We start from the raw sequence: 57,671 nt of genomic DNA on the forward strand, positions 1-57,671 counted from the left end.
TGAAGAAAGTAGAGGAGTGTAGACCTGATTTTATTTTGATGGACATCAATCTCCCTGGAAAAAATGGCATTGAGGTCACGTCCCTCGTGAAAAGTCAGTATCCGAATTGCCGCGTTCTTATATTGACGATGTTTGAACATGATGAATACTTAATGGAAGCACTTCGGGCGGGTGCAGATGGCTATTTATTGAAGGATTCGTCATCTGAACAAGTGGTAGAAGCTATTCGAAAGGTATCACAAGGGGATTCGGTTATTCATCCTCGCATGACCCAAAAGCTGATAACGTATCATCAAACAAATTCAGAACGTAACGAAAATGTGCTATCAGATCGTGAAAAAGAAGTACTGTTTGAATTGGTCAAAGGTCTTAGCAATAAAGAAATTGCTGAAGTCCTATTTATCAGTGACAAGACAGTTAAAATTCACATCAATAAGATTTTCAAAAAGCTGAATGTGAAAAGCCGTACACAAGCAGTCATTTATGCCGTTCAAAATCAACTTGTTCCTTTTTCTTAAAGAACTATCCTGCGCCTAGACAAGGTGCGGATAGTTCTTTTGTTTTATGTTGGTATAGAACCAAAAGCTGTAGCAATTATACCTTATGGTTAATTTTCAGAAAAGTAAAAAAGTGAAATAATAAAGATAGATTTGAAGTTTACTAGTTTCATTTATTTTTTATTTTATAAGAAAAAGGAGATAGGTTCATGAAAAAAAGAAAAATGATGGCATGGAAAGTCATGACCACAGCAGCGATGACTTCCTTATTATTTTCATCAGTTGCCGTTTCTGCAGAAGGTGATGTTACGCCAGCTAAGTCGCAAATGTTTGAAGAAATTGTAGAACAAGGAGGACAATTATTTTTTGATAAGGATATGATCGAAACAGGTCAAGAAGATTCATTATATAAAGACGTTAAAAAAGAAGGTTTGGCTACAGCATATAAACCGAATGATACTGTTCGCTTAATCGTAGAAGTTGAACAACCAACTGAAAATGAGCAAACAGCCAAAAACAAAAAAGCTTTATATAAACAAAAACAAGATAAAGTAATCGAAAAAATCTCAAAAGAAAAAAATTCTAAATCAAATGCTCCTATTAAAGTGAAGCATCGTTTTTTCGAAGGGTTTAACGGATTCAGTGTAGAAACAGAGTTCCAAAATATAAAAGATATCCAGTCTATTCCAGGGGTTACGAATGTCCACATTGCTAGAACTTTTCAGGAAAATATGGCAGCAAGTAAAGAATTAGTACAAGCTCAAAAAGTATGGGAACAATATGGTTATAAAGGTGAAGGATTAGTAGTAGCGGTCGTAGATTCCGGGATTGATTATACGCACAAAGATATGAATCTATCTGACACAGCCAAAGCGAAAGAAAAATGGACTCAAGATAAAATTAATCAAAAATTTACTGAGACAGACGTAAACGAAATTTGGTATTCCGAAAAAGTTCCAACAGGATATGATTGGGCAGACAATGATACCAATGTCATTCCGGGAACAAAAGGCAGTCCGCATGGTACACACGTGGCTGGTACAATTGGAGCAAATGGCGACGAAACGAAGGGTGCTGTCGCTGGAATTGCACCAGGTGTTCAACTATTAGCTGAGAAGGTATTTTCTGATAATGGCGGTGGTGCCTATGAGGATGATATTATCGCAGGAATTGAGCATGCAGTCACAATGAGTGCAGATGTAATCAACATGAGTTTAGGTGTTGATGCAGGCTACGTCGATGAAGATTTTGATCCGATCCAAAAATCAATCCGAGTTGCGACGGAACAAGGTACCCTTGTTGTAGTGGCAGCCGGTAATACAGCCTATAGTACAAAGAATAATATTATTCCCTCTTCATTAAGACCATATGCGGAAAATCCAGATATTGGAACAGTTGGTGCGCCAGGTGTAAGTCCATATGCATTATCGGTTGCTTCCTATGAAAATACTAAACTTCATTTAAATGCCTTAGCAGATCCAAGTGGTTTTTCGGTGCCGTTCAAAGATCAAACTCAATTTCCAGCATCGTATAATTTTAAAGTCTCTAAGGTTCTTTCACCAGATGTACCTTATGATTTAGTAAATGTTGGGGAAGGAAAGAATGCATCAGATTATCCTAAAGGCAAAACTGGCTACATTGCAGTAGTTAAACTATTAAATCCATATAGTACTGTTTCATCTATTCAGTTTACTGCAAAGAGTGCAGGAGCAAAGGCTATTATTATGATACCACCTGCAGTATGGAATGATTATACTTCTCTACCATTATCGCCAACTGCAGCACCAACGGCGTCAACTAGTAAAGCTGTAGGTGAAGCATTACTGAGTAAAATGAATAGTCTGCCAAGTGGTCAATATTTAAGCATGAAATTTGCAGGCGATACTTGGGTAGAGAATCCAGCGAAAGACACGATGTCCTCTTTTTCATCCTTTGGATCTCCAAGTACATTAGATTTTAAACCAGAGATTTCTGCTCCGGGTGGAAATATTTATTCAACTATACCAGGAAATGATTATGAAGTGATGAGCGGTACATCAATGGCAACTCCTCATGTTGCAGGCGGCTCAGCATTGTTATTGCAGGCCCTTTATCAAAAAGGATTAACTCAGTCAGAAGATACAGTTTTAAAAGCAAAACTTGCTTTAATGAATACAGCTAATATTGCCATGGATCCAAGGACAAATGGAGAAGTTCCATATTCACCACGTGTACAAGGGTCTGGGATAATGAAAATTCAAAATGCCATTAATACACCAGTCATTGTGACAAGTAGTAAAACGCCTTTAGAACAAGCTGGAGCGGTTGCATTAAAGGAAATCGGTCAAAATACAAGCTTTAAATTAAACATGGAAGCATTCGACACTCCTAAGGGTAAAAATAATAGTGATGATATTGAATACAATGTTTATGTAGATCTATTGAAAGATAAGACTGAAATGAAGGAATTCGATTTAGATAGTGATGGGGAATTGGATTCAAAAGAGTATTTAACATTAACTAGTGAACGAATTAATGGTGCGACTGTCACTGTAAATGATAATGTGGTAACAGATAAAACTGGAGCATTTGTTAAAATTAAACCAGGTCAAACAAAAATGCTAACTGTTAATGTAACTTTACCAGATTCCTTAAAGAAAAATAGTTTTGTAGAAGGGTTTGTTCGTCTAGTTCCAGTAGCCAAGGACCAAGATAAAGCAGTGCCTTTAACTGTTCCTTATATGGGCTTCTATGGAGAATGGGATGAACCAGGAAATATCGATGCTCCTGCATGGGAGAAAGATGCATTTGTGGGATATACGGCACTTTGGGATGAAAGTGCAGAAAGATATCCATTAGGATATAACCCGTATTCTGATACATTCTCTCTTAACCATATTGCCTTCTCACCAAACTATATTAATGATGGAATCTTTCCGTCATTCCAAGCATTACGTAATTTAGAAAAAGTTGAAATGTATGTTGAAGATCAATCTGGAAATCTCATTAAAAATTTAGGTGATTTTAGTGAATACACTGGAACACCATGGAAATTCAGAAAAAATATTATGTCATACGGGGATATAATGTATGGCGGATATAAATGGGATATGAAGGACACTTCCGGTCAATTTGTACCAGACGGTATATACCAATATGTTATCAAATCAACATTAGAATATGAAAACGCAAAACCACAGATTGTTAAAATGCCAATGACGGTAGATTCCATCGCTCCGACCGTTTCAAATATTCAAGTAACACCAAAGAACGGAAAATATGAAGTTTCCTTTGATGCGCAAGATAATGCCACTGACTTTAATTCGGCACTTCTTTGGGTTAATGGGAATTTTTATTCACCAGCAGTTGGAGTAAAATCTATACTCTCAAATACAGAACCACAAAGTATTGTTATTTTAGCCATTGATTATGCAGGAAATCAATCCTACAAAGTTTGGGGAGATCCGAGCTATATTAAATATACTATGGCTGTTCAAACGATCAGTATAACTCCGACTGCAAATATTAACAAAAGCAAACCTGCAAAAATTAGTGCCTGGGCTTATTCTAGAGTAGACTGGACGATTAATGTTAAAGATGCAAGTGGAAAGATAGTCGATTCGTTTAAAGTAGAAAATGAACATTCACTGAAAACACAATGGGTACCTAATACGGACCTTCAAAATGGAACGTATTCTATATCAGTTGATGTCGTGACAAAAGACGGTTTTAAAGTAACAACAACGCCTAAACAAGTAACGGTTCTCCAACAATAAACCGATTGCGACCCAAGTGAGAATGAATCACTTGGGTTTTTTCATGCTCGGTGCATTGTGCCATTTTTATACGCAAAAGATGAATGATTAAATAAAAAGTCGTGGAGTAGTGCTTTTGTTTTATACTTGTATAGAACCAATAACAGCAACATTTACATCCTATGTTCAATTTTCGGAAAAGTATAAATATGGGATGATAAAAGACGGAATCGAGTTAACTAGTTTCATAGATTCTTCTTTAAAAGACTTGGTTGTAAAAAATATAAGTTAAGAGAGAAAAAACAATTACATAAGGACAAGGGGATGCGGTATGAAGAGGGAAAAAATCAGTAAGATTTTTACAGGAACGCTCAGAAAAAAGTTTAGTAAGAGACAAGCAAAGAAAGTATTTTCGGTCTTTGCGTTAAGTTTAATGCTTTTAAACATTGCATTACCTCAGGCTTTAACACATGTAAATGCTGAAACTAAACCAAATCAGCAAATTTTATCCAGTGAAACCTTTAATGCAAAAGAAGTAAATCGTATTCTTGACGGGCTTACTCCTGAGCAAAAAGCAAACATTAATAAGCTCACTGGAGCAGATAACGCTCAAAAAATCCATGTGGACCAAAAAGATTTACGTAGTTCAAAAAATATTAACGTGATTGTTCAATTTAAAGAAGACCCAGCTAAGATACAAATCATTAAGAAATCGTTGGCTAAAGGTGGAGCAACTGTAGATAGTAAAGCTTTTGCAAGCGAATATTCCGACGCACAAAAAAAAGTTGAAGATTCTCATGCTAAATTTAAAAGCTTTGTGAATACGCAGCCTAAAACGCAAATAATTGGCGGGAAATCTGTTAAAACGGCTATGAGTATTACGCGAGAATATTCAGAAGCATTTAATGGAGTAGCTTTATCACTACCTGCAAAATTAGTTGAAAATATTGTCGAAAATCCAGAAGTTGCTTCTGTTTGGTCTCAAGTAGAATATACGGTTGCAGAAGGATCTACTCCAAAAGCTTTAGAGACAAGTGAGTCTGTAGGCAAGCCTACAACAGGGCTTTCTTTATTAGGATTAGATAAACTTCAGGCTGAGGGTCATACAGGTATTATTAAATCAGGTCCTCGTGCAGGCCAAAAAGTTAAGGTCGGTGTATTGGATACTGGTATTGACTACAACCACCCTGATTTAAAGGCTGTATATAAAGGTGGACATGACTTAGTCAATAATGCAGGATTCGATGCAAATGGAAATGTCATTTATGTGGATGACCATGATCCAATGGAAACAAATTATGAAGATTGGGTAGCTGCTAAGGCGAATCCTAATCCAGTTGTTGGACCACCTCCTGCAGATTATAAACAGTATATTACATCTCATGGATCTCACGTTTCAGGGACTATAGCTGCAAATACGACAAATAATAACGACGTTTATTCAGCAAATGGTGTAGCGCCAGATGTGGACCTTTATGGTTATCGTGTACTAGGACCAGGTGGACGTGGCACAACAGACTCCGTATTGAACGGTATTGATCAAGCAGTTAAGGATGATATGGATGTCATCAATCTTTCGCTTGGTGCAACGATTAATGATCCACTTTACCCAACCAGTATAGCTATTAACAATGCTACCTTAGCTGGTGTTGTGTGTGATGTTGCAGCAGGTAATAGTGGTCCAGGTGCAGCTACTGTAGGCTCACCAGGAACTTCTGCACTGGCGATAACGGTTGGTGCAAGTACGATTCCTGGAGATATTCCAGTGATGACCTTAAAGAACGGCGCAACTTCCTATCAAGCTCGTTTGTTTGGTAAAACCTTCGCACAAGCAGACGATGCATTTAAAGGACAATCATTCCCAATTGTTGATGTCGGCTTAGGTAGTGCGGCAGATTACAATGGTTTAGATATGTCTGGTAAAATTGCTCTTGTGAAACGTGGTGGAGAGTTTTTACAGACTAAAATGGCAAATGCTAAAAAAGCCGGCGTTGCTGGTATGATTATTTGGAACAATAGTGCCGATGCAGATAACCAAGGTTATATAACAAGCTTCTTAGGCGTTAGCATGGATAATGTTTATTCTGTTTCATTGACTCAAGCGCAGGGACAAGCTCTTTCTGATGCCATCTATAAGGATCCTAAATCAGCAACGATTACGTTCCCAGATACACTTGATGCGCCGATCGCAAAGAAAGGCGACGAGTTGGCAAACTTTAGCTCAACGGGGCCGGTAAAAGATTGGACAATCAAGCCAGATGTTGTAGCGCCTGGTGTTGACATTTCGTCTACCGTTCCATATGACGTTTGGGAGCCACAAGACGGAGTAAGTGTAGAAAATAGAGATTATAAGTATGCTTATGAATTAATGTCCGGGACTTCAATGGCAACGCCTCACGTTGCAGGTATTTCAGCATTGATTTTAGCTGCAAATCCAGAATATACTCCGGCAGATGTTAAGTCGGCATTAATGAATACAGCAAAGGATATTAACACAGATTCAAAGACTTATAGCGTATACCAAGTCGGTGCTGGACGTGTTGATCCTGCACGTGCGATAAAAGAGGATGTAAAAATCCAAGTTTTAGATAAAGCATATACCGTTGATTCAGATTCATCTACGCTAAGTCAAATTGATAACCTTACAGGAAGTATGTTCTTTGGCTTTAAAGGTAGAGGAGAAGGCGCAACGAACGGCTCTGATGATGTGATTTCATCAAAAGACTTTAATATAACTAATCAAGGAACTAGCAGTAAAACATTTAATGTAAGTACACAATTTATTTCAACAAAATTTGCTGGATCAAATAAAGTAGGTCCTGGCACAGGAAATGATGTCAAAATTGATTTTTCTACCGGTGGTACAAAAGTGTCATCCATTAATGTTGACGGTGGTAGCAGTGTTAAAACCGAAGCGAAAATTACGGTTCCGTCAAACGCATTAGAGGGCACTTATGAGGGTTATATTTACCTGGTAAATGCGGCGAACTCATCGGAATCATATCGTATTCCATTCACTATTACCGTTGCGGAAAAAGGAATTGATACTTTTAAAGTTGATTATAAGGCAATGACAATGCCAGGTGGAGCTGCTGGATATCGCTTCTCCATTAATAGTTCAATGGAAAACTTCTATATTGTATTAAAAGATAAGAATGGAAATTATTTGGGCGTAGCTAACACATTAAATGATGCAAGTTGGCTTTCCCCAGGTGTCCAATACGGACCATATATAACGCTTTTTAATGGACAATATCTACCATTTACAAAGCCATATGAGGGCTCATTGGATCAATCCGGAATAGCAACAAAGACCGAATCTATTAAAGAGGGCGCATATTCCCTTGAAATGATTATGACTGATGAAGCTGGAAAACGTTACACAGCAGAAGAAACAGTCTATGTAGACAGTACGCCGCCAACCATCAACATGGACAGCGATTCAAAGCCAGGAATCTATGAAATCGACCCTACAGGCTACTCACCTGGACAAGAGATTAAAGGATTTTATGGTTCAGTCTACGATTCTAACATCGATGTTATGAAAAATAATGGTGAAACTTCGGTGCTAAGTCCTAAAGATGGTAGGACACCTGTTCCTGTAGATCAAGCATTGAACACGGTTACTGGCTACCAAGATAGTTATTTCCCAACTGTATTCTTTGATACAGATGAGAAAGGTCGTTTCCATTTTGGAATTACTCCTGAGGACTTAACTTCAAAATTCGGAAGCGCATTTTGGATTTATCCAAGTGATTATTCTGGGACAGGTGATTCAGATATAACTAAACAGGAATATTATTTTATCAAAAAAGGTACCCCATATTTAACACTTACATCTTCTGGAGGTGTTGATGCAGGTCAAGGTAACGAAGATAAGGTTGTAATTGATGCGAATAAACCGTTCAAAACGACAATCGCAACGAAAAATGGATTAGGAATGTCAGGCGGTAAAATTACTCTCAATGATGCGGGTGTTTACGCTTTTAGCAATATTAGATTGACAGATGAGTATAAAAACTATCTAATCAGCAAAGGGATTGACCCTACTAAAGTTCTAACTGTAGGTGAGCCGTATGCTCATCCAGTCTATCAAATCGGTAAAAACATTGATGTGACAATATCTGGCATTGGTCCAGATGGTGCTCTTGACCATGATTTGAATATTTTTGAAGCGGATGTGACTTTTACAAGCGAAGATCCAATTGTTGGACCAAAAGAGTTCCCACTATTACAAGCTAATTTAACCTTGTCAGGTGAGAATTCGAAAGTGACGTGGTTCCCAACCAATGTACCTTATTTACGACAGTCAACATCCCTGCTTAGAGGTCGTTTGGCGGCAGAATCTTTCGCAAGAAACAATGTAAACAATCAATATCCTCAATTCACAGTGGATTCAGGTGCGAAGGTAACTGTCAAAGATGATAAGGGTAAAACATTTACAACAGATAGCCCTACAACTCCAAATAATACAATGGCGTATGCTTTTATCAACCCGTATTATGCCGTGACGATGGATGTAAGTAATTCACCATATTCTGTCGAAGCGAATGTACCAGGTCACTTCAAGGGATATGGGCAAACACCAGTCATTGGTCAAAATAAATTTGGATATCAATCAGGAACTGTAAAAGATCTCCCAGGTCTTTTCCCGATTCTTTTAGGTGGAGATTTCAATGAGGATAACGTCATCGACATGAAGGATTTGACGGATGAAATCAATGTTTATTATCAATATAAGAACCTAAATACACCTAGTAATCCGGCCAATACGTTAGCCAACAAAACGGCATTCCTTAACAGCAACAGAAATGCTGATATTTATTGGATAAAACCAGGATCTCCCGGTTATGGAATTGATTATAATGACTTCTATTTCATCTTCAAAAACTTTGGTAAACAAAATCAAAATGCGATTGATGCAGGGTTAACGGTTCCAACCGCCCAAATGACGGTGGATCAAGATGTGACCATTACGACTCAGTATGGCGGATCCATCACGTTAAATGCGGGAGACACACTACAACAAGTCATGAAAAAGCTAAATTTTGCAGGACCAAAACAAAAAACGTTAGAAACGACCATTCCAAAGTTACAAGACTTACAAAATGGTGCGACAGTTTCCGTCATCCCATTTAGCGATGTGTTCGTAGATGATGTGGTATGGAGAAAAGCGATTACAAAAGTTATGCTCGGTTCAACCGATGTAACAAGTGCAGTAAATATTAAAGAAGCGTATACGTATCGTGACCAAAATGGTGCAACACAGACTATGCCTTCTAAAATTACGTTACCTGGTTCTTTATTCACGACGGCAGCTAATTACACAGTTACAGTTAAGGCTGCTGACTATCAAGATGTAACTACTAGCTTTACGGTTTCGGCGGAACAAATTCTGACGCCTACGATTCCTTTGGTTACCGACCCGCAAAAAGCGCATGTAGGTAAAGATTTAACCTTAACCTTCGAAGATGATGCTAATTGGCGAAATGGGATTGATAAAATCGTAGTTAAGACGTTAAACTACCCAGCGGGTGTAACGATCCTTGATAAGACAAATCCAAGTAATATTATTGATTTGACAGATGGCAGTGGTAACAAATATTACGATATAAGCGTACCAGGACAAATTACATTTAAGGCAGATTTATTTAAGACGAATGCATCACCTGTTGGTCCTTCTTCGGCAATAAATCCTAGTGGAACGAACTGGTTGCCTCAGTTGTATAAGTTTGAAATCAACTCAACAGGTGTAGATAATACGATCTACCCGCTTAAAGCGGTAGGAGTAGATTCAAACGGCAGTGCTGCACAGGCCCTTGGATTTGGCATTACTTTTGATAGTCAAGGTGGTGCTCCAGTTGACTCAGTAGCGGTTGGGTACAGAGCAGATAGAACAAAGGTTGGTAATGAGCTTATATACAATAATATTGGTAACTTCATTAATCCAAGTAGTACAAGACCAGGATATAAATTTATCGGTTGGTTTAAAGATTCAGCAGGTACAAGTTATTGGGCCACAAGTGAGACTCTAAATGCAGATCAAACTGTCTATGCTAAATGGCAAATGGACTTTACACAAAGCTATTCACCTGTTGATGTAACGAAACCCAATGGTATCAAGTTCGACAGTACAAGTGGAGCTAACGGAACTGGTTGGGTGCTTGGTGAAGGAGATCTTAAAATCAACATTCCAGATTATGCAACTAACATTCCTTGGTTAACAAATAAGGATAAAATTGCTAAAATCGATGCAACTTATTATAAAATCAAGAGTGATGGAACAACGGAAGATAAACCTACAACTTATACGTTAGATCCAAGCACATATGAAATGTCAACTAACGATAGAATTGGAACGCTTTCATTTACGACAGCGACTGAAAGTTATGCTACTGGACATCCAAATGAAAAGTTTGCTTTTAGTGAAGCACCAAGTATATCGAATGGACAAATTAAAGGTTACAAGTTAATAGTGACAGCAACAACTGGTGAAACGATTGAGATTCCGGATGTTAAACTAGGTTACAGAAGCCACATTGACTTAAACGGCGGAACGTTAAAGAATTCAAATGATTTATATTTGGCTGATGTATTAATCAATGGAAAAGCTACTTCACCTAATATGCAAACAGCTGGTTCTCATGTAACTAATGGACTATTATCGCTAAGCGATAAACTCTATTTGGACCGTGAAAACTCAAGTGATAAGGTTGTTGATTTTTCAAAAAATGGTAGCTTAACAGATAATGCAACTTACTATTTAGGTTGGATTAAAACTCCTCCTACCGTTTTGAAAGATACAGTTGGAAACATTGTAGGTAGTGATATTACTTTAACATTTACGGATGATGGAACATGGAAAAATAATATCAAACAAGTGAAGATTGGTTCAAAAGAATTAGTTTTAGATAAGGATTATACGATTACAAATAGCTCCATTACGCTAAACCATGACTTATTTACAGCAGGACAAAAGGTCAATGTGATGATTGTTTCTGAAGGTTATGCGGATGCAATCGTTACGGATCAGGTTATAGGATATAAAGTAACATTTGAATCAAATAGCGGAGATCCTGTACCGTCTCAAATCGTAGATCGAAGTGCAACGAAGCCGATCGATCCAACAAAAGTCGGCTATAAGTTCTACGATTGGTATACAGATCAAAATTTAACAATACCATATGATTTTGCAAGCATTGTGACAAAACCAATTACGCTTTATGCTAAATATGCTTTAGTAGGTTCTCTTGTACTAACAGATACTACAGATAACGCTCTTGGAAACGATATTACACTTGAATTCATTGATTCTGAGTGGGCAAATTCTATTTCGAGAATTAAGGTTGGTGCAGTTACTGTAGATGGAACGAAATTCAAAGTAGATATGGCTGCACATACGATTACATTGGATAAGAGTGTCTTCACAAAAACTGGAGAATTCACTATCAATATTAGCGCAACTGATTATGCAGATGTAACCGTAACCCAAAAAGTAGTGAATGGATATAATGTGCATTTCGAAGTGAAAGATAATGCTCCATTTGAAGTAAAAGACCAAATTGTAGCACGCAGAATAACAGCACCGACTGTTTATGGTTATGATTTAGCTTGGTTCGCAGATGAAGCATATACAATTCCTTGGGATTTCACGAGCTCGATCTATTCTGCAAAAACACTTTATGGAAAATGGTCACCTACTAAATTCACTGTTATTTTTGATGGTCAAGATGGTGGCTTAGTACAGACTAAGACAGCAGAATATAATACAACAATCACAGCGCCTACAGCGACAACAAGACCTGGTTATACTTTTGTTGGTTGGTATAAGGATGCTGCAGGGCAAACTGCTTGGAATTTTGCGACAGATAAAGTAAGAGAAAACACCGTTCTTTATGCGAAATGGAGTATCAACTCGTATGCAGTATCATTCGATAGCCAGGGTGGAAGTGCAGTAGATTCTAAAACAGCAATCTTTAATACTACTGTTGGAGAACCAACAGCACCAACAAGAAAAGGATACACATTTGCTGGTTGGTATAAAGATGCTGCAGGTCAAGTAGCATGGAATTTTGCAACAGATAAAGTGACAGGTAATGTAACGCTTTACGCAAAATGGTTACTAAATAGTCCAGTTATTAATCCAATCGATGACAATGATACAAAGATTTCAGGAACGACTGTAGCAAATACAACGATCACTGTAAAAATCGGTAGTGTTGTCATTGCAACAGGAAAAGCTGATTCTAATGGGAAATTTAGTATCAAGATTAAACAACTAAAAGCAGGTACAGAGTTATCTGTATATGCTATAGATAAAACTGGAATTCAAAGTGCGGATACAAAAGTCAAAGTTTTAGATCGTAAAGCACCAAATAATCCGAGTGTCAACAAGGTTGATAATAATGATACAGTTGTAACTGGTAAGGCAGAATCTGGAGCTATGGTTACAGTTAAAAGTGGTAAGACAGTAATAGGAACTGCAAAAGCAACTTCTAAAGGAGCTTTCTCAACAAAAATAGCTGTTCAAAAAGCAGGCACAAAGTTAGTAATCACAGCTAAAGATAGTGCTGGAAATGTGAGTACAAGTGTGACAATAACTGTTTCAGATGTTGTTGCACCAAGCAAGCCAACGGTTAATAAAGTAGATGATAACGATACAAAGGTAACAGGAAAAGCTGAAGCGAACTCAACTGTTAATGTGAAAGTAGGAAGTAAATCTCTTGGCGCAGCTACTGCTGATTCAAAAGGGAACTATTCAGTTAAGATAAAAGTACAGAAAAAAGGAACTACAATTACTGTAACTGCAAAGGATAAGGCAGGAAATAGTAGTCAAGCGGCAACGTTCAAGGTTGTAAAACATTAAATCTAATGAAAAAGTCAAGGGTTAATCCCTTGGCTTTTCATTGTAGACAAAAAATAAAGAAGCATTATTAAAAAACCCTTAATAGTCCACAAAATTTTACTACCACATACATTTCAAGGCTCTCATCGATTCTTCTATCGGATCTACAATATAACTCTGTTGTATTTTGTGAAGTGGAATAAGGTGATGGACATGAATAAAATCTTTCCCTAGTTCTCCATATGTGTTTTCAAAATTCAAATCACAAACTTGGTAAAGGAACATTTTCAGTGAAATTATCAAAAGTAAGTAAAGTAATAATAAAAAAACATTACAAGAAATTGATAAAGCTGGAAATAAAAGCAATGAAGTAAACCGTTATGTAACAATTAGGGTGGGGGTAGGTGGTTCAAATCCCTCACAGGTCATCATATCTGGAAGGCTGAAATTCTTGATCTATCAAGGGTTTCAGCCTTTCTTCATGCCCGGTGCATGGTACCATTTCTATACGCAAAAGATGAATGATTAAATAAAAAGTTGTGGAGTAGTGCTTTTGTTTTATTCTGGTATAGAACCAATAACAGCAAAATATACATCCTATGCTCAATTTTCTGAAAAGTATAAATATGGGATGATGAAAGACAGAATCGAGTTAACTAGTTTCATGGATTCTTCTTTAAAAGACTTGTTTGTAAAAAATATAAGTAAAGCTAGAAAAAAACAATTACAAAAGGACAAGGGGATGCGGTATGAAGAGGAAAAAAATCAATAAGGTTCTTACAGGAACGTTAGCTGTTGGCATGTTATTATCTCAAGGTGCTCCATATAACGTATTGGCGAAAAGCCCGTTTGAGCTGAATCCAGTTGAAAATGCGGAAGAGATCTTAGCGAGCCTGTCTGTAGAACAAAGAAAGGCATTAGAGCAATTAGAAACAAATACAACCTTTATCATTTCACCGGATATTGATGCGAATAGCACTGAATTAGTCAAAGTCATAGTCGAATTTGAACAGGCGCCGGCGAAAATTGAAGTGATGAAACAAGCAGCGAAAGGAAAGAAACTATCTTCTGCTGATGCGAATGAGAAAGTGGAAAAAGCTCACAAAGATTTTAAACAGCATGTGCAATCATTGAAAGTGCAGAAGAACTTGACCGAATACAAAGTGGAAGATGTAAACATTACAAGAGAGTATAAAAAAGCCATCAACGGTGTAGCGATGACACTGCCTGGTGTGGCAGTTAATGATTTGCTGCAATCCGGTGTAGTTAAACATGTCTTTAAAGATTACGAGGTAAAAGTGGATCCCTCGGTAGAAACGAAAGTAGCCATAGATCCTAAAATGGCGGATAGTATTCCGCAAATTGGCGTGGACAAGCTTCATGCCGAGAATATTAAGGGGAAAGGCATTAAAGTCGGTGTGCTGGATACAGGGATTGACTACAATCATCCAGACTTAAAAGATGTTTATAAGGGCGGATATGATTTTGTAGATGATGATGCAGATCCGATGGAAACAACCTATCAGGATTGGATCGATGCTGGCGAGCCAGTATTTCCGGGTCGTGTGTATTACACGAATCATGGAACGCATGTCGCAGGGACGATTGCAGCCCAACAGAAAAACGTTGTGGATTACGCTGTAAAAGGGGTAGCACCGGAAGTAGATTTATATGCTTATCGAGTATTGGGAGTTTGGGGTGGAGGAGATACTGCGGGAATCCTTGCTGGAATCGATCAAGCGATTACAGATGGCATGGACGTCATCAATATGTCGCTCGGCGCCGCGACGAACAATCCTTTATATCCCACTTCTGTTGCAGTAAATAATGCCATGCTTTCAGGTGTGGTAACCGTCGTTGCTGCAGGTAACGCCGGACCGAACGAAAAAACGCTTGGTTCTCCAGGTGCAGCGGCTCTCGGTATTTCAGTAGGGGCAAGCGATGTTTCCATGACCATTCCTACATTTAGTGGAAGCGTTTTCACTAATGAAAATGATAATTTGCAACGTCTCGGCGATGACCTTTCTCCTCAACTAGAAGATTCAAAACGTCTTGGCAAAGATTTTTCTCCTAAAATAGAAGATAAGAGGAAGGGCTTGTCTCACCAATTAGAAGATTTGCAACTTCTGGGCAAAGACTTTTCCGACCAATTAGAAGATTTACAAGGACAATCTTTACCAATTGTATTTGCGGGACTTGGTAAAGCAACTGATTTTGCCGGGAAAGATGTCAGCGGGAAAATTGCGTTGATTCAGCGCGGGGAAATTGCATTTGATGAAAAAATCAAAAACGCCAAAAACGCTGGGGCTAAATCAGTGATTGTGTATAACAATGTCGACGGGCAAATACCTTCCTACTTGGGCGAGGTCGTCGGTTTAATCCCTTCTTTCCGTCTGTCAAAAGCAGATGGTGAGCGGTTAAAGGAGCTAGAAGAAGGTTCTTTCACATTTGAAACGTTAAGTAATACAAAAACAGAAGGCGATCATTTAGCAGATTTCAGTTCACGCGGGCCGGTAGAAGGAAATTATGATATCAAGCCGGATGTAGTCGCTCCAGGTGTGTCCATATTCTCCACGACACCGGAATTCATCAATGATCCACAGGATGGCATGAATTACGAGAATGCCTACGTACGTATGTCGGGGACATCGATGGCCTCGCCACATGTGGCAGGTGCAGCCGCATTGATTTTACAGGAGCATCCGGAATACACGCCTTTCGATGTGAAGTCGGCACTCATGAATACTTCGGATGATTTACAAGGGGATAATTCTGTATACGAAGTGGGCGCAGGACGAATCGATGCCTATCAAGCGGTTCATACAGATACCTCCATCAAAGTATGGGATAAGACACAAAATATCGAAAATGGAAACGTCGTAGAAATTGATGAACTAACAGGCTCCATTGTATTCGGCAGATATTATAAAAAAGGTAATGAACCAATTGAAGCAAGCAAAAAGGTGACGGTTCAAAACAGCAGCGAAGAAGAAAAATCTTTTACACTAGAAGTGGAGTATCACGGTGAGCGCAAAGGTATTCAAGATGCTGTGAATAACGGTGTTACAGTGGATGTACCTTCATCGATTACAGTGGGAGGCGGCCAAGTAAAGGAGCTCCAGCCAAAAATAACGATTCCAACCAGCGCTGCGTCAGGAAGATATGAAGGGTATATTCATGCGACCAATACCAACAATCCAGACGAAACCTATCAAATTCCATTTGCTGTGATGGTGACGGAAAAGGGAATTGCTTATCTCAAAACGACTAGACCATCCGTGACAAATATGAATCCTAACTGGCTAAATCATGACCCAATCATTCATGGCATCATGAAGTTGAATAGCCCAATGAAAACCATGGATGTGCTTGTAAAAGACAGTGAAACAGGAAAAGCTGTAGGGTTCCTAGGAACAGCGAATATGAGTAAATTACTAGTAGACGTAGATACATTTCTTGTGGGTGCGTTCGCCGGTTCGGTCTATCCATTTACAAATGATCCTTCCAAGCCGATCAGTGATTATGCTGTAAAGCTTCCAGCAGGCGATTATATACTGGAAACAATTGCACACGATGAGGAAGGTGGATCATATGTTACACACAATCCGCTTATCGTGGACAACACAGTACCAGAAGTGAACATGAATATAAAACCGGGTGTAATCGAAGTTAATGATTCGATGTATACAGTAGAAGATGGCCAAAAAGCAGTATGGCTACATGGAACAGCTAAGGATGCGACAGTGGATCTATTACAGTCTAAAGGATTGGACTTCGATCAATCGACCAACACGATGGCTTACTATGCAAACGATACACAAATAAGCGGGTATTTACCGGTTGAAGCAAATGGAGAGGTGAAAGTCGGAATTGAACCGAGTGATATTGCAAGACAACCTTTAAGTTTGAATTTGAGAACGTGGGATATTGCAACGGTAGATGATACACAAATGTATACCTTCTTGAAAGAAGGGACGGAATATACGACTTCTAGTTATGATAAGACCAGTATAAAAGTCGGCGATAATGTTACGATGACACTCAGCCTTAATAATGTGAAGCAGCTTGTATCCGGAGAATTTAATCTACAGGTCCACAATATATTCAAGTTTGCGAATGTAAAGCTGAACAATTCAGTAAAAAAATATGCCAAGGAAAAAGGCTTACAGGTATCACTCCATGAGCCTGTCGTGAAGGAAAGCTCTTCCTGGAATAGTTTGAAAATCGGTGCTTCCATTACTGGAAATGCATACAGAGGTCTGGATGGAGATATGCCATTCCTCGATGTAACTTTTAAAGTAGTGAATGATGAATACTACAATTATACACCTGGATTTTTGGTACAGAAGTCTTCTTATAAAAAATCGGGACAAACAACAGACACGGCCATTCCTTATTACTACAGTGAATACTTTACGATAATTTCTAAACATACACAGGTATATGGAAACATTACGCCAGAAGCATTTTATATATCTGCAGGACCAGGGCAAGGAGAATATTTGAAAAAGGCGGATTATTCGAAAATAGGTGCACAAGTATATGCTCTCTCCAGAAGCGGTAAAAAATATCCAGGAACAATTAATAATAAAGGAGCTTACACAATCAATGATATCCCGGCTAGCGATCAAGAATATTCGGTTGTTGTCGAGATTCCGGGGCATCTCAAAGCAATTCAGAAGTTCATTCCTGGATATAATGAAAAAGGTGAGTTACGTGGGCAAGCTATAAGAATTACTCAGAGAAATCTTGCAGGGGATTTGAATGGTGACAAAATGATTGATATCCTCGATATCCAGAGTGTCGTCGATGCATACGGTATGAAGGATTCATCTATTGTGCCGCAAGATATCAATCAAGATGGTGTGGTAGACGAAGCGGATGTTCGTTTGATTGAGAAAAACTTCTTAACGAAGGGACCTGACGCACCTGCCAACAAACAGCCGAAAGAAATGATTGGCAAGAAAGGGCTGGAATACTTCCTGCGTCTTATCGGTCTTGAGCCGAAACAATAACAAGGGATGTTGATAGAAGGGGAGGAATGCGAAAGCATTTCTCCCCTTTTTACTATATGGGCTAATCGTTTCAGTGTTTGGCATTTACCGAGTTAACCTATTGCCACTATGGAAGAGCAAGACGATTTACTGAAACAATCAGGAAGAGAGAAATGATTAACATAAAAAGGGAACCACCGATTACGACTGCTTGAACCGAAAATGAGTGTGCCGCTATCCCAAAAATCAGAACAGCCAACAGTTGCAAAGAATGGATGACCATTCCGTATAAACTTGAGATTCTTCCCATCATGTCTATCGGAATGTTTTCTTGGATATAGGTCGTGAATCCCGTATTTGCCAACGCAAGTGCAAAACAAAGGATAAAGAAACCGCTGCTGGCCATCAAATAATTCATTGAAAAACTGTAGATGACATACCCGGTGGATACCAAAATGGTCCCACTGCACATCAAATGTTTGGCCGACATGAATTTAACGAGTAGATTTGTGTAAATTGCCCCTACTAAAAAGCCGATTCCTGCCACACTGACGAGTGAACCATATGCCGCATCCGTTAAATGAAGAACTTCTTTCGCAAAAGCCACTTCTGTTGAATCAAGCGCAGCCGTTAACAGCATGACCACTTGAAAGACCATATACACGACAACAAAAGGGAAAGCAATTTTACTGAACTTCCAGACTAAATGCCAATCCTGTACGATTGTTCCCCAAGTAAAGTTTGTAGATTCAGATGAGTCTATACGGTTTTGTCTCGGAAGCAAATATATCAATCCAGCTGATAATAAAAACGTACCAGTATTCACAAACAACGCCATTTCAAGAGAGCCTAGCATAAATAATATCCCCGCAAGAGCAGGTCCCAAGATGAACGCACCAGAATGAACAAAACTGAGCATGGCGTTGAATTGTTTTCGCTCGTCTTCCGGCAATAGCAACGTCATATAGGTAAAAGAGGCAGGTCCAAACATTGCGCCTGCCATTTGAATAATCATCACAACCGCATAGATGCCCCATATGGAATCTAGAAAAGGAATGAACAGAATAAGTGATGCCCGCACTACATCAAGGACAATCATCAAATGCTTCGTCGATACACGATCAATCACACTGCCCGACCAAAATCCCATCAGCATAAACGCAAACGGTTTAATCATATACAGTACCGCAACTGCAAATGCGGAACCAGTCGTGTCAAAAATCATTAAGTTGATGGCCAATAAATAAATCCATCCTCCAATATTCGCTATTCCTACAGCACTTAAATAATAAGCGCGGAATTTCCATTTAGATAATTCCATTTCATATACCTCCGACATGTTTTTTGGGCAAACAAAAAAATCCCACCTCCAAGACGATTTGTCTTGGGGACGAGATTGACATGTCGTGGTACCACCCCAGTTTGTCCTGATGTCACCATCAGAACCTTTTCAAGTACGGCATATATTTCATGCTTATACTGTAGCTCGTTAACGGGAGCATCCGTCACACCATCCCCCTAAAATTCAAGGTTCCCATGTGAGGCTCAGAGACTTGTTTCAATCAGTGAATGCTTACCCTTTTTCAGCTGCGGGGCTCTCTGTTCAAGAATTCAGATGATTTACTGTTCTCATCATAGCTTTTAATTTTCGCTATCATAACATAAGGAATCTCTTCTTGGAATCTATTTTATCTAATTATTAAAATAAATAAAAAATATTATTGTAAATAAATAACAGTATATGCCACAATCTTAGTAAGTGTATTTTTTATGGAGGGTTTTTATGGAATTATTAATCATAAGGCATGGAGAATCAGAGGCAGATTTATTGGAGGTACATGAAGGTAGGGCAGATTTTCCTCTAACAGAACTGGGGGAACAACAAGCTAGCATAATGGCAACATACATAGAACAACATTATAGACCAAACATCATCTTAACTAGTCCTTTAAAAAGGGCTAGAAGGACCGCAACCATTTTACAAGAATCTATTGGCTGTGGATTAATTGTAGAGAATGATTTGATGGAATTTAACAATGGAATCCTTGCAGGACTATCTAGAAATGAAGCTGCAATTAAATATCCCTTACCACAAGGAGGGAGACCAATTCATATCCCTATTCAAGATGGTGAATCTGAATTAGAATTCCGTTTCCGGGCAGATAGCATCTTCCATAAAATCTTATTTGAATATCAACATTATGACCGAGTAGCTATTGTCTCTCACGGAGGAATGATTTCAAACATATTAAAAGCATTTCTCAAACAACCGATGAATCAGGAATTTGCTTTTCCGACGGGAGATACCGGAATTCATTTGCTCGAAATAAAAGCGAGCACTCGTATCATCAGGTTTCTCAATAAGCAGGAACATCTTCAGCTAATAGAAGACGAGAATTAAGTTCACTGTGACTGGGAGCGGCTTTCTCGTTTAATCCTCAGTCTTTTCTGAAGTCATACGTATCTTTGCGAACATCAAGTTCCATTCCATTTATGGAGACAATATGATCATTAATCCACTTGATTTCTCCTTCTTCAATTCGGTAAGCCCAATACAGATTTCGTTTGTTATCGTTCTTATTATGATAGATCACTTCGCCTCTGACGGCAGGTGCAACTGTTGAGTGACCGTTACTTACATAAGTCAGGACCGTATAGTCTCCGGTGGGGGAAACTTCCTCAGCAAGCAAATCACCCTTAGGAACCCGCTCAATACTGAAGAACAAATGATTTACGACCAGTACTATTCCAAATATAAGGGAACCGAAAAGCAAAATAAAATATCCAGCTACTTTGAAGACTGTCCTTTGCTTATTAGACATGGATTCCACTCCCTTTATCTAAAAAACGTATTGGAAAGAAATTGGTTCCGCCGTTAAGAAAATAACTAATAGTATTATGGTTTGTCTGATTAAATGAGATAAATCCAATAAATAAAATTAGGGGTGAAGTTATTGAATCATAGTGTTTACTGTGAGAGATGCAGGAAAGAAATTAAGTATCGAGATGATTTAGTGACGACAACTTTTTTATTTCAATTAGTACCATATCATGATGAATGTTATTCAAAAGATATAAAAGGTATGCGGACATTTTTTGTTGGAAATCAACCACTCAACGGGTTGTCCGGTAATATTCTGACGTTAATAGCTTTCATATTAGGAATAGCTGCTTTCTTCTTATTAGATGAAAATGGGAGATTGACTGGTTTGTTGGCTTTTGTCGTCCTTGGATATCGTCTTTATTCATATTTTAAGTTTGAAAAAAAGTTGGCACCTTAAAACTAATGTGGAAGAGAAGAAAACAATATTTTCTGCCCTTCATTCATAAAAAGTGCGGGGCTTTATATTGTTTTCTAGGCATTTCGACCGCATGTAATAGATAGGTAATTATAGACGATATTATCTGATAATTCCATGGTAATATAGGAATATCTTATTTAATTGTTGGAGGTAGGAAGTGAAAATAAAACGAAAGATTTTAATTGGAATGACGACATTGGTCATGTTCACTGGGACGAGTTTGATAACTTTGCCCGAGAAGGCATCTGTACAGGCTGCTTCTTCTTATACAAGTTTACAGAACTCAGTGAATACGATTATGAGAGACAGTAGAATGACCAGTGCTTCATCGAGTGTGACGATTCGTAAAGCGACTACAGGTGAGATTGTCTATCAAAAAGATGCAAATAAAGGCATTACTACCGCTTCAACTCTAAAATCCCTCACCGCATCTGCCGCTTTGGAAACACTTGGAGAAAACTATCGCTTTTCCACAGATGTTCTTACAAATGGAACTGTTTCAAACGGAACTTTGTATGGAAATCTGTATCTTCGTGGAAAAGGGGATCCAACTCTACAAAAAAGCGATTTCGATCATTTTGCTTCAATGCTAGCTAATCGTGGAGTAAAGCGACTGTCTGGACACATTATCGGGGACGACAGTTGGTACGATGCTGACCGGCTTTCACCGGGGATTGCAAGAGAAGACGAATCCTATTATTACGCTGCACAAATTTCTGCATTAAGCCTTTCACCGAATACGGATTATGATGCAGGCTCTGTCATTGTGAGTGCCAAACCTTCCGTGAATGGACGAGCTGCACAAGTTACGTTAACACCTGCTACGGGTGTCGTACGCATTGTTAATTTATCTAAAACAGTTCCTAAAGGGTATAGCAATACGTTGAAAATCAAACGTGAAGTCGGCACGAATAAAGTGGTGATAACAGGAAATGCTCCAATCGGTTCTGCAGGCAGTAAAGAATGGATTGCCGTTTCCAACCCAACTGCGTATGCGATGGATGTTTTCAAGAGATCTTTATCTTCTAAAGGGATATCGTTTGTTTCAACATCTAAAGTGGTACAGGGCACTACACCTAGGACGGCACGCGTTCTTCTTTCCAAAAAATCGATGCCATTAAAAGATTTAATGATTCCATTTTTGAAGTTAAGTAACAATACGCACGCGGAAGTTTTGGCAAAGGAAATGGGTAAAGTTACATATGGAAAAGGCAGCTGGGATGCCGGACTTAGAGTCATGCGAAATTATGCAGCTTCTATCGGCTTAGATGTGAACCAATGGGTATTTGAAGACGCATCTGGAATGTCGCATGCAAATAAAGTACCTTCAAGCCAGATGTCCAAGTTACTGTATCTAGTCAGGTCAGAACCTTGGTATGGAACATTCCGTAAAGGATTGCCAATAGCGGGCGGCTCTGAGCGATTTGTTGGCGGAACGTTACGAACGCGAATGAAGACAGCACCTGCTAAAGGAAATGTAATTGCCAAGACGGGCAGTTTAGACGATGTAAGTGCTCTAGCGGGCTATGCTAAAACAAGAAATGGTGAATGGCTGATTTTCAGCGTTCAAACTCAAAATACAAAATCTAGCACAGTTCCTGTCATTGATCGCTTGGCAACCGCCATTGCGAATACCAATACATCCCAATAATTTTTGGCTGCATCCTTTAAACGGTGCAGCCTTTTATTATGCTATTTCGTTTAATATAAAGGAATATGAAAAGATAGATAGAATATTCAAGTAGAGACAAAAATTGGGGGAACAACATGAAATTACGAATTTTACATACCAATGACCTACATAGCAACTTTGACAATTTTTCACGAATGGCCACACTGATTTCAACATATAAAAATGAAAATACCATTGTGCTCGATGGTGGGGATTTTGCAGACTTTAAAAGCATTGAACTGCAGGGCACAAAAGGCATCGCAGCTATTGAGCTGTTAGAAGAAGTGGGATATGACGCCTTAACCATAGGAAACAACGAGATGTTCAATGGTGTGGGAACTCTCGAGCATATGGCGAGTCATAGCTCCGTTCCTTTTATCAGCAACAATTTGGTGAAAAAAGATTTGAGTATCATTCAAGGAGTTGTTTCCAGCGCTATTGTGGTGAAAAATGGTCTCCGCATTTTGATTACCGGTTCATCTCCGGATATGGGGGTTTTCAATGAGGGTCTAGGAATCCATGTATATTCTTATAAAGACATGATAGCAAACGAAATCAAACGCAATGAAGGTCAGTATGACCTGTGTATTCTACTGAGCCATATAGGCACGGTAGCCGATGAGGAAGTGGCAGAGGATATTTCGGAAATAGATATCATTCTGTCTGCACATGATCATCAGCTGTATAATGAAGCGAAAATTGCCCATGGCACCATCATGAACAGTGCTGGCAATTACGGTGAATACTTAGGGATTGTGGACATTGAAATAAACGAAAATAAACAAGTAGAACTGATTTATTCGGCCACTCTCCCAACAAAAAACGAAGAAATTGATGAACGTATAACGACCATTTTGAAAGAGAATAAAGCAAAAGCCATAATGACATTGAGTCGTCCCCTCTATCATCTTGAACAACCACTTTGGCATGATGTCCTGGAAGAAAATCCGCTGACAAATCTCATTGCAGACGGATTGAAAGATATGTTAAAGTGCGAGATTGGATTAATCAACAGTGGCATTGCGAATTCAGGTGTTTTTCACGATCTATCCCATAAAAAGTTAATCGAGGTATGTCCGTCCCCCCTAAACCCCACATCATTTGAAGTGAAAGGCAAAGACATCAAGTTAGCGTTGGAGCAATCACTAGATGCCCAGGTTTGTTTGGCAGATGGCAGAGGACCTGGCTTCAGAGGGAAATTCGTTGGCAGGCTGCACATTTCCGGAGCTGACATAATTCACGACGGCAAAACAATTGAAGGTGTAATGATTGGCAAAAGGCTAATGGAAGACGAGGTTTGGTATTCAGTCGCTAGTTCCGATTATTTACAGCGCGGTTCTGGCTACCCATCACTTGCCCATAACCGAAATGATCAGTATAGCCCGGATGAAATCAAAGATGTTATACGTCAGTATGCAAATCAACCCGACTTTGTAGAGCGTGCAATGATGAATCGATGGAAACAAGTGGCGAGTGTGAGTGTGTGAATTTAGTAAACCCTTAAGCTCCACGGAGGGCTAAATAAAAAAGCACGAGTTTTCGAAGATCCCTTTAAATTAGAAGAGATTCTGCGAAAGCCGTGCTTTTTCTTATTCATGCGGAACGTGCGGCAAGAGCGAATGTACGATAAACAACCGTCCCGTTTAACAGAGTCATTTATTCAAATCAGAGGTTAAAACAACCCGACAGCATTTCCTTCTGCATCAATATCCATTTTTAACGCTGCTGGTTGTTTTGGCAATCCGGGCATCGTCATGATATCACCCGTCAGGCAGACTAGGAACCCTGCACCCAGTTTTGGGATGATATCGCGAATGGTAATAACGAAGCCTTCAGGGCGACCAAGAAGGGACGGTTGATCCGAAAGGGAATATTGTGTTTTGGCCATGCAAATAGGCAAAGCATCCCAGCCGTATTTCTTCAATTCGGCCAGCTTTTTCTTCGCGCTGTCCGTTAACTGTACGCCAGCTCCACCGTATACTTGTTGAACAATCACACGTAGTTTTTCTTCGACGGAGTCCATTTCGTCATACAGTAACTTGAAGTCAGTAGGTATGTCCAGTTCTTGTTTGACGAGCTTCGCCAATTCAAGCCCACCTTTGCCACCTTGCTCCCACACATTTGTCAGGGCAATATTCACGCCTTGTATTTGAGCCCACTCCATAATTTCTTGCATTTCCTCTTGTGAATCGGTAATAAAACGGTTCAAAGCAATCACCGGCTCAATGCCAAACTGACGGACGGTATCCACATGCTTCGCCAAATTGGTCATGCCTCGTTTAACTGCATCAGCATTTGGCTGTGTCAGCTCGCTTTTCAAGACGCCACCATGCATTTTCAATGCACGAACCGTTGCGACTATGACAACGGCATCAGGATGGAAGTTACCTTTTCTTGATTTTATGTGCATGAATTTCTCCGCACCTAGGTCTGCTCCGAATCCTGCTTCTGTTACGACGATATCAGCAAGTCTTCTTGCTGTGTTGGTTGCCATCAAGGAGTTGCAGCCATGTGCAATATTGGCAAAAGGACCACCGTGAATAATGGCGGGTGTTCCTTCTATGGTTTGGACCAAGTTCGGCTTGAAGGCATCTTTTAAAAGCATCGTCAAGGAGCCTTCTACGCCTAACTGACGAACCGTTACGGGTTCTTTATCGTATGTATACGCAATGACCATTTGCGCAAGCTTCTCCTTCAAATCTTCCAAAGAAGTGGCAAGGCAAAGAACGGCCATGATTTCAGAAGCTACAGTGATATCGAAACCATCTTGTCTAGGGATTCCTTGCATAGGACCGCCCAATCCAATGGTAATTTGTCTTAATGCACGGTCATTCATATCGAGCACTCGTTTCCATGCAATTCTTCGTGGGTCGAGATTCAATTCATTTCCTTGATGTAAATGATTATCAATAAATGCGGATAATGCGTTATTGGCAGTCGTGATGGCATGGATATCTCCCGTAAAATGTAGGTTGATATCTTCCATTGGCAATACTTGCGCAAATCCACCACCAGTGGCACCACCTTTTACACCCATTACAGGACCTAAAGACGGTTCACGCAATGCAACAATGACCGATTCATTCAACTGGTTGAACGCGTCAGCCAATCCTACTGTCACGGTTGATTTTCCTTCTCCTGCGGGCGTCGGACTGATGGCGGTAACTAAGACAACTTTTCCATTTTTCGTTGCAGGTGGCAGGGAAGAAACGTCAATTTTGGCTTTGAAATTGCCGTAAAGTTCAAGTGCTTTTCTAGGAATCCCTGCTTTGTCTGCGATTTCCTGGATTGGTAACATGGTTGCATTCGTTGCGATGGATAAGTCTGTAAATGTCATGAATTTCCCAACCTTCCTTGTTCCTTTTATTGATCCTGATGAGTAAACTTTTTCTCAGTTACCTTTGCTTACGATTTAACAACAAAATCTCGTTGCTGTGCATTTAATTGGCGAAGCTTTTGAATATCTAATCGAAATAACAGTGAAATGGTTAAAGCGACTAAAAAAAGAAGCGAGAATACGATTAGCGTACCTTTGTAACTGCCGGTTGTTTCACGAATCCATGATACAACTATCGGGCTTACCAATCCTGCTGCAGCCCAAGCTGTTAATATATAGCCTTGAATTGCACCAAGCTGTTTTGTACCAAAAAGGTCCCCTATAGCGGATAATGCAATCAACCAACGATTTTTAGTTTTCATGATCTGCTTCAATTGTAATAATATTTGTGTGAATGGGAATTCGCAAATTGATTCCCTTAAATCTATATTTGACAATAGTAACTTACAAAATTCATGGATTCAAGTGGATATTAAGTTAAAAATCGAACGATTTTAATAATAAAATTAAAAAACATTCGTCTTTTTGCGATTACATCCGAGTGAAAATAAAATGGTTGTGATCCTTGGGAAAAAATCTCCCCTAGTACTTGAAGGGTGTGATAAAAGTGAATTGCGGGTATACCTATATCTAAACAAACATATTGAGGGGGTGTACCTATGTTTGAACCAAAGAACAAAGATAAACAAGATGAAAGAATCATGACACATAAGGAAACTGAGAAAAAGAATGTAAAGCTTTCCTCAAATGATGTATCGGAAGAAAAAAATGAAAATACAGAGACTGTGGTCACACAACCACGTATCAGTACTGAAGGTCTCTAAAACAAAAGGCGGGCTCTGATGGGGTTCGCTTTTTTGTTGGCATTTCTGTTGTCACCCGAATGAGATTTCACTCGAAACTTTTATGTCTCTTGGTGTATAATGCAACAGTAAGCAAGTGCATAAGCGGTCATTTTAGTAATAGTATGATATAGATACATATACGTGAAAGAGAGTGAAACGATATGGGACGTAAGTGGAATAATATTAAAGAAAAGAAAGCTTCAAAGGATTCAAATACAAGTCGGATTTATGCAAAGTTTGGTCGCGAAATTTATGTGGCAGCTAAACAAGGTGAGCCGGATCCAGAATCAAACCGTGCACTTAAAGTTGTACTTGAGCGTGCGAAAACGTACAGTGTGCCAAAAACTATTATTGATCGTGCGATTGAAAAGGCAAAAGGCGGTTCGGAAGAAAACTACGATGAACTTCGTTATGAAGGTTTTGGTCCAAGTGGATCGATGGTTATCGTTGAAACACTGACGAACAACGTAAACCGTACAGCTTCGGATGTACGCGCGGCATTTGGTAAAAATGGCGGGAACATGGGTGTAAGTGGATCGGTTGCCTACATGTTTGACGCAACGGCTGTCATTGGTATTGAAGGCAAATCAGCAGACGAAGTATTTGAACTTTTAGTAGAAGCGGACGTTGATGTACGTGACGTATTAGAAGAAGAGGAATCAGTGATTGTATATGCTGAGCCTGATCAGTTCCATGCTGTGCAAGAAGCATTCAAAAACGTAGGAATTACTGAATTTACAGTTGCTGAACTGACGATGCTAGCACAAAATGACATCACGCTTGAACAAGATGCACAAGCGCAATTCGAGAAAATGATTGATGCGATTGAAGACCTAGAAGACGTTCAACAAGTCTACCATAACGTGGATTTAGGTGAATAAATAATAGAAAGCCGCACCGAGTCCAGGGGAACCTGGCAGTAGGTGCGGCTTTTATTGTGATTTCAAATTAAAATTGGAAAAGGGACATACCCGATTGGGCATGTCCCTTATATAGATAAGATAACATAAAGTCTGAATGATAATTTTTCATCCCGAATATTCGGGGAATAATTTCCTAAGAAAGTGTTCCTTGCTTTCCGTGCCGCGGTCATTTGTCCACTGGGTGTCTTCCTTAAGCAACGTAAACCCTACCTTCTTTTACGTCCTTGCGACCCTATAGTCGCGCCAGTGTGAATAAGTTTAATCAAAAACATCGAGTAGATGCCAGAATTTCAAAACTTAATTGTTACCTTACATGTTAACTTGACTATTATTACACACACAATGGTCTTTGTCAAAGAATATCCTATAAATTGTAAAAGGAATCATCATTTCAGTAAACAAAAAAGCTCATTTACTCCGCTAAATCCCTAGGTCCTTCATCATCCCCTTCATATCATATAAGAATCTTTGAAGGAAAGGGGGACTTTATCATGGATTATTACGGCGGCGGTTACGGTCAATGTGGTGGCTATGGACCATGTGGTGGTCAATACGACCACTGCTCTCGTAGAGGCGGGAGTACTTTTGCAATAATTGTAGTTCTTTTCATTTTACTAATTATCATCGGTGCATCTTTCCACCATAGAAAATGCTAGTAAAATAGGAAATTCTCTCGCAAGTAAGATGGTTATATACACTCGAATTTCCCCTGAAAAATACCGACTGATTTAAGGAGTGCCTAAACAGCACTCTTTTTTAATGAAACTCGAATATTGCTCCACCTTCGCTACTTCTGGGGAAACAGAATGTGGTCTAGGTAGACAGTTTGTGTGTCCAGGTAGACAGAGTCGCATTCCAGGTTGTATAAAATACATTTCCCATTCATAGTGGCGAAGGGTTTGGGGTATTTTCAAATAGCATACCTCCAGGTAGATAGTTTGTGTGTCCAGGTAGACAGAATCGCATTCCAGGTTGCACAAAAATATAAATTCCTTTTGCAAAGTTTCAGGATATGTTGTTTTGATTAAATGATCTACGGGAACAGTTACATAAAAAAAGGAGGTTTTCGCATGCCTTGGAACAACAATGATTATCCGGATTCATTGAAAAACCTGGACACGTCTGTCCGCAAGAAAGCTATCGAAGTTGCCAACGCACTTCTTCAGGATGGAATGGAAGAAGGATGTATGACTATGATTGAAGCTTATTTACATAAAAACGCCCACTTCATTTCATAGATGAAGTGGGCGTTTTGGGTATTAAATGTTGTTGTTTGCTTTTTTAACTCGACTGTAAAACAGAATCCCGCTGGCTAATAGGATTACACCAAATGTAAAAGTCTTGAGGTCGGCTGTACCTGCATAAATAACCCAAATGGAGTAAAGGGTAGCAAGAACTCCTATAATCCCATCCGTAATTCTACCTCTTCCATTTTTATATGTTTCACCAGTAAAGACCAGCTTCAACTGGAAAGCAGAAGAAATGAAATAAGGAACTAAATATGACAGCGTTGCGACGATAATGATGAAATCAAAGGCGGCTGCTATCGTATTTGATACCGTGGAGAATATGAACACCTGTGCAACTAAATTAGTGATGACTAAAGAAAAGACAGGTATCCCATTCTTATTTACTTTTGCGAATGAAGGGAGAAATAAACCTTGTTTAGCTGCCTGGTAAGGAATTTCAGCACTCAGCATAACCCAACCAATTGTGGAACCAAATAAACTGACCAGACCGATGGCGGCAAGAATTTTTCCACCGACTGGTCCCAACACAGTTGAAATGGCATCGATAAGTGGTTTATCAGAAGCGATTAGTGCTTCATGGCTTAACATTCCTAAAACTAGCGTGCTGATCCCTACATAAATGGTAAGAGCAATAAGTAGTCCAATCGTCGTTGCACGCTTAACATCGATTGGTTTTTTAGCACGAGATGCAAATACTACGGCAGATTCAACACCAACGAATGCCCAAAGAGTTGCTACTGCTGCACCATTAACTTGCCCCAAAAGACCAATAGATTGTCCAAGCTCATCATATCTCGGCGCTACAAAAGGAAGAATGTTCGCTTTTTGAAATGCAAATAGACCAATTACAATAAATAATATGAATCCAATTACTTTCGTGGCAGTGGCAACAAAATTTATCTTCCCGGCATTTTCTAGACCGTTTAGGATGATATAATGCACACCCCATAACAATAATGTACAAACTGTAAAGGTAAGTGCATTCCCCATTTTTAAAGTGAAGTTACCAATGGTAAACAGTTCAGCCTGATTAACTAAAATAGGGAAGAACGTGGACAAATAACCTGCAAAAGTGGTGATGATGGCAACATTACCAGCAACATTACCAATCCAATATCCCCAAGAAGACATAAATCCTGACAACGTGGAAGCGTTACTGCCCGGCTTAAACAATTCCTTTGCATAAATCTGTGGACCACCAGTTAAATTTGGTTTTCTCAATGCAAGATTGCCAAACACGAGTGCAATCATCAACACTCCAAATCCCGTAATCAACCAAGCGGATAATACACCGGCAGGGCTTGCAACTTCACTCAATGTGCGGGGGAGCATAAAAATGCCGGATCCCACCATATTTCCAACTACTAACGCAGTTAAAATCCATAAACCTAGTTTTTTGTTCGTGTTCATAAGCATATGCTCCTTTCGTTCATCTTCTATCTACCCCCAAAATATGATTTGTAAAAAAAAATACATAAAACGCATTCAGAAACGGTGTGCAAAAACCGAATCAGACAAAAAGATAGTTTTCATGGTCAATTACTTTGACAGTTCTGCACATATTCAGTGCCAGTCCCAGCAACAGTAATCAGAGCGATCAGTGCTTCTGCGAAAAATCCTTTCGCTTGAAATCAGCAAGTTCAGTTCTCTGACTTTCTTTCAAGTAACTATTATTTATCGCGATCTCTACCTCATCTTAAGCTGATGAGGGCTATATTTATTCACTGTACTAATATAGATACGTTTAAATGATTAGTCAATTGAAATGATTTACTATAGTAGTGTACGAAAGTTCAGCTTATTGCAAGTTTTTTAGATTTTCCAATTGACCTTGACGCAACGTCAAGGTGTACGATGAAATCAAGAGGAGGTGACGAGATGGAATACACAGTTCAAAAATTAGGGAAAATGTCGGGAATCAGTTCACGCACATTGCGATACTATGACGAGATGAATCTTCTCAAGCCGGCGAGAATCAATTCATCAGGATATCGGATATATGGTCAAGCGGAAGTCAATAAGTTACAGCAAATCTTGTTTTATAGAGAACTAGGTTTGAGTCTCGAACACATCAAACAAATCGTGAACAATCCTTCATTTGATGGTGTGAAAGCCTTGAATGATCATCGTTCACAACTCCTCGACAAACGAAAGCAACTAGATCTACTGATTGCCAACGTGGAAAAAACGATTTCTTCAACAGAAGGGAGAAGTACCATGACGAACGATGAGAAATTTGAAGGCTTCAAACAAAAAATGGTAGATGATAATGAACAACAATACGGCAAAGAAATTCGTGCGAAATATGGAGATGACACGGTCAATCAATCAAATAGCAAATTAAAAAACATGACGCAGGCACAACATGATGAAGTAACAAAGCTTGCCAATGAAATTGCCATGACTTTAGCGGAAGCTTTCAAGACGGGAGATCCCGCAAGTGAGAAAGCCCAAAAAGCCGCTGAACTGCATAAACAATGGCTTATGTACTATTGGCCAAAGTATAGCAAGGAAGCACATGCAGGACTTGGGCAGATGTATGTGGATGATGAACGCTTTACTGCCTACTATGATAAAGAACAGTCAGGAACGGCTGCATTCTTCAGAGATGCCATTCAAATTTATACCGGTATGAAGTCATAACAAAAGAGCAGATTGAGTCAATTCGACTTCAATCTGCTCTTTCTTTCGTTGAAATAATCAATCAATCAATTGAATATTGTTATCTTTATACCAAACGTGCATTTGAGCGAGATGGGCAAGAAGCTGTGGCCCAGACATCAATTGACCAAACCATGGAACTTTGAATGCAGTTCCTTTCGACTCAACCAATTCATTCAACCGGTCACGGTCAAATAGTTCATGCAGAATCGAATTTTTGTCAATCAGAATGTCTTTCAGCCAGCCTTGGACACGGTCGGTGTAATACGGATTATGGGTTTTAGGATAAGGGCTTTTTTTGCGGTAAAGGACTTCGTCTGGTAACATGCCCTCTAATGCTTTTCGCAAGATACCTTTTTCCCGATTTCCCGCCATTTTTATTTCCCAAGGAATATTCCAGGCATATTCGACAAGCCGGTGATCGGCAAATGGTACCCGCACTTCCAAGCTAGCTCCCATACTCATTCGGTCTTTACGATCAAGAAGTGTTGTCATGAACCAAACCATGTTCAGATAAAACATTTCTCGCCGTTTTGCTTCAAGACTTGATTCGCCATCGAGACGAGGAGTTTCGGCAACACTCTGTTCATAGGCCTGACGTGCGTAATCTTCGAGTTTGAGTTTTTTGCGCCAATCATCTTTTAATAAGGAGACTCGCTCGGTTGTGGAGCGCATCCACGGAAAACCAGTGCCATTTAAATCATTTGCATTGTGAAACCATGGATAACCACCAAAAATTTCATCCGCGCACTCCCCGGACAAGCCAACTGTGAAATCCTCTTTTATTTCTCTGCAAAACCACAACAAGGAAGAGTCAACATCCGCCATACCAGGTAAATCACGGACATGCACAGCTTCAGTCAGATAATCTATTAGTTGATCTTGCGTAATGATGGAAGAGTGATGCACGGTTCCGAATGTATTGACGACTTTATCAATCCAAGGTCCGTCGGCATTCGGCTGAAATTCATTCGCTTTAAAAAACTTGGCATTGTCTTCATAGTCAATGGAATAAGTATGAAGAGGTCCTTTTGCTTCTAATTTGTAACGATTGGCTGCTATGGCCGTAATGGCACTGGAATCAACCCCACCTGATAAAAAGGAACAGAGTGGAACGTCTGATACAAGTTGACGTTCGACGGCATCCGTTACGAGGAAACGAACTTTTTCTGCCGTTTCATCCACTGAATCTGTGTGATGTTCACTTTTGACGTTCCAGTAGCGCCAAATTCGAAGACCTTGGCGTGAAACGGTTAATGCGTGAGCAGGTCGCAATTCCTTCACTCCATGGAATACCCCGGAACCGGGTTTTCGGGATGGCCCCACAGCCAGAACTTCTGCTAATCCTTCTCGAGACAGTTGCGTTTTCATATCTGGATGGGCAAGAAGAGCTTTAATTTCTGAAGCGAAAAGCAAGCCCCCGCCATGTTCCGTATAAAACAGCGGTTTTACGCCTAAACGATCGCGAGCAATAAACACTTTTTGATCCTTTTCATCCCAAATGGCAAAGGCAAATATGCCATTGAAATATTCCACACACTTTTCTTGCCATTCAATGTAGGAAGTCAGTAGTACTTCTGTATCGGAGTGTCCAGAGAAGGTATAGCCTTTTCGCAGTAATTCCTTCCGAAGATCTTCCGTGTTATATAATTCTCCGTTATAGCAAAGTGTATAGCGGGTATCATGCTGTACTTTCGTCATTGGCTGCCTGCCACCTATAGGATCAACAACTGTCAATCGTCGGTGCCCAAATACTGCATGTGATTCTAACCATACATTTTCATCATCGGGTCCGCGTTTGGCCAATGTTTTTGTCATGTTTTCAACTACAGATGCTTGTGTTCGCAAGTCGCGTTCAAAGTGAACCCATCCTGTAATTCCACACATTGATTCTCATCCCTTCTAACTCTAAAACTCTTCTATTTGCATCTTTCTAGCCTATGCAAAAAAATCATTAATGCTCATACGATAGGAAATTATCGACTGATTGGCGAATTACTTATTTAAGTGAAAGAGAAAGGAGAATACAGATGAAGACATTTTTTCAGTACAACTGGATTGTAAGAGAAGAATGGTACAAATGGTGTGAAGACGTACCTCAGGAGGAATTATTAAAAGGCCGGACAGGTGGAGTGGGGGGGATTTTGCACACATTATTCCATATTATCGATGTGGAGTGGAGCTGGATTCGTGTCTTGCAAGGTAAGCCTGATTTCCAGGAGAGTTTTGACGAGTATCAAAGTCTGGAGCGGGTGAAGGAATTGGATGCACTCTTTCAAAAAGACGTAAGAGAGTTTGTCCATGCATGGGATAACCATATGGAAATGAACGAATTACAAGAAACCAGACAGGATGGAAGCATCGAAATTCTCACATGGGGAGAAGTGATGCGTCACACCATTGCGCACGAAATCCACCATATAGGCCAGTTATCCGTTTGGTCTCGTGAGTTAGGGAAAAAACCGGTATCTGCAAATTTGATTAGAAAAGGACTCGCAACTTTAAAACCTTGAGTAGCTCATTTTACTCAGGGTTAGTTTCATGGAAGAGGAAATATTCACCTGTTCTTGGATTGAAAGTGTAGTATAAGATCTTTTCATCTTTAATAGCCGCGATAAAATAAAGTTCATTGTTGCCGTGTGTAGGAACTTTTTTTGTGTGTTTCCATCCAAAATCATCTGCATTGAATTCCTCATCATTGTCTTTGTTCGGAAGCTCTACTTTTTCTTTTTGTTCAATTAACAATTGAGCATCATGAAATGAATATTGAGGATGTATGATGAAGTAGTAAATCGGTAAACCAATCAATATCCCGTATAGAAATAAAAGTACCCGATTCTTGCGTTTTTGTTGAGTAGACTCTACCAGAAAAACGTGCAAAAAAAACGTTTGAAAAATGACCATGGTTAAAAGTGAAATGTGAATCATGTAGTCTTCCATATAAACATAATCCCTTGCCTCGAATGTATAATAAATTCCTTCAGAAATTGCTAGAAGAAATACACCGAGAGTCAGCTTTTCATTCTCAAACATCTGTTGCACCACCCTTATTAAAGTATATGGATAAATCATACAACAATGCAAAAAGTAAACATATACAAAATTGAGGTAATAACATGAAACCTTCCATACTAATCCGCCCATACAAACCGAGTGACTATCCATTCATCAAGCAATTGAACCAGCTAGAAGGATGGAATAATCTTGTAGAAAAAGAAGAAGACACAAAAAAAGCGTGGGATCATTCCAATATTGCATATGTTGCAACAATCAATGAAGTAATAGTTGCCTATGTGAGGGGAATGACCGATCAAGCAATCACCCTTTATATTTGTGAAATCCTCGTCAGTGAACAGGTACGAGGTCAGGGAGTTGGGCAACAGTTGCTCAAGTTTGTACATAACCAATACTCAACAACCAGAATGGAAATGTTGGCAAGCTCCACATCACATACTTATTATGAACAACATGGCTTCAGACCTTTTTATGGATTCCGTAAAACATTACCTGAATGGAATTAACTAACTACAAAGGATGTTTTAAAAGATGAGCAATATAGATAAACGAAATCGTCTGGATGAAGAGGTTTTTAGTTATCGAGTGAGTAAAAATAATTCGGTCTTTATTGACTTTAAGGGGAAAGAAATCAAAATTGTAAAAGGCAAGGAAGCAGAGAGGTTGATTTCAAAAATTCAAGCTGCTGAAACAGATAAAGAAATCCAATTGGCTCTTGCGAAGAATACAGGAAACTTTAAACATGGTAATGAAAAAAACAGTAAAAAGAAGGCATAGTTATCTAATTTTCAAGGTAACTATGCCAAGATGCATCACTTATTAATTTCACCAGTTGCCTGAATAAATGACTGATAGGTTACTGGACCAAAGTGGTTCGGATTTCCTTTAAAGAATTTTTCGAGCATGTATTGTTGTGCACAGATAACGGAGCATTGCTTCGCTTGGATAATTAAATTTAGATAAGCGATAAAATAGGCTATTGATAGATTCCCGCCATTGTTTACGACCAATTTAAACCCTCCATATTGTTAACAACATGAACTCTTCCCAAAGATATTTGTACTGCAAACACCCGTTTCAGGTAAATCCAGTTCCACACGTTTTGCTGCATCCTGATCACCTGTTAAGTGTGCAACAATGGAACGGACTTGTTCGTAGCCAGTGGCCATCAAAAATGTCGGCGCACGCCCGTAACTCTTCATGCCCACAAGATAAAAGTTCTTTTCTGGTTGCCGAAGTTCGGCTTCTCCGTGAGGACGAACGGTCCCGCAGCTGTGAATATTCGGGTCAATAAGTGGTGCCAAAGCAGATACACTCTCGATAGCAGAATCAATGTCGAGTCTAATTTCACGCAGGAAACTGAAATCAGGTCGAGAGCCAGTGTTTGCAATGATTTCATCGATATTATCAATTGAGTATCTCTCGTTTTTCATAGTGCCATGAATGGTTAACTTGCCATTCTCTTTAGAGATTTCGTTTACCAGGAAAGGGGTATGAACGCTAATTTTGCCGCTGTCCACCAGTTGATGAATACGTGAACCTAATTGACCTCTTGCTGGAAGTGCATCCCGGGATTCTCCACCATAAACTTCCTCGACACGATTCTTACGCAGAATCCATACGATTTCCGTTCCTTCCAATTCAGCTAATTCCAAGATTGTATTGATTGCAGAATGACCACTACCGACAACCGCAACACGTTTTTGTTCAAATTTAATACGTTCTGTTTCTTTTATATTTGGAATGCCGTATTTGATATGAGGTGAAAGCAATTCTTCCCCCTTTGTCCACACGTTATCTGCATTCACAGGATTTGGTTGTGCCCAAGTACCAGTGGCATCTATGACTGCTTTTGCTTCAATTCTTTCAGTTGTGCCTTCTTTTTCGATATACAGGATGAAAGACTGTCCGTCTCTTTTGGCATCTTTCATTTTGTCCATTCCCTGTTTACTGATTGCCACTACTTTTGCATTTAATTTGATGAATGGGTTAATTTGAGGCAGATTGGCTAAAGGGATTAAATAGTCTTCCACAAGATCTTTACCAAAAGGTAATCTCTTCATGACAGGTGCCTTCCAGTGGCTTTCTTCCAATAGCTTCAAAGCCACTTTGTCGATATTATATTGCCAAGGGGAAAATAATCGGACGTGACCCCATTTTAAAATATTATGTCCTACCGTGGATCCGGCTTCGATTATCAAAAACTGTTCGTTTTTAGCTGCCAGATGCGCAGCTGCAGCCAAACCGACCGGCCCTGCTCCGACGATTACCGTTGGCAAATTCGTTTCCTCAAGTATAGATTCAGGAGAACTACAGCAATTCGTCAAAATGCTAAAACTCATTTTTTCATTGTTCATCGTTAGTCTCTCTTTCATTTATTTGCAAAATGCAAGTATATAGTGAATAAATAAGCAAGATTTCTCTTGCTCATATAATAGGCGTACAGCACACACTTGATTTTGCCATAGCATTATTCAATAATTTAATAGATCTCAAGACTGTTTCTTGTTCAAATTCATTCATATGTGAAAAAATTTCATCTAAGTAATTATTCATGGAAGTTTCAATGGCAGTAGCCATGAATTTACCTTGAGTAGTTAAGGATAAAATATAATACCTTTTATCATCAAGGGAAGGGGATTTTGTGACCAGTCCCATTTTGATTAATGTTTGAATCTGTCTACTGAATGTCGTTACATCAATTGCCAAAAGCTCTGCAATTTGTTGCATGGTTGGTTCATGTTGTTTATCAATTTCGTATAGAATATGACTATGCACAGCTGAAATATCAATGCCACCAATGGTGCAACAATTTTTATTCAAAAGGCCGAAGCGGCGGGTCAATACTTGAAATAACTCACGTTTGTTTTCCATGATTCACCTCTTTAATATAGTTATATGTTAATTGTTTGCAAAATGCAACTAAAAACTAAGATAAAATTAAATTGATAAAGAAGGTATAAAAATGTCCGTAAAAATTCGTCCCATGCTGGCAACTGACTGGCAAGAAGTAAAAGAGATTTACGAAGAGGGCATCAAATCAAAAAATGCCACTTTTGAAACACAGGCACCCACGTATGAAAAATGGATGGAAACCTCTCATCCTGAGTGTCACATGGTTGCAGTAGAAAATAATCACGTGTTGGCTTGGGCGAAGGTGCTGTATACTTCGGCACGTCCTGTATATGCAGGGGTGGGTGAAGTTAGTATATACGTACATCCAGATGCGAAAGGTAGAGGTGTAGGCAAGCGTTTACTACAGGAACTAATCAAAACATCTGAACAAAAGGGTTTTTGGACATTAAAAGCAGTCATTTTCCCTGAAAATGTAGCGAGCCTCAAACTTCATTTGTCCTGCGGTTTTCGGGAAGTCGGATTTCATGAGCGAATGGGTAAGATGGACGGGGTCTGGCGTGATAATACGGTATTGGAAAGACGCAGCACACTTGTAGGTATTGACTAATACCTTTTTATTTAAAGGCTTTGTTAAACACTACTGTTGATTAGACACTCCGGCGGAATTACGTGCGGGCAAGACCTCGCAGCGAGGACAAAGGAACGAAAGCTAGAACGCCACCTCCCTGCTCCTGCGGTTACTCGTCGCAAAATGCAATTTTGTGGAAACGCCATCTTGAGCAACATCCTGTTGGCCCGAGGAGGCTTGCCTGTTCGTCCGCGGAAAGGGAGCAAATTCCCTAAATCAACATTAAAAGTTAACAGAGCCTATATAAAAAAATGATCGGACAAAAACGTGACGCCTGAACTTAGGTGTCACGTTTTCATTTTAAATCATGATTTCATTTTTCCAACCACTCCAAAAATTCTAAGCGGTTTCCGAAAGGGTCATTAACATAAAAGCGGTTGGCTCCTGGTAATCTATCATCCGTCAGTACCGATATGCCTTTACTACGAATATGATCAGCCAATGCTTCAAGTTCACTTACTTCGAAGGCAGGATGCGCTTTTTTTGCAGGAACAAAAGATTGTTCTACGCCTATATGAATATGAACACTCCCATTTGAAAACCAAACTCCGCCATTCTGTTTCAGGCTATCAGGCTTTTCAACTTCTTCTAAAGAAAGAACGTCCCGATAAAAAGAGCGTGCTGTCTCTTCACTTCCTATTGGAGCAGCCAATTGAATATGGTCGATTTGTTTAATTAATATCATTTTTAGTTTCCAACCTTTCATGCTTGATTAAAGGCAATAAGAAGAGTGCACCGACAAACACTACAGATGCTGCACAAGAAATTGCTAATGCATAACTTTCGGTCTCGGCAGTTAAAACTCCTGCTATAGAGGGACCGAACATTTGTCCTAGTGCATAAATAGTGGTCATGATTGCGATAACTCTAGCACTGCCATGGGGATTTTTGTTACGAGCAAATGCTGTGGCAAGAGTGGTAACCCCCATAAAAGTAGCTCCAAATAAAACAGCACTCACATAAAAGCTTGTAGAAGATTCAGACAGGGCTGGCAAAGCGATACCAATCGACTGGATAATCAATAAAATCATCAGTGACAACATGTAGCCAAATTTACTGCCAAAATAAGCCCATATAATACACGAAGGAATTGCAGCCAAACCGACTAAAACCCAGACACTCGTAGCGTTTCCACTGAAAGCGGGAGTCATTTCAGCGATGGCTACAATAAATGTGCCTGTCACGATATAACCTAATCCTTCCAACCCATACGCTACGAGTAACCATGGTAGCCATTTTGGTGTTTTGGATGGTGTTGAGATGTTCGCGGCTGAACTAATAGTCGGTTCAGCGTGGTCTTCTTTAACAGTTGAGAAGACTACGATACTTAATACTGCTGCCAAACACGCAAGTCCTATCCAGGCACCTTCGTACTGAAACTTGTTTATTAATAGTGGAACAAGCATGCCTGATACGAAAATTCCTAGACCAACTCCTCCATACATGACACCGACCAGACCGAGTTTACTTTGTTTGGCCAACTGATCCAATATCAAACTGGAAGCAAGGACGAAGACGAATGCACTTGTAATGCCGGACAGGAATCGCCAGACCATCCATGCGGTATGATTATATGTAAGTCCCATGACTAACGTTAATAAAATACTGATGACAATAGAGATACGCAAAAAAATGGCCCGGTTGCGCTTTAAAGGAACGACGCTTGCAATCACGGCACCTACCAAATAACCAGCATAATTACTTGATGCCAAATATCCGGCAAATCGGGTAGAGAAGCCACTTTCATGTTGCATAAAAGGTAGAATTGGCGTGTAGGCAAAGCGGCCGATACTCATGGCAATAAACAGAGCAAAAACGCCTCCGGTAACAAGTAAATAAGGATTTTTAGACAAGGCGAATTCCCCCTCCAGTTTTCTTCTATAATCATACGCCTTTCATTCAAAATTTCAAAAGAAGGTTTGATTTCCACAATAAAGGAAATAGATAGGGAAAGCGAAAAGAACTTGGAGGAACTATTTATGAATGATCAACAATTGAAACAACTAAAAGACCAACTTACTCAAGACCTGGAAGATGTGAAAAACCGTCTTCATGAAGACCATCATTTAGAAACAACGGAGTTATCCAATTATGATAATCATCCGGCTGATAACGCGACGGATTTAACTGATCAAAATACAGAAATGGCAATTGAACACCATAAAGAAGAGGAAGTCGAACAAATTGAATCAGCTTTGCAGGCTATCGAAAATGGAACATATGGTATTTGCACCGTATGTGGGGAAGATATTCCGTTTGAACGACTGGAAGCATTGCCGACTGCACGTACGTGCATTGAACACGCAAATCATGATTTTGGCACGGACGGTCGACCATCTGAAGAAGACATTCTTGGTTCTTCGACGGAACACCCAATAAAAGATACAGGTGGCGTCCGAGATTACGAAGATAGCTTTGATGATGTTAAGAATTTCGGTACTTCAGATTCACCGCAGGATGCAGTGAAAAGCGATCAAAAAAACTTTTACAAAAAATAAAATGCACGCGAGGATTCCTAGAGAATCCTCGTTTTTATTTTTTCAATCGCAAACAGATTGGACTCTATTCAAAAGTGGTGCTTTTCACATATAATGAGAGAAATGAGAATATTTAAATTATCCTGAAAAGTATCTGTAACTATTTTTTTGATTAAACGTTTAATTGATTTGGAGGAACATGAATGAGATTAGTCAAACCATCACTTGAGTGGAAACAACAACATGAAAATTTCATGGTGAAGTGGGGTTCCGATCGAATGGTTCCGAGTAGTATGGATTTATCGGGATTTGATACATATGAAGAGTTTTTATTCGCATTGGACTTACGTGCGAAGGGAGAACATCCATGGGTTCCAAGTTCCCATTATTTTTTAATAGATGGTAAAGATCAAATAATCGGCATGGTTGATATTCGGCATGAACTGAACGAATTTTTGCGGAACATCGGAGGACATATCGGATATGGTATTCTTCCAAGTGAACGCAAAAAAGGGTACGCAACCTACTTGTTAAAAGAAGTTTTAACAAAATGTAAAGAGCTACAGATTGATCAAGTTCTAATCACCTGTGATGAAGACAATATAGGTTCTGCTAAAGTGATTATGAATAACGGAGGAATAGAGGACGATTTATTCATCACGGAAGAAGGCGTGATGAAGAGAAGATTTTGGATTTCTATTAAGTAATAATAGAATTTTTTATGCTAGGTAAAAAGATAGAAAAAGCGAGAAGAAAATATAATTTTTTTTGCAATGAAGAACATAATACTAATTATTTTAGATAAAACTCTTAAAAATCATTGATATTTGCATTAAAAATGGTAAATATATGTTTTCATTCATGAAATTATCAGTTACAATATATATAATTAAGCGAAAATTCATATTAATTAGATATTTAATTTGAATAACTATCAATTTGTAACGGTTTTTTTAGATATCCTTCACATATTTGCCCAGTCCAATGTAGAATGGAGCGGAATCATGAATCAAGTGTTAGAGTCTATGGAATCGAAAGTAAATAGCGAAATAATGTACAGTCAGATAATTGAATACTCTGTAGAAACCATCATTATTCATGTTAATCAAGAAGTTCTTTATATTAACCAATCCGGCTCGAATTTTCTAAGAGGTACAAAAGAAGAGTTCATTGGCAAGGATTTCTTAAACATTTTTCAGCTCGACATGAAGGACATGATTCGGGAAAAAATTCAAAAAACCATGATTGGAAATGAACCGACTCGCATGATCGAACAAACCATTACGCGTTTTGATGGGACGCTGGTCGATGTCGAGCTATACTGTCATCCGGTACAATTCGGTGACAGAAGAGCCATTCAAACCGTATTGCGGGATATCACAGTTCGAAAAGAAACTGAAAAAATGTTAAATGACCGACAAAAATTGGCTTCAATTGGGCAAATTGCTGCTGGAATCGCACATGAAGTAAAAAATCCTCTTACATCAGTAAAAGGTTTCCTGCAATTATTGAAAGAACATAATTCACACCCTTATTTATTCACGATGGAAAGCGAACTAGAGAAGGCAATCGACACATTGCAAAATTTACTTCAAGTATCCAGGCCGAACCTTTACGAAGAACAGCTAGTCGAGATCGACGTATGTAAAGAGTTGAATTCAATCGTCTTCTTATTTCAAGACAAGCTATACAATATAGAACTTGAAATGGATATAAGGGATTGTAGGAAACATATTTATGGCAAGAAAAATCTATATTTGAAAGCGTTTTTTAATTTGATAAAAAATGCAATCGAATCGATGCCGTCAAAAGGAAAGCTCCGAATAGAGCATTACTTTCAAGATGACCTAGTCCATGTGAAAATCAGTGATAATGGAGTGGGCATTCCGAAAGATAAACTAAACTTGCTTGGAACTCCTTTCTATTCAAGTAAAAGTGATGGCACTGGCTTAGGGTTAACACAAGTATTTACCACAATTAATGATCACGGTGGACAAATGACTGTGAACAGTGTGATTGATCAAGGAACCACATTCCACCTGAAATTGCCTCAATATCCGGTTGGTATGTAAAGGAGAATATGATGAACAGATTTGGTATGTTTGGAGAAATCACGACCATTGAAGGTAAACGTGATGAATTGGTCGGTATATTGTTGGAAGCTGCAGAGGCGATGAACACACTGGAAGAATGTGAGCTTTATATCGTTAGTGTAAAAGAAGAAGTACCAGATGGGATTTGGGTTACTGAAGTTTGGCAAAACGCAGAAGCACATAAAGCTTCTCTATCACTTGATGCAGTAAAAATGTTGATACAAAAAGGCCGCCCTCTTATTAAGGGAATGAATACGATGAATACGTTTTCCCCACTAGGCGGAAAGGGTCTATCATAAAATTCTTGTCATCCTTCCGTTCTAATCAGAGAATGGATTTTTTTTATTAATTGAAAAAAGCACCAATCCATGAAAGACTGGTGCGAAAAGTTATAACGCTTTTAACATACCGCCGTCAATCACCAGAGATTGACCGGTCAAATATGTATTTAAGGGGGAAGCTAAGAATAATACGATTTTGGCAAATTCCTCTGGCTGTCCATAACGCCCCATAGGAATAAGACTCTCACTGTATTTGACAATGTCTTCTATAGAGACATTCTGGCGACTAGCTACCAGATGGTCAAGTTCTGCCACACGGTCAGTAGCGATGCGTCCAGGACCAATCGTATTCACTAAAATATTATATTTTGCATATTCACGGGCCAGACTTTTCGTCATTCCGACCATTCCGGAACGGAACGTATTGGAGAGAATCAATCCATCAATCACTTCTTTTGTTGAAGAAGAAGAAATATTGATGATGCGTCCAAAATCGTTTGATTGCATGTGAGGCAAAACAGCACGAGTCGTACGGATATAACTCAGTAAGTTTTTCTCAAATGCCGCCATCCAATCCGAGTCTGTTACATCTTTGAATCCTCCAGCTGTTGGTCCACCTGTATTGTTAACTAAAATATCCACACCATTGAATTCTTTTGATACCCATGAGAAAAGAGCATGTAGGTCTTCTACAGAAGACATGTCACATTTCTTGTAATAGACTTTCGGATTATTTGTCAGCTGCTGGATTTCTTTAACAGTGCTATCCAACGTCTCTACATTACGGCTCGATAATAGGACGGTTGCGCCTTCTTTTGCAAATTCCAAAGCCGTTGCTTTTCCCAAACCTTTACTCGATGCGGTCACGAGAACAATTTTATCTTGTAACTGTAAATCCATCTGATCCCTCTTCTCTAATAGAGTTTAATTAACTTCCAGGATTACTTCTAATTCGATTTCCACATTTCCTTTTAATGCTCGACTGATCATACATGAGCTTTCGGCTTTCTGTGACAGTTTCCGAGCTAAATCCAAATCCTTTTCGGAACATAAAATAAGATGGGGACGATGAATGATTTTTTTATATGTGATGATTCCATTGGTAATATAAACGATGCCTTCAGACGTCATCGTCAAACTTTCTTTTTCAATATTGCTTCGTTCGAGCATAGCTGCGAGTGTAATAATGTAACAGGTAGCGGCTGCACCCAATAACATTTCATCGGGATTTGTTCCAATACCTGGTCCATCCATTTCTGGTGGAATCGAAACTTCGGTATGTAAGTTTGCGGTATGAATGGTGCCTACGTCATTACGGAGACCGGGCCAATTTGCGGTTAAATGAAATGAATGAAGTGCCATGATGAACTTCCTCCTTGATGTTGTTTTTTTCAGTGTAAAGGAATTTAACGGAAATAGCAGGAAACGAATAGTGCAAATGTAAGTTTTCGTTTGCGACGAAGCTAGCGAAGCGATGCAACGCACTTTCGTGTTTCGAAGCTAGCGAAGCGATGTAGAAACAGAAACAGGAGCAATGTATACTGCGTCGAGTAACCGCAGGCGCACCGGTTTTTCTATTGTCGAGGAGACTGAAGCCGTGCCCGAAAAGCGCGTCCGCCGCAATGGAAATCAACATTTTCTTGCATCCGATCTTTTTCAATAGTATACAGGTATATTAACTCATATTATTGTTTGGCTACAGTCTGAACATCTTTCCACATGGAAAGATGTTTTTCTTTATATAGAAGGAAATCGCAATTTTTACAGAGTCTTTATGTGAAAACGTATTTTTAATAAAAAATAGATGATGTTGGATGTTATCCATAAAATATGGACATAAATGTATATATTACAAATATAACAAGGTGTCGAATCCTGTCACGCAATTGAAAACTTCTACACACGGCTTTGCAATTGATCTGCAATGCGGGGGTGGTATGCTTGTTTTCGTTAGTGAAAAGGAGGAAATTCATTTATGAAAAAGCAAATCGTTGCACTAACTGCAATTGCAGCACTATCAGTAGGGGCGGCAGGGCAAGCATCTGCATCTAGCGTCCATACGGTACAATCAGGAGATACATTGTGGTCTATTTCCCAGGACAACAATGTTAGCGTACAAGATTTACAAGATTGGAACGACTTAGAGTCTACTCTTATATATCCATCAGAAGAACTTATAGTAGCAGACAAAGTAAACAAACATGTTGTTGTAAAAGGTGATTCACTTTTCAAAATCGCTAAAAAGCACAACTTAACAGTTAAGGAATTAAAAACTTGGAATAATATTTCTGGTGATTTAATCTTCCCAGGTGACCAGTTAGTATTGGAAGGAACAAAAGTTGCTTCTGCGCATACAACGGCTAAACCTGCTTCTAATAAAGCAAAAGCTCCAGCTCAATCTCAATCAACTGCTAAAGCATCTGCTCCGGCACCAGCTGCCGTACAAACTTCAGCTTCAGTTAAAGAGATGACAGTAACAGCAACAGCATACACCGCTTATTGCTCGGGATGTTCTGGTACTACAGCAACGGGTATTGACTTGCGTGCAAATCCGAACCAAAAAGTTATCGCGGTAGATCCATCTGTCATTCCGTTGGGATCACGTGTATGGGTTGAAGGTTATGGTGAAGCAATCGCCGGCGATACTGGTGGTGCAATTAAAGGTCAAACTATTGATTTGTTCATGGCTAAAGAGCAAGATGCAGTAAATTGGGGTCGTAAAACAGTCAAAATTAAAATCTTAGATTAATAGTGTTAGAAAAGATGAGTCTTGTACTCATCTTTTTTTATGCAATGACATGGGACGATAGGATATCGGACATTTCTTCTGAAAACACAACATTGACGTATGAAAAGTAACTTAGAACGAAAAAGCCTGGACAGAAAAATGCCCAAGCTTTTTTGGTATTTACAGTGGACAGCTTTTACACGGTTTGCTGGCAATTTCCGTTTGGTAATACAGACAACATGTTTTGCGTGTTGTCCCTTGATGACATGCGTAAAAAGAGATGGGATGTTGTTTGACAATCCCGTATTCCTCGGCTGGCAAATCGATTAACCGCTGAAAGGTATCGTGATCTTTGAGTACGGTTTCCAAAATCCATTTTACATAGGTAAAGATATTTTCGAACAATACGACACGGGAAATGCCTTTTTCTTTTGCAAGCATTTCAACCATCGGAACTAATAAAGAAGCATATAGATTTTTTGAAATCCACTGAACGGTTGTATGAAGTGGTTCAGTAGTATTGATTGGAAACGAATAAACTGGCAGCCAACTAGAATTTTTGGAATTATCCTCGATGGTAATAAATCGGCATTCGTTTGCCTTAACAACAACCCCATATTTAATTCGGGCATAAATCATGAGAGCTGCCATATAACCGATTCGTTTTGCTGTCATCGAAGCGGCATGCCCTCTTGAAGGACTTCCATACTCACTCATTAAACGTGAAAAAAGGTGCTCACGGACTTGTGGATCAAATAATTGATCAAAGGTCAGTGTGTACAATGCGTCTTCGTCCATATGCCATCGGAAACTGGATGCCAGGTCTTTCGTTATGAGGCTCTTCATTATGAGCTACCTTTTTTCCGTTGGGTCATTAATAAGAAAATGAAATACGGTGCACCTACAGCTGCAGTCCAAACACCTGCGGGCACTTCAATTGGGGCAAATGCAACACGTGCAATCCAGTCTGCAATGAGGACAAGCAATGCGCCAACACCTGCTGAAAATAACACCATCGATTGAAATTTAGGTCCCACGATTCTTCTGGCAATATGGGGAGCAAGCAATCCAACAAATCCGATTCCTCCAGCAAACGCAACTGCCACACCGGTCAATCCGGTACTTATCAGTAACAAAACAACTCGATTTCGTTGAACCTTCGAACCTACCCCCGTTGCAATATCATCGCCAAGTTCCAAAATATTCATTTGTCGACGAAGCAAAAGAGAAATAATAATCAACAATAGAGCCCAGGGCATTATTACTGAAACTTGAGACCAGTTGGCTCCATAAATACTACCTGTCGTCCAGATTGTCGCCTGGTTTGCTCGATAAATAGGACCCATCAAAATCCAGATGGTTGTCCCAGCTTGCATAAAAGCAGCAACTGCAATCCCGATCAAAAGAAGTCGGAACGGCGCGATGCCGTTTTTCCATGATAGTGCAAAGACAATCAGTGCGGTCAGCGTAGCACCTAAAAAGGCGAATAAGGGTAACCACTGAATACTGACGGTGAGGGCATTATTTTCATCTGAAAATAGAGATAGAAATAAAACTACAGCGAATGAAGCTCCGGCTGTTACTCCTATTAAATCAGGAGATGCCAGTGGGTTTTTCGTGATGCCCTGCAGGATTGCGCCAGATACTGCCAGTGCCATACCTACAAAAAGGGCCATCATAATACGAGGTAATCTAAAATCTATCAATATGATGCGGTCGAACTCTTCTCCATAACCAAATAAAGCAGCAAGTACTTTGCTCGGAGATAGTGGGAATTCCCCAGACCCCGCAGAAAGCAGCATTACCGTAATAACTGCAGCAAACACAAGGATAGTGGCGATCACAGGATGGCGTGTAAAATCTATTCGTTTGAAAATTTTCATTTGTTAAATCCCCAGCTTTCTGCGAGCCACAAAAATAAAGAACGGCACACCAATTAGAGCCGTCATGACACCAACTGGTAGTTCCTGAGGCATGAGTACATAGCGACTTCCTATATCCGCCAACAATAGAAGGATGGCTCCCCCTATGGCTGAATAAGGAAGAATCCAGCGATGGTCAAGTCCGACTAGAGAGCGGATTAAATGGGGAATAATAATGCCGACAAAGCCAATAGGGCCAGCGACAGCAACGGAGCACCCTGCTAAAACCACAGCACAAGCACCAAAGAAAAATTTAATCCAAATTGTCCGTTGACCAAGCCCGACTGCCACATCGTCTCCAATACTCAACACATTAAGTTCTTTAGCACGCAAGAAAGTTGCTGCCAAAGCGATAGCCATATAGGGCAATGCAGTGATTAGTAATTCGATTGGTCGATTTGCCACCGAACCGGCAAGCCAAAATAATACTTGATCAAGTGCAGTCTCATTTAATACCAATAGTCCTTGTGTAAAGGAAGCAAATAAAGCGGTAATGGCGGAGCCCGCTAATGTCAATTTAAGCGGTGTCAGTCCCTCACGACCTGCGCTACTCAAAACGAACACGAGAATAAAAGCAAAACTTGCTCCGGCAAAACTTAGCCACATATAGGACTGCAGACTTTGCACGGAGAAAAACACAACGCCCACAACTACAAAGAAACTTGCACCTGCATTCACACCAAGAATACTCGGTGAGGATAGTGGGTTTCGTGTGATTGATTGCATGATGGCACCAGAAACACCAAGACATGCACCGACGAATGCGGCGATTAAAGAACGGGGAAATCGTACATCTTTGATAATAAGATGTTCATTTGAACCATTTGGATTGAAAAAAGAAAGGTATGCATCCCGCCAGGTCGTATCGGTGTAGCCGTAAACCAGACTGGCGCTCATGAGAAAAAGAATGGCAAACACGCCAATTGCAATTCCCCATCCGCGTTTACTATTTGTATGTATCATAAAAGACCCCTGAAATTTTTATTTAAAACACTGGTTGACAAATAAAATCGTAGCATATAAAGTACTAGTTGTAAATGATTTTCATTCTCAATTGAATGATAAAAGGAGAAAGAAACATGAAAAAATTAGGTCTTTTATTAATGGCTTTCATGCTAGTCACTTTAGCTGCATGTGGCAAAACAGATGAAAAAACACCAACTAGTGGTGAAGACAAAGATAAAGTAAAAGAAGAAAGCTACACTGTGACTCATGCAATGGGTGAAACAACAATTAAAGGCGAACCGAAACGTATTGTTGTTTTAACTAACGAAGGTGTGGAAGCTTTACTTGCAATGGGTGTCACACCTGTAGGAGCTGTCGAAGCGTACACTGGAGATACTTGGTATGAACACACAGCTGAACAATTAAAAGACACGAAGCCAGTAGGTAAAGAGTCTGAACCTTCTCTTGAAGCGATTGCAGCACTTAAACCGGATTTGATTATCGGTAATAAAATGCGCCATGAAAAAGTATACGAGCAGTTAAGCAAAATTGCGCCAACTGTTTATTCGGAAACGTTGCGTGGCGACTGGCAGGAAAATTTCGAACTGTACTCAAAAGCAATCAATAAAGAAGAAGTAGGCCAAGAAAAATTGGACGCTTATAATAACCGGATTGAAGACATGAAAGCGTCTTTAGGCGATAAAACACAACAAGAAGTATCAATGGTTCGTTTTATGGCTGGCGATGTGCGTATTTACCATAAAGATACTTTCTCGGGTGTCATTTTGGAACAGCTTGGATTTGCACGTCCTGCTGAGCAAGATGTTGCTGATTTCGCTGAAAAGGGCGTAACAAAAGAGCGAATCCCTGCAATGGATGGAGATATCTTGTTCTATTTTACGTATGAAACTGGTGACAAAGAAGCAACAAAATTAGAAGAAGAATGGATTAATGATCCATTGTTCCAAAACCTTGAAGTTGCGAAAGCAAATAAAGTATTCAAAGTGGACGATACAATTTGGAATACAGCTGGTGGTTACATAGCTGCCCAGTTGATGTTGGATGATTTGGAGAAACATTTCGAATAAGAAGGATAACACTGCCCTATGAACAAGATCGAATTGTTCAAGGGCAGTTTTTTGTGCTTTTTTACAGCTATAAGTTTAAAATGGAAGCTCCCACCCAAGATATTGCATCGGCGATGTTATCAATAAAGTGACTGAATATAAAAATCACAAAAATGTTATCGGTTATACGTTCCGTTTTTTCTTTACAGAAATGGTGAAAAATAAGAATATACGATTGCTGGAGGTGGATGGGGTCCATCCTGATAAAGAATCCATTCGCTCAGGGACAAATCCAATAACAGCGGAATTCTACGCAATTACTGCTGGAACAAACAATCCAAATACCCAAGACTTCATTGATTGGATTCTTTCGGATGAAGGACAAGAGTTGGTAGAAAAAACGGGATACGTACCCATCAAATGATAATCGGTCCGCCGTTTGTAGACTAAACTGTGGTTTATCTAAAAGAACATGCACTTTGACAATTCTGAATTGTCGGAGTGCATGTCTTTTTTTATGATAAAATAAATCAAAAGAAAGGGTGATGACTCATGGCAAATGGTCAAAATCGTGCAGATGTAAAACCTGGGTTAGAAGTGAACGTTATTTTAAAAGAAGATCAACGTACAGGAGTGAAAACAAAAGGGATTGTGAAGAATTTGCTAACCAATTCTGCCCATCATCCTCATGGCATTAAAGTCCGTTTAGAAGATGGTCAAGTTGGTAGAGTATGCGATATTTTATCTTCAGATAAATTAGTATGAAATTTTATGTAGCATCCAGTTTTCAAAACAAGGAGATTGTAAGGGCAGTGAGCGGAAAACTCACGATGCTGGGGTTGCTTTAGACTATATCGATGAAGAATTGCATAAAATTGTAAGCTCACGTGTTAATGCTAAAGGGTATCGAGTAGACAAAGAAAAAGATGCAATTTTAACCACTCACTATTCAGGTGTGAAAATAGTGGGCACTGCTAAAAGAAGGTAGGGAAAAATTATTTACATTCCATCATATTTTGAAATGATTGATCGACAAGAAATCAATGAAGTAATAGAGACCTATGGATTTGCGACACTTACCTCAATTCATGAAGGTTCATTGACGGCTTCACAACTGCCGCTGTTATTGAGTGAGGATAAAACGGAGCTCATTGGGCACTTTGCAGTAGGAAATAAACAATGGGCAGATATTGAGAATCAACAAGTATTGGTTTTGTTCCAGGGCCCACATTGTTATATTTCACCATCATGGTATGAGACGCAAAATACAGTCCCGACATGGAATTATGTAACGGTTGAGATTACAGGAAAAGTGAAACTCCTAAAAGAAGGCGATTCGCGATTATGGCAATCTATGGTTGCTTTAACAGAAAAGTACGAGGAGCCTACTAGCACATACAATTTAATGGGTGTGGACCCCTCCTATATTTCTTCTTTATCGAAAGGAGTAATGGGTTTTACGATTTCTATCGATAATATCAAAGGGAAAGCAAAACTAAGTCAAAATCATCCAACAGCTCGTGTGGAGCGCGTAGTTGAAGCGCTTCGGGAAACAAATAAGTCTGATGAAAAAGCCATTGCAAAATGGATGGAGAAAAAAATGAGTGTGGATAAATAAAGGGGAAACCAAATGGAAATTCGTAAATTGACAGGTGAAGATGCGTTTAAATATTGGGAGTTAAGATTGGAAGCATTGCAGCAAGATCCTGATGCTTTTGCAACGACTTACGAAGATGCAATCGCCCGTAAAAATCCAGTGGAGCGAGTAGCAAACAATCTAGAGGCAGTAGGAAGTTCGACACTAGGAGCATTTATCGATAATGAATTGGTAGGTGTGATGACCGTATCAGGTGAAGGAGCTTCCAAACTACGCCACCGAGTGAACTTGTTGGCTGTCTATGTGACCCCTCGAGTACGTGGTAAGCAAATCGGAAAGGTGTTATTGGAAGCGACGATTGATCATGCAAAGACTTGGCAGGGGGTAGAAAAAATGAATTTAACGGTTGTATCCTCTAATGGAGCTGCCATTCGGTTGTATGAAAAAGTCGGGTTTAAAACTTTCGGTCAAGAGCATCATGCAATGAAATCAGATAATAGATATGTGGATGAATTGTATATGAGCCTCAAGTGGTAGGTGATTAAAGTGACTAATTTAGAACGGGCTATTCAATTAAGAGAAAATGGGCATGCTCTGGAAGCATTGGTTATATTAAAGAGTTTATTATTGAATGACTCAAATAATCCAGCTATTCTCTACCAATGTGCATGGGCTTGCGACGTCCAAGGCATGGAAAGAGAAGCGGTTCCATATTATGAACAAGCACTTGATAATGGATTGACAGGACACGAGAGAGAAGGAGCTTTTGTTGGACTTGGCAGTACTTATCGCGTGATTGGAGAATACGCTAAATCACGGAACGTATTTGAAAAAGGAATGGCTGAATTTCCGGAAAATAAAGCAATGCCGGTGTTTTTTGCTATGACGTTACATAATTTAAAAGAATATGAACTTGCTATGGAAACATTGCTATGCGTGGTATCAACCACAACTCGAGATAAAGACATCGAACGATATGTAAATGCCATTCGTTTCTATAAAGACAAATTAAATAAAACTTGGTGATATGACTTGGAACATGAACTTCTGACAGTCTTTAATGAAAAGCATCAAAAGGTCGGGGAAAACACGAGAGCTTTTATTCATCAAGAGGGGCTATGGCATGAGACATTTCATTGCTGGTTTGTCCAACAGATTAATGGAGTGCCGCACCTCTATTTTCAACAAAGAAGTAATGCCAAAAAAGATTTCCCAGGCCTTTTTGACATAACAGCTGCTGGGCATCTCCTTGCTACTGAAACGGTAAACGAAGGAATCCGAGAGGTGAAAGAAGAGCTCGGTGTTAATCTTAGTATGGAAGACCTTCGACCCATCGGCATTTTGAAAGACAGTATTGTGCTAAGGGATTTTATTGATAATGAATTTGCACACACGTATGTCTATATAATGGTAGGCGGTAGTCCTTACTTCCATTTACAGGAAGAAGAAGTCAGTGCCATTTATTCAGCACCTATTTCTGAAGTGGTAAGGTTATACGAGCGTGAAGTTGATCAAATATCTTTGGGGTGCATACTATCAATTGATAAAGATCGATTAGAAATCAAGGTGTCACTTGAAGACTTCGTACCTCATGGCGGTGACTATATGAAGCAAGTCTTGAAGGGAATCCGATAAAGGAGGCATAATATGAAAGTAATCGATTTACATTGTGATGTTCTCTATAAATTGTCGATAATGGATGAATTACCTCCATATGAAATTGCAGACTGTCTGCAAGCGAATAAAAACAGATTGATTGCTGGAGAAGTCCAAGTGCAGTTTTTTGCCATATTCATTTCTCCTGAAGTGCCTCAGAATGAAAAGTTTATGGCTGCCCTTCGTCAGATTGAATTGTTCCATACACACGTGCTTGCACCGAATCCAGAAATTGTCCACATTACAGATTGGACCCAGATTGAACATCTCGGAGAGAATGAAATCGGTGCTGTGCTGACACTTGAAGGTGCAGATGCATTTGGCGAAGACCTTGGCAAGTTGAGCGCTTTGCTGGATGCAGGGGTGAAGCTTGTAGGGCTTACATGGAATCATGCGAATGCATTGGCGAATGGAGCGGATGAACCATCCCATTTAGGCTTGACGCCATTTGGGTACGAAGTGGTGGAAATGTTGAATGAACATAATGTTTTAATCGATGTATCCCATTTGAACGAACAGTCATTTTGGGATGTGGTTGCACAAGCGAAACACTCAATTGCCAGTCATTCGAATGCAAGAAGCCTTTGTGACCACCCGCGGAATTTAACCGATGAACAAGCCGAAGCATTGGTCGAAAAGGGAGGACACATCCACGTCGTGTATTATCCACCGTTTATCCACAATGAGGGGAATCCAGTTACTCTTGAACACTTGATGCAACACCTTACTCATTTCTCGAAGTTAGTAGGTGTTCAGCATTTGGGACTTGGCTCAGATTTTGATGGCATTAGTGTGTTTGTCGAAGGTTTGTGTGATGCGAGTGATACACAAAATGTGGTTAATATTTTAAGTAGACATTTTACTGAAGAAGAGGTTCGGGGGATTACCTCAAACAATTTCAAAAACTATATTCAAAAAGTGATTGCTACCAGTTAGCAGTCACTTTTTTGTATGTAAAAACACATGCGGTGAAACTTTTAACCATTTCACCCGTATTAAAGAGGAGAATACATCTAAGAAATGAGGAGTTCAAATGGGATTAACTTTCCTTTATAGCATCATCATTGCAATCGTTGTTGCAGTTCTAATTATGCCGCTGACATTGCCTAAAGAAAAACGCAAAGAAATTGCCGCTGGAATTATTGGAACTGCAATTGGGTTGGCAATTATAATCTTCACATTCTATTACGTAACGAATATAGATCGAAATCTATCTGCTCTTTGGCCGCTTGCCATTTTGGCGACAGGTCTTGGCGTATTTTCAGCAACAGGTAAAGAACGTCAAATTAAAGGAGTACTTTTCCTTGCTTCCCTTGTATTTGGGGGCTACATGTTAAGCGCTTTGTTGTTTAATGCAGATGAAAAATTCGATTCCGCAAAAATGAAGCAAGAAGTTGAAATCGAAGCCTTTGATGAAAAGGAAACGCCTGCAAGTGTTCCACCAAAATTTGCACGCAATAAAATGAAAAAAGCATTCGGTCAAGTACCGAATACGAGTTACTACGAATTAGGCAGATTGCAAATTCAAAAAGTGGATGATGCCTTTGTTTACATTGCACCAGTTGAGTTTTCCGGTTTCTTTAAATGGGTGAATGGGGACACCACCCCAGGATATTTCATGATGAGTGCAACCGATTCAACGGACAATCCGAAGTTTGTAAAAGCAGAAATGTCGTATACACCATCATCATTCTTCCAAAAAAATGTTGCACGCCATTTACGTCTGGAGTTGCCAGAAACAATTTTCCATGGTGACATGCAGCTTGAAATTGATGACGAAGGTAAGCCGCATTATATCCGTTCATTCGGGAAGTTCGTATCTGCACGTAATGGTTTTGAGGTAACAGGAGTAGCTGTGGTGAATCCACAATCCGGTGACGTCAAAACGTATGCATTGAACGAAGTCCCTGACTTCATTGATGGAGCTGTATCGCCAGAAGTGGTGAGTTTGCAAAATGGTTATTTCGGAAACTACGTTCATGGATTCTGGAACAGTAAGTTTGGTAAAAAAGATGTGAAGCTCCCTTCCGATGAAGGAACAGAAGCGAATGTCAGCCCTGTTTTTAATGAGAATGGGGAAATGTATTACTTCACTGATTTCACAAGTCCAAAAGAAGGCGTGGATTCCATGCTTGGGTATTCATTAACGGATGCACGAACAGGCGAAGCCACTTATTATACAGGTAATATGGAAGAGTCCTATATGGATTCATATGGTGCACTTCAAATCGTTGAAAAGAAATTCATCGAGAAAAAATGGTTTGGTGAGATGCCCATTCTGTACAATTTCTACGGGGAAGCAAGTTGGTTGACTCCGGTTCTTGATGCCAATGGATTTTTGCAAAACTACTTTATCGTGTCTGCGGCAAATCCCGAAATTTCCGCTTTTGCCAATACACCAAACGAAGCATTGAAGTTGTATAAAACAGCATTGCAACGTGGTGGCAGCAGTGTAGATGGAAGTTCTAGTTCAGAGGAAGCTACAACTACCGGTAATGTCGAGCGCGTCTACAAAGAACGAGTAGGAGATTTCACACTTGTTTCGTTCATGTTAATGGACGGTACCAATTACTTAGTATCCACAGAAGTGGAGCCTTTGGCGGTCTACTTGAAAGAGGGAGATCAAGTGAACGTGACTTATTTGAATACTGGCGAAATGTTCTTGCCTGTTAAAGAAATGAAGATAACCGGATTGGAATAATAGAAAGGCTGTCTCGATGAATTCGAGACAGCCTTTTACTTATTTATCTCTTGTTTTTAATATGGCCATCTGCTTTTCGTCACGCATTTGCGCAAGTTCATCAATGGTTGAACGGCCGTAGGATTCGCGAGATTTAGTCGATAGGCGGGAAATAGTTTCCTCATCCATTTTGAGATTTCCTTGTGCATCCCAGCTCTTTTCCATGGTCGGACCGAGATGGCGCATGAATGATTCCATACCACCCTGACCACCACCTAGATGCATTCCGAGCATCGGTCCGGTTGCTGCCCATCTTAACCCGATTGAATCTTTGACGATTTCGTCCACATCTTCCATTGCAACTACGCCTTCATCAACTAAATACATAGCTTCCCTCAGCATAGCAAACTGCAATCGGTTCGCTACAAAACCAAAAACTTCTTTTTGGATATGTTGTGGGGCTTTGCCCAGTGTTTTGTAAAACACGAGCGCATCTTCTACTGCTTCATTTGATGTGAATTGACCTGGTACGACTTCAACTAAAGGCATTACAAGTGGAGGATTGAATGGATGGCCAATTAACATGCGGCTCTTGTCCTTCATGAATGCCGAAATATCACTTGCAGGGATTGTTGAAGAAGAAGACAGTAATAAAGTATGTGCTTCCACATACTTTTCGATTTCAGCGAAGAGTTCCTGTTTCAGAGCCAATTTTTCAGGTCCATTCTCCTGAAGCACTGCTGCCCCCGTTACGGCTTGTTGTAAGTTGGATGTAAGAGTCAAACGTGATTCAAAACCTGTTGCCGGCAGGTTGAGTAAAGTTAACGTAGAGCCAATTGAATTGAAATGCTGTTCTGATACTTCGTTCAAATCTGGCCTAGGATCGTATAATCTTACCGTCAATCCGTGTGCTAAAAATAAAGTTGCCCACGAAATTCCAATCGTTCCTGCCCCAATTACTGTCACGGGGTCGAAGCGTTGTAAATCACTATGTATGCACGTCATGGCTCATCCTCCTAGTTTTAACTAAAACCATGTTATCATATTTAAATAGTTCTATTGTGTGAATTTTGTGAATGAGTAGAGGATGTGGACGATGATGAGTTTTGGTGGCGTTCCCGAGTGGTTTTACATATTAGCATTTGCCGTGGTCATAGGAATTGTTGTATTCACGGAATGGTGGACTCGTTGAATTATAGTGTGAAAGAAGGTTTTCAATCATGAATCAAGCACAAGTCGTTATTGTAACTGGTGCTTCACAAGGCATTGGACGCGGAATTGCGGAAGCTTATGTGGCAAAAGGTGCACAAGTAGTTCTGGCTGATGTGAAAGAGAAGCTAGGTAAAGAAGTGAGCAAACAGCTTGTTGGCAGTGTTTTTGTTAAAACAGATGTAAGAAAAGAAGCCGACATCAAAAATTTAATGCAAGAAACATTAAAAAAATTCGGTCGTATCGATATTTTGATTAATAATGCAGGGAAGAGCAACTTCAAACCATTATTCGATTTATCGATAACGGAGTGGGATGAAGTCATCAACACGAATTTACGCAGTGTCTTTTTGTGTTCACGTGAAGCTGCAATGCAAATGCGTCAGCAGGAAAGTGGAGGTTCAATCGTCAATATCGCTTCTACGCGCGCAACCATGTCCGAACCGAATTCAGAAGC

The 57,671-nt window shown here is 39.6% G+C and carries 50 protein-coding genes, 1 pseudogene, 1 riboswitch and 1 other annotated feature (2 of these 53 running past the window's edge); of the genes and pseudogenes, 33 read left to right on the forward strand and 18 right to left on the reverse strand.

All coding sequences use genetic code 11. The features are described from left to right. From MHH33_RS01925 to MHH33_RS01945, 5 genes are all read left to right on the forward strand, one after another. Positions 1 to 518, forward strand: partial view of a response regulator transcription factor gene (locus MHH33_RS01925; RefSeq protein WP_016429568.1) — the 3' portion only. The gene continues 118 nt to the left of window position 1, outside the view; the window shows 518 of its 636 coding nt (coding positions 119–636); its start codon lies off the left edge, out of view; it ends in the stop codon at positions 516 to 518. Between the two features lie 188 nt (positions 519 to 706). Then, on the forward strand, positions 707 to 4,252 hold the full coding sequence (locus tag MHH33_RS01930; protein WP_342542782.1) for a S8 family serine peptidase: 3,546 nt from the start codon (positions 707 to 709) through the stop codon (positions 4,250 to 4,252). Between the two features lie 310 nt (positions 4,253 to 4,562). Then, the gene (locus MHH33_RS01935) at positions 4,563 to 13,097 is read left to right on the forward strand and encodes a S8 family serine peptidase (protein WP_342542783.1); all 8,535 of its coding nucleotides are present in this window, start codon (positions 4,563 to 4,565) and stop codon (positions 13,095 to 13,097) included. A 532-nt stretch (positions 13,098 to 13,629) separates the two neighbouring features. Then, complete coding sequence (locus tag MHH33_RS01940; RefSeq protein ID WP_016429571.1) at positions 13,630 to 13,848, forward strand: hypothetical protein; 219 nt, start codon at positions 13,630 to 13,632, stop codon at positions 13,846 to 13,848. Further along, the gene (locus MHH33_RS01945) at positions 13,826 to 18,091 is read left to right on the forward strand and encodes a S8 family serine peptidase (protein ID WP_342542784.1); all 4,266 of its coding nucleotides are present in this window, start codon (positions 13,826 to 13,828) and stop codon (positions 18,089 to 18,091) included. Before MHH33_RS01940 ends, MHH33_RS01945 begins: the two co-directional genes overlap by 23 nt. Positions 18,092 to 18,197: 106 nt before the next feature. Here MHH33_RS01945 and MHH33_RS01950 read toward each other — a convergent pair whose 3' ends face one another. Next, a complete protein-coding gene (locus MHH33_RS01950; protein WP_342542785.1) occupies positions 18,198 to 19,391 on the reverse strand; it encodes an MFS transporter in 1,194 nt (397 codons plus the stop codon). A 62-nt stretch (positions 19,392 to 19,453) separates the two neighbouring features. Further along, positions 19,454 to 19,715, reverse strand: a binding site (T-box leader). 138 nt (positions 19,716 to 19,853) lie between these two features. On the opposite strand from MHH33_RS01950, the gene MHH33_RS01955 reads away from it, so the two are divergent. Then, on the forward strand, positions 19,854 to 20,471 hold the full coding sequence (locus tag MHH33_RS01955) for a histidine phosphatase family protein (protein ID WP_342542786.1): 618 nt from the start codon (positions 19,854 to 19,856) through the stop codon (positions 20,469 to 20,471). A gap of 37 nt (positions 20,472 to 20,508) precedes the next feature. Here the strand turns inward: MHH33_RS01955 and MHH33_RS01960 are convergent, their stop codons facing one another. Continuing rightward, positions 20,509 to 20,892: a DUF5412 family protein gene (locus MHH33_RS01960; protein ID WP_342542787.1), complete on the reverse strand. Its 384-nt coding sequence runs from the start codon at positions 20,890 to 20,892 to the stop codon at positions 20,509 to 20,511. A gap of 132 nt (positions 20,893 to 21,024) precedes the next feature. On the opposite strand from MHH33_RS01960, the gene MHH33_RS01965 reads away from it, so the two are divergent. The 3 genes from MHH33_RS01965 (at position 21,025) to MHH33_RS01975 (ending at position 24,531) form a co-directional block, all read left to right on the forward strand. After that, on the forward strand, positions 21,025 to 21,351 hold the full coding sequence (locus tag MHH33_RS01965) for a hypothetical protein (RefSeq protein ID WP_342542788.1): 327 nt from the start codon (positions 21,025 to 21,027) through the stop codon (positions 21,349 to 21,351). Between the two features lie 178 nt (positions 21,352 to 21,529). Then, a complete protein-coding gene (gene dacB / locus MHH33_RS01970) occupies positions 21,530 to 23,023 on the forward strand; it encodes a D-alanyl-D-alanine carboxypeptidase/D-alanyl-D-alanine-endopeptidase (protein ID WP_342542789.1) in 1,494 nt (497 codons plus the stop codon). Positions 23,024 to 23,139: 116 nt separating this feature from the next. Continuing rightward, complete coding sequence (locus tag MHH33_RS01975) at positions 23,140 to 24,531, forward strand: metallophosphoesterase (RefSeq protein WP_342542790.1); 1,392 nt, start codon at positions 23,140 to 23,142, stop codon at positions 24,529 to 24,531. Between the two features lie 185 nt (positions 24,532 to 24,716). Here MHH33_RS01975 and MHH33_RS01980 read toward each other — a convergent pair whose 3' ends face one another. After that, complete coding sequence (locus tag MHH33_RS01980; RefSeq protein ID WP_342542791.1) at positions 24,717 to 26,381, reverse strand: formate--tetrahydrofolate ligase; 1,665 nt, start codon at positions 26,379 to 26,381, stop codon at positions 24,717 to 24,719. A gap of 68 nt (positions 26,382 to 26,449) precedes the next feature. Continuing rightward, positions 26,450 to 26,716: pseudogene (locus MHH33_RS01985) on the reverse strand (MFS transporter); the annotation flags it as partial. Positions 26,717 to 27,040: 324 nt separating this feature from the next. Here MHH33_RS01985 and MHH33_RS01990 point away from each other — a divergent pair. The 4 genes from MHH33_RS01990 (at position 27,041) to MHH33_RS02005 (ending at position 29,387) form a co-directional block, all read left to right on the forward strand. Next, positions 27,041 to 27,205: a hypothetical protein gene (locus MHH33_RS01990; protein WP_016429584.1), complete on the forward strand. Its 165-nt coding sequence runs from the start codon at positions 27,041 to 27,043 to the stop codon at positions 27,203 to 27,205. 182 nt (positions 27,206 to 27,387) lie between these two features. Then, positions 27,388 to 28,107, forward strand: a complete 720-nt coding sequence (locus MHH33_RS01995; protein WP_016429585.1) for a YebC/PmpR family DNA-binding transcriptional regulator — start codon at positions 27,388 to 27,390, stop codon at positions 28,105 to 28,107. 533 nt (positions 28,108 to 28,640) lie between these two features. Continuing rightward, positions 28,641 to 28,805, forward strand: coding sequence for a YjcZ family sporulation protein (locus MHH33_RS02000; protein ID WP_016429586.1), 165 nt, complete (start codon positions 28,641 to 28,643; stop codon positions 28,803 to 28,805). A 414-nt stretch (positions 28,806 to 29,219) separates the two neighbouring features. Next, positions 29,220 to 29,387, forward strand: a complete 168-nt coding sequence (locus MHH33_RS02005) for a hypothetical protein (RefSeq protein ID WP_342543803.1) — start codon at positions 29,220 to 29,222, stop codon at positions 29,385 to 29,387. Between the two features lie 21 nt (positions 29,388 to 29,408). Here MHH33_RS02005 and MHH33_RS02010 read toward each other — a convergent pair whose 3' ends face one another. Continuing rightward, positions 29,409 to 30,809, reverse strand: coding sequence for an amino acid permease (locus MHH33_RS02010; RefSeq protein WP_342542792.1), 1,401 nt, complete (start codon positions 30,807 to 30,809; stop codon positions 29,409 to 29,411). 105 nt (positions 30,810 to 30,914) lie between these two features. Continuing rightward, positions 30,915 to 31,096, reverse strand: a riboswitch (Lysine riboswitch). Between the two features lie 181 nt (positions 31,097 to 31,277). On the opposite strand from MHH33_RS02010, the gene MHH33_RS02015 reads away from it, so the two are divergent. Next, on the forward strand, positions 31,278 to 32,042 hold the full coding sequence (locus MHH33_RS02015) for a MerR family transcriptional regulator (RefSeq protein WP_342542793.1): 765 nt from the start codon (positions 31,278 to 31,280) through the stop codon (positions 32,040 to 32,042). Positions 32,043 to 32,099: 57 nt separating this feature from the next. Here the strand turns inward: MHH33_RS02015 and asnB are convergent, their stop codons facing one another. Next, on the reverse strand, positions 32,100 to 33,947 hold the full coding sequence (asnB, locus tag MHH33_RS02020; RefSeq protein ID WP_342542794.1) for an asparagine synthase (glutamine-hydrolyzing): 1,848 nt from the start codon (positions 33,945 to 33,947) through the stop codon (positions 32,100 to 32,102). A gap of 143 nt (positions 33,948 to 34,090) precedes the next feature. Between asnB and MHH33_RS02025 the strand changes: the two genes are divergently transcribed. Next, a complete protein-coding gene (locus tag MHH33_RS02025; protein WP_342542795.1) occupies positions 34,091 to 34,573 on the forward strand; it encodes a DinB family protein in 483 nt (160 codons plus the stop codon). Positions 34,574 to 34,583: 10 nt separating this feature from the next. Here MHH33_RS02025 and MHH33_RS02030 read toward each other — a convergent pair whose 3' ends face one another. Beyond that, positions 34,584 to 35,093: a hypothetical protein gene (locus tag MHH33_RS02030; RefSeq protein ID WP_342542796.1), complete on the reverse strand. Its 510-nt coding sequence runs from the start codon at positions 35,091 to 35,093 to the stop codon at positions 34,584 to 34,586. Positions 35,094 to 35,176: 83 nt separating this feature from the next. Here MHH33_RS02030 and MHH33_RS02035 point away from each other — a divergent pair, with 83 nt between their 5' ends. Together MHH33_RS02035 and MHH33_RS02040 are read left to right on the forward strand one after the other, a co-directional pair. Next, positions 35,177 to 35,581 carry a GNAT family N-acetyltransferase gene (locus MHH33_RS02035; RefSeq protein ID WP_342542797.1) on the forward strand — a complete coding sequence of 135 codons (405 nt, stop codon included), beginning with the start codon at positions 35,177 to 35,179 and terminating at the stop codon, positions 35,579 to 35,581. Between the two features lie 25 nt (positions 35,582 to 35,606). After that, positions 35,607 to 35,852 carry a hypothetical protein gene (locus tag MHH33_RS02040; RefSeq protein ID WP_342542798.1) on the forward strand — a complete coding sequence of 82 codons (246 nt, stop codon included), beginning with the start codon at positions 35,607 to 35,609 and terminating at the stop codon, positions 35,850 to 35,852. 35 nt (positions 35,853 to 35,887) lie between these two features. Here MHH33_RS02040 and MHH33_RS02045 read toward each other — a convergent pair whose 3' ends face one another. The 3 genes from MHH33_RS02045 to MHH33_RS02055 form a co-directional block, all read right to left on the reverse strand. Further along, positions 35,888 to 36,085 (reverse strand): hypothetical protein, encoded by a 198-nt coding sequence (locus MHH33_RS02045; protein WP_342542799.1) that lies wholly within the window; start codon positions 36,083 to 36,085, stop codon positions 35,888 to 35,890. An 18-nt stretch (positions 36,086 to 36,103) separates the two neighbouring features. After that, positions 36,104 to 37,432, reverse strand: coding sequence for an NAD(P)-binding domain-containing protein (locus MHH33_RS02050; protein WP_342542800.1), 1,329 nt, complete (start codon positions 37,430 to 37,432; stop codon positions 36,104 to 36,106). 70 nt (positions 37,433 to 37,502) lie between these two features. Next, positions 37,503 to 37,949 (reverse strand): MarR family winged helix-turn-helix transcriptional regulator, encoded by a 447-nt coding sequence (locus MHH33_RS02055; protein ID WP_342542801.1) that lies wholly within the window; start codon positions 37,947 to 37,949, stop codon positions 37,503 to 37,505. Between the two features lie 91 nt (positions 37,950 to 38,040). Between MHH33_RS02055 and MHH33_RS02060 the strand changes: the two genes are divergently transcribed. Continuing rightward, entirely contained in the window at positions 38,041 to 38,538 is a 498-nt protein-coding gene (locus MHH33_RS02060; protein ID WP_016429598.1) for a GNAT family N-acetyltransferase, read from the forward strand. 334 nt (positions 38,539 to 38,872) lie between these two features. On the opposite strand, the gene MHH33_RS02065 is transcribed toward MHH33_RS02060, so the two are convergent. Together MHH33_RS02065 and MHH33_RS02070 are read right to left on the reverse strand one after the other, a co-directional pair. Beyond that, the gene (locus tag MHH33_RS02065) at positions 38,873 to 39,244 is read right to left on the reverse strand and encodes a VOC family protein (protein WP_342543716.1); all 372 of its coding nucleotides are present in this window, start codon (positions 39,242 to 39,244) and stop codon (positions 38,873 to 38,875) included. Beyond that, positions 39,231 to 40,412 carry a YbfB/YjiJ family MFS transporter gene (locus tag MHH33_RS02070; protein ID WP_342542802.1) on the reverse strand — a complete coding sequence of 394 codons (1,182 nt, stop codon included), beginning with the start codon at positions 40,410 to 40,412 and terminating at the stop codon, positions 39,231 to 39,233. Before MHH33_RS02070 ends, MHH33_RS02065 begins: the two co-directional genes overlap by 14 nt. 126 nt (positions 40,413 to 40,538) lie before the next feature. On the opposite strand from MHH33_RS02070, the gene MHH33_RS02075 reads away from it, so the two are divergent. The 4 genes from MHH33_RS02075 to MHH33_RS02090 all read left to right on the forward strand — a co-directional run bounded on the left by MHH33_RS02075 (position 40,539) and on the right by MHH33_RS02090 (position 43,428). Beyond that, complete coding sequence (locus MHH33_RS02075) at positions 40,539 to 41,057, forward strand: TraR/DksA C4-type zinc finger protein (RefSeq protein ID WP_342542803.1); 519 nt, start codon at positions 40,539 to 40,541, stop codon at positions 41,055 to 41,057. A gap of 182 nt (positions 41,058 to 41,239) precedes the next feature. Then, a complete protein-coding gene (locus tag MHH33_RS02080) occupies positions 41,240 to 41,743 on the forward strand; it encodes a GNAT family N-acetyltransferase (RefSeq protein ID WP_342542804.1) in 504 nt (167 codons plus the stop codon). 216 nt (positions 41,744 to 41,959) lie between these two features. Beyond that, positions 41,960 to 43,108 carry an ATP-binding protein gene (locus tag MHH33_RS02085; RefSeq protein WP_342542805.1) on the forward strand — a complete coding sequence of 383 codons (1,149 nt, stop codon included), beginning with the start codon at positions 41,960 to 41,962 and terminating at the stop codon, positions 43,106 to 43,108. 8 nt (positions 43,109 to 43,116) lie between these two features. Beyond that, positions 43,117 to 43,428 carry an antibiotic biosynthesis monooxygenase gene (locus tag MHH33_RS02090; RefSeq protein WP_342542806.1) on the forward strand — a complete coding sequence of 104 codons (312 nt, stop codon included), beginning with the start codon at positions 43,117 to 43,119 and terminating at the stop codon, positions 43,426 to 43,428. 90 nt (positions 43,429 to 43,518) lie between these two features. Here MHH33_RS02090 and MHH33_RS02095 read toward each other — a convergent pair whose 3' ends face one another. Continuing rightward, complete coding sequence (locus MHH33_RS02095) at positions 43,519 to 44,310, reverse strand: SDR family oxidoreductase (RefSeq protein ID WP_342542807.1); 792 nt, start codon at positions 44,308 to 44,310, stop codon at positions 43,519 to 43,521. A gap of 24 nt (positions 44,311 to 44,334) precedes the next feature. Next, the gene (locus tag MHH33_RS02100; RefSeq protein ID WP_342542808.1) at positions 44,335 to 44,772 is read right to left on the reverse strand and encodes an OsmC family protein; all 438 of its coding nucleotides are present in this window, start codon (positions 44,770 to 44,772) and stop codon (positions 44,335 to 44,337) included. Between the two features lie 613 nt (positions 44,773 to 45,385). Here MHH33_RS02100 and MHH33_RS02105 point away from each other — a divergent pair. Continuing rightward, a complete protein-coding gene (locus MHH33_RS02105; RefSeq protein ID WP_016429608.1) occupies positions 45,386 to 46,159 on the forward strand; it encodes a 3D domain-containing protein in 774 nt (257 codons plus the stop codon). Positions 46,160 to 46,318: 159 nt separating this feature from the next. Here the strand turns inward: MHH33_RS02105 and MHH33_RS02110 are convergent, their stop codons facing one another. Genes MHH33_RS02110 through MHH33_RS02120 form a run of 3 tightly spaced genes read right to left on the reverse strand, consistent with a single transcriptional unit; the run spans position 46,319 to position 49,023 of the window. Further along, the gene (locus MHH33_RS02110; protein ID WP_016429609.1) at positions 46,319 to 46,984 is read right to left on the reverse strand and encodes a (2Fe-2S)-binding protein; all 666 of its coding nucleotides are present in this window, start codon (positions 46,982 to 46,984) and stop codon (positions 46,319 to 46,321) included. Then, positions 46,984 to 48,021 carry an iron ABC transporter permease gene (locus MHH33_RS02115; protein WP_342542809.1) on the reverse strand — a complete coding sequence of 346 codons (1,038 nt, stop codon included), beginning with the start codon at positions 48,019 to 48,021 and terminating at the stop codon, positions 46,984 to 46,986. The genes MHH33_RS02110 and MHH33_RS02115 overlap by 1 nt, the downstream gene beginning before the upstream one ends. A gap of 3 nt (positions 48,022 to 48,024) precedes the next feature. After that, positions 48,025 to 49,023 carry an iron ABC transporter permease gene (locus tag MHH33_RS02120; protein WP_016429611.1) on the reverse strand — a complete coding sequence of 333 codons (999 nt, stop codon included), beginning with the start codon at positions 49,021 to 49,023 and terminating at the stop codon, positions 48,025 to 48,027. A gap of 116 nt (positions 49,024 to 49,139) precedes the next feature. Here MHH33_RS02120 and MHH33_RS02125 point away from each other — a divergent pair, with 116 nt between their 5' ends. From MHH33_RS02125 to MHH33_RS02165, 9 genes are all read left to right on the forward strand, one after another. Then, entirely contained in the window at positions 49,140 to 50,093 is a 954-nt protein-coding gene (locus MHH33_RS02125; protein WP_016429612.1) for an iron-siderophore ABC transporter substrate-binding protein, read from the forward strand. A gap of 127 nt (positions 50,094 to 50,220) precedes the next feature. Continuing rightward, positions 50,221 to 50,496, forward strand: a complete 276-nt coding sequence (locus MHH33_RS02130; RefSeq protein WP_036660302.1) for an extracellular solute-binding protein — start codon at positions 50,221 to 50,223, stop codon at positions 50,494 to 50,496. A gap of 128 nt (positions 50,497 to 50,624) precedes the next feature. Next, positions 50,625 to 50,837, forward strand: a complete 213-nt coding sequence (locus MHH33_RS02135; RefSeq protein WP_016429613.1) for a YwbE family protein — start codon at positions 50,625 to 50,627, stop codon at positions 50,835 to 50,837. A gap of 238 nt (positions 50,838 to 51,075) precedes the next feature. Then, a complete protein-coding gene (locus MHH33_RS02140) occupies positions 51,076 to 51,690 on the forward strand; it encodes an FMN-binding negative transcriptional regulator (RefSeq protein WP_342543717.1) in 615 nt (204 codons plus the stop codon). 12 nt (positions 51,691 to 51,702) lie between these two features. After that, a complete protein-coding gene (locus tag MHH33_RS02145; protein ID WP_016429615.1) occupies positions 51,703 to 52,206 on the forward strand; it encodes a GNAT family N-acetyltransferase in 504 nt (167 codons plus the stop codon). Positions 52,207 to 52,215: 9 nt separating this feature from the next. Next, a complete protein-coding gene (locus tag MHH33_RS02150) occupies positions 52,216 to 52,695 on the forward strand; it encodes a tetratricopeptide repeat protein (protein WP_016429616.1) in 480 nt (159 codons plus the stop codon). A gap of 6 nt (positions 52,696 to 52,701) precedes the next feature. Next, the gene (locus MHH33_RS02155; protein WP_016429617.1) at positions 52,702 to 53,304 is read left to right on the forward strand and encodes an NUDIX domain-containing protein; all 603 of its coding nucleotides are present in this window, start codon (positions 52,702 to 52,704) and stop codon (positions 53,302 to 53,304) included. Positions 53,305 to 53,316: 12 nt separating this feature from the next. Further along, a complete protein-coding gene (locus MHH33_RS02160) occupies positions 53,317 to 54,261 on the forward strand; it encodes a dipeptidase (protein WP_016429618.1) in 945 nt (314 codons plus the stop codon). A gap of 97 nt (positions 54,262 to 54,358) precedes the next feature. Then, positions 54,359 to 56,026, forward strand: coding sequence for a hypothetical protein (locus tag MHH33_RS02165; RefSeq protein WP_342542810.1), 1,668 nt, complete (start codon positions 54,359 to 54,361; stop codon positions 56,024 to 56,026). 39 nt (positions 56,027 to 56,065) lie between these two features. Here MHH33_RS02165 and MHH33_RS02170 read toward each other — a convergent pair whose 3' ends face one another. Beyond that, entirely contained in the window at positions 56,066 to 57,010 is a 945-nt protein-coding gene (locus MHH33_RS02170) for a 3-hydroxyacyl-CoA dehydrogenase NAD-binding domain-containing protein (RefSeq protein WP_342542811.1), read from the reverse strand. A 215-nt stretch (positions 57,011 to 57,225) separates the two neighbouring features. Here MHH33_RS02170 and MHH33_RS02175 point away from each other — a divergent pair, with 215 nt between their 5' ends. After that, positions 57,226 to 57,671 carry the 5' portion of a glucose 1-dehydrogenase gene (locus MHH33_RS02175; RefSeq protein ID WP_016429622.1) on the forward strand. The gene runs 289 nt beyond the window's last position, so 446 of the gene's 735 nt are visible here — the first part of the coding sequence; the start codon lies at positions 57,226 to 57,228; the stop codon falls past the right edge of the window.

The organism is Paenisporosarcina sp. FSL H8-0542 (assembly GCF_038632915.1).
Taxonomy (GTDB): domain Bacteria; phylum Bacillota; class Bacilli; order Bacillales_A; family Planococcaceae; genus Paenisporosarcina.

What these genes read in the sequence shown, in the direction of transcription:
- MHH33_RS01945 (WP_342542784.1), top strand. Translation starts at nt 13,826, where the DNA reads ATGAAGAGGAAAAAAATCAATAAGGTTCTTACAGGAACGTTAGCTGTT.
- asnB (WP_342542794.1), bottom strand. Translation starts at nt 33,947, where the DNA reads ATGTGTGGAATTACAGGATGGGTTCACTTTGAACGCGACTTGCGAACA.
- MHH33_RS02060 (WP_016429598.1), top strand. Translation starts at nt 38,041, where the DNA reads ATGTCCGTAAAAATTCGTCCCATGCTGGCAACTGACTGGCAAGAAGTA.
- MHH33_RS02165 (WP_342542810.1), top strand. Translation starts at nt 54,359, where the DNA reads ATGGGATTAACTTTCCTTTATAGCATCATCATTGCAATCGTTGTTGCA.
- MHH33_RS02055 (WP_342542801.1), bottom strand. Translation starts at nt 37,949, where the DNA reads ATGGAAAACAAACGTGAGTTATTTCAAGTATTGACCCGCCGCTTCGGC.
- MHH33_RS02000 (WP_016429586.1), top strand. Translation starts at nt 28,641, where the DNA reads ATGGATTATTACGGCGGCGGTTACGGTCAATGTGGTGGCTATGGACCA.
- MHH33_RS02025 (WP_342542795.1), top strand. Translation starts at nt 34,091, where the DNA reads ATGAAGACATTTTTTCAGTACAACTGGATTGTAAGAGAAGAATGGTAC.
- MHH33_RS01960 (WP_342542787.1), bottom strand. Translation starts at nt 20,892, where the DNA reads ATGTCTAATAAGCAAAGGACAGTCTTCAAAGTAGCTGGATATTTTATT.
- MHH33_RS02125 (WP_016429612.1), top strand. Translation starts at nt 49,140, where the DNA reads ATGAAAAAATTAGGTCTTTTATTAATGGCTTTCATGCTAGTCACTTTA.
- MHH33_RS01950 (WP_342542785.1), bottom strand. Translation starts at nt 19,391, where the DNA reads ATGGAATTATCTAAATGGAAATTCCGCGCTTATTATTTAAGTGCTGTA.
- MHH33_RS01990 (WP_016429584.1), top strand. Translation starts at nt 27,041, where the DNA reads ATGTTTGAACCAAAGAACAAAGATAAACAAGATGAAAGAATCATGACA.
- MHH33_RS02105 (WP_016429608.1), top strand. Translation starts at nt 45,386, where the DNA reads ATGAAAAAGCAAATCGTTGCACTAACTGCAATTGCAGCACTATCAGTA.
- MHH33_RS02010 (WP_342542792.1), bottom strand. Translation starts at nt 30,809, where the DNA reads ATGAACACGAACAAAAAACTAGGTTTATGGATTTTAACTGCGTTAGTA.
- MHH33_RS01935 (WP_342542783.1), top strand. Translation starts at nt 4,563, where the DNA reads ATGAAGAGGGAAAAAATCAGTAAGATTTTTACAGGAACGCTCAGAAAA.
- MHH33_RS02145 (WP_016429615.1), top strand. Translation starts at nt 51,703, where the DNA reads ATGGAAATTCGTAAATTGACAGGTGAAGATGCGTTTAAATATTGGGAG.
- MHH33_RS02015 (WP_342542793.1), top strand. Translation starts at nt 31,278, where the DNA reads ATGGAATACACAGTTCAAAAATTAGGGAAAATGTCGGGAATCAGTTCA.
- MHH33_RS02135 (WP_016429613.1), top strand. Translation starts at nt 50,625, where the DNA reads ATGGCAAATGGTCAAAATCGTGCAGATGTAAAACCTGGGTTAGAAGTG.
- MHH33_RS02050 (WP_342542800.1), bottom strand. Translation starts at nt 37,432, where the DNA reads ATGAACAATGAAAAAATGAGTTTTAGCATTTTGACGAATTGCTGTAGT.
- MHH33_RS02170 (WP_342542811.1), bottom strand. Translation starts at nt 57,010, where the DNA reads ATGACGTGCATACATAGTGATTTACAACGCTTCGACCCCGTGACAGTA.
- MHH33_RS01955 (WP_342542786.1), top strand. Translation starts at nt 19,854, where the DNA reads ATGGAATTATTAATCATAAGGCATGGAGAATCAGAGGCAGATTTATTG.
- MHH33_RS02040 (WP_342542798.1), top strand. Translation starts at nt 35,607, where the DNA reads ATGAGCAATATAGATAAACGAAATCGTCTGGATGAAGAGGTTTTTAGT.
- MHH33_RS02075 (WP_342542803.1), top strand. Translation starts at nt 40,539, where the DNA reads ATGAATGATCAACAATTGAAACAACTAAAAGACCAACTTACTCAAGAC.
- MHH33_RS02090 (WP_342542806.1), top strand. Translation starts at nt 43,117, where the DNA reads ATGATGAACAGATTTGGTATGTTTGGAGAAATCACGACCATTGAAGGT.
- MHH33_RS02080 (WP_342542804.1), top strand. Translation starts at nt 41,240, where the DNA reads ATGAGATTAGTCAAACCATCACTTGAGTGGAAACAACAACATGAAAAT.
- MHH33_RS02120 (WP_016429611.1), bottom strand. Translation starts at nt 49,023, where the DNA reads ATGATACATACAAATAGTAAACGCGGATGGGGAATTGCAATTGGCGTG.
- MHH33_RS01930 (WP_342542782.1), top strand. Translation starts at nt 707, where the DNA reads ATGAAAAAAAGAAAAATGATGGCATGGAAAGTCATGACCACAGCAGCG.
- MHH33_RS02100 (WP_342542808.1), bottom strand. Translation starts at nt 44,772, where the DNA reads ATGGCACTTCATTCATTTCATTTAACCGCAAATTGGCCCGGTCTCCGT.
- MHH33_RS02115 (WP_342542809.1), bottom strand. Translation starts at nt 48,021, where the DNA reads ATGAAAATTTTCAAACGAATAGATTTTACACGCCATCCTGTGATCGCC.
- MHH33_RS02065 (WP_342543716.1), bottom strand. Translation starts at nt 39,244, where the DNA reads ATGATATTAATTAAACAAATCGACCATATTCAATTGGCTGCTCCAATA.
- MHH33_RS01995 (WP_016429585.1), top strand. Translation starts at nt 27,388, where the DNA reads ATGGGACGTAAGTGGAATAATATTAAAGAAAAGAAAGCTTCAAAGGAT.
- MHH33_RS02095 (WP_342542807.1), bottom strand. Translation starts at nt 44,310, where the DNA reads ATGGATTTACAGTTACAAGATAAAATTGTTCTCGTGACCGCATCGAGT.
- MHH33_RS02035 (WP_342542797.1), top strand. Translation starts at nt 35,177, where the DNA reads ATGAAACCTTCCATACTAATCCGCCCATACAAACCGAGTGACTATCCA.
- MHH33_RS01980 (WP_342542791.1), bottom strand. Translation starts at nt 26,381, where the DNA reads ATGACATTTACAGACTTATCCATCGCAACGAATGCAACCATGTTACCA.
- MHH33_RS01975 (WP_342542790.1), top strand. Translation starts at nt 23,140, where the DNA reads ATGAAATTACGAATTTTACATACCAATGACCTACATAGCAACTTTGAC.
- MHH33_RS02005 (WP_342543803.1), top strand. Translation starts at nt 29,220, where the DNA reads ATGCCTTGGAACAACAATGATTATCCGGATTCATTGAAAAACCTGGAC.
- MHH33_RS02030 (WP_342542796.1), bottom strand. Translation starts at nt 35,093, where the DNA reads ATGTTTGAGAATGAAAAGCTGACTCTCGGTGTATTTCTTCTAGCAATT.
- MHH33_RS02110 (WP_016429609.1), bottom strand. Translation starts at nt 46,984, where the DNA reads ATGAAGAGCCTCATAACGAAAGACCTGGCATCCAGTTTCCGATGGCAT.
- MHH33_RS02160 (WP_016429618.1), top strand. Translation starts at nt 53,317, where the DNA reads ATGAAAGTAATCGATTTACATTGTGATGTTCTCTATAAATTGTCGATA.